Below are 44,139 nucleotides of genomic sequence, written 5' to 3'. Positions count from 1 at the left end.
CCCAATCACCCCATCTGTTTGAGAAAGACGGTTCCGGCCCGCTTCCCCGCCTAATCCCCTCAAAGAGCTTCTAGCGCTCTTTCGTCGCGCTGAACTTGACCTTGGGATGGCGCTCCTGCTGGTAGCCGATGTCCCAGGCGCTCTTGGCCATGAACACCAGATTGCCGTCGCGGTCCTTGGCCATGTTGGCGCCATTATAGGAAACCAGGTCCTTGACCGCGGCATCATCGCCGCTGATCCAGCGCGCGGTGTCGAACGGCGACTGCTCCAGCCCCGCCGCCACCTTATATTCCGCCTCCAGCCGGGAAATCAGCACCTCAAGCTGCAACTGCCCGACCACGCCGACGATCCAGTTGCTGCCGATTTCGGGATAGAAGACCTGGATCACGCCCTCTTCGGAAAGGTCGTCCAGCGCCTTGCGCAGCTGCTTGGTCTTGGTCGGGTCTTTGAGCGCCACGCGACGCAAGATCTCCGGCGCGAAATTTGGCAGGCCGGTGAAGCGCAGCCCCGGCTTCTCCGACAGCGTATCCCCCACGCGCAACGCGCCATGATTGGGAATGCCGATAATGTCGCCGGGAAACGCCTCGTCCGCCAGCTCGCGGTCCTGCGCGAAGAAGAGGATCGGGGAGTGGACGGCGAGCGGCTTGCCCGAACCACTGGGCGTCAGCTTCATGCCGCGGCGGAACTTGCCCGAAACGAGGCGCATGAAGGCGATGCGGTCCCGGTGCATCGGGTCCATATTGGCCTGCACCTTGAAGATGAAGCCGGTGACTTCGCTCTGCTCGGGTTCCACCGGCGCCGGCTCGGCCGGCTGCGATCGTGGCGGCGGGGCATGGGCCGACAGCGCGTCGATCAGCTCGGTCACGCCGAACAGTTTCAGCGCCGATCCGAAATAGACCGGGGTCAGGTCGCCATGGCGATAGCGGTCCAGGTCGAAATGCGCATAGCCGCCCTGCGCCAGCTCGGCCTCCTCGCGCAGCCTTTCGAGCGCACGGGGGGAAAGATAATCGGCCAGCTTCGGGTCGTCGAGGCCCGTAAACGGATGCCGCGTGCCGTCAAATTCCTTGGACGGCCCGACGGGCTGCATCAGCCGGTTGGTGGCGAAATCATAGATGCCCTCAAACTCGCCGCCCATGCCCACCGGCCAGCTCATCGGGCAAACGTCGAGCTGCAACTGGTCGGCGACCTCGTCGAGCAGGCCAAAGGTTTCGCGGCCCTCCCGATCGACCTTGTTGACGAAGGTGATGATCGGGACGTTGCGCAGGCGGCACACCTCGAACAGCTTGCGGGTCTGCGGCTCGATGCCCTTGGCCGCGTCGATCACCATGACCGCGCTGTCGACGGCGGTCAGCGTGCGATAGGTGTCCTCGCTGAAATCCTCATGGCCCGGCGTGTCGAGCAGGTTGAAGGTGATGGTCTCGCCATCGCGCGTCCGCTCGAACGTCATGACCGACGAGGTGACGGAAATGCCGCGCTGCTGCTCGATCTTCATCCAGTCCGACCGCGCGCGCCGGTTTTGCCCGCGCGCCTTGACCTCACCGGCCAGGTGGATCGCGCCGCCTTCCAGCAGCAGTTTTTCGGTCAAGGTGGTCTTGCCGGCGTCGGGGTGGGAGATGATCGCGAAGGTGCGGCGGGATGGGATAGTCATGGCGCGCCCATATAGGGATTTTTGCGCCCAAAGCGAGTCGCGCGTCAGTCGATCAGCGTCACGTCCATGCGAAAGGCGCGGTGGTCGCCCGGCAACAGCGCCATGATGCCCGGCTTGTCCCAGACATCGCCGGTAAAACCTACCGGGTCCGCCATCCCCGCCCAGGGTTCGACGCACAGATAATGCGCGCCCGGCTTCTGCCACAGGCCCAGCCAGGGCGTATCGGGAAAATCGATCCGGAGATGCGGCTGGCCCGGCACGCCCCAGCGCAGCGACCGGCTGGCAAGCTCGTCCCAGATCAGCGCGTCGCCTTCGAACATGGCATGGGTGGGGGCAAGGCTGTCGCCTATGGCCGGGGAGGGGACGCTGTCCAGCGCGATCAGGCCGGGTTCCTCACCAACCTTGCGGATGGGCGCGGGCTCGGGCTGGTCGAAGATGATGCGGTGATCCTTCTGCCCGCCGCCATAGGGCAGCGGCCAGGCGAAGGCGGGATGATAGCCAAAGGAGAAGGGCATGGTCGCCTCCCCCATATTGGTGACGGTCGCGGTCATCCGCAGCGTGGCGCCGTCGATCATGAAACCCATATCGAGGCGGAAATCAAACGGATAGGCTGCGCGGGTTTCCGCGTCCGCCTCCAGCCGCAGGACCAGGCCGCCCTCCGCCTGTTCGACGGGTGCGAAGGGCTTGCGCCGGGCAAAGCCATGCTGCGGCATGGGATAGTCATGGCCGTCCAGCCGATACCGGTCACCGCGCGATCGGCCGACAAAGGGAAAGAGCAGCGGCGCATGGCCGGTCCACCATCGCGGGTCGGCATCGGTCATCAATTCGCGCCCCGCTGCGTCCCTGAGCGACCAGAGTTCGGCGCCCAGCGGCTCGATCTCGGCCGACAGGACGGACGAGGCGATGGCGATGCGGGTATCGGACAAATGGGCCTCCTGACGATTGGCCTATCGCATAGCGCCGCGCACCGCCTATGTCTGCCCGCTTGTCGTTTCGGATGGGGAACCAGGTGATGGCTCGGCAGGTTTGGCAGGTGGGAGACTCACAATGAAAATCATCATGACCGCTATCTCGCTATCGTTGCTGCTGTCCGGCCCGGCGCTGGCGCAGGAAGACAAGAATAAGGACAATACGCTGGACAAGGCGGGGAAGATCGCGACCCAGCCCGCGCGTGACGTCGGCCTGGACAAGGACGAAATCCCGCTCGTGCTGCAACGGGCGGTGGAAAATCCCTATGCCACGCCGTCCAGCCGGACCTGCAAGGGGCTGAACATGGGGCTGGGCGAACTCGACGCCGTGCTGGGCGATGATTTCACCGTCGGCCGCGAAGCCAATGAGGATCGCACCGGCAAGATCGCCGAGGCGGTGGGCAAGACCATCGTCAATTCGCTGATCCCTTTCCGCGGTCTGGTGCGTGAGATCAGCGGCGCCGCGCCCGCCGAGCGCCGCTTGCAGGCGGCGGTCACGGCAGGCGTCGCGCGGCGCGGCTATCTGCGCGGGCTGGCGAGCGCGAAGGGCTGCAAGATCGCGCCGATCGCCCCGCCGCCTGCGCCCGAGGAGAGGAAGGACGCGCAGAAGAAATAGCGCTCGCGTTGCGCCCCGGAGCCGGCTGATCCCGACCAACGGGATCAGCCGGCTCTAGCCGCGCAGGCTGGCGCCCAGCTTCTGGGCGCCCTTGACCACGGCGGCGCTGATCGCCTCCAGCTCTTCCTGGGAGAAGCTCTTCTCGCCCGGCTGCAACGTCACTTCGATGGCGAGCGACTTGCAGCCATCCTCCACCCCCGGCCCGACGAAGACGTCGAACAGCCGCGCGTCTACGATGTTCTTCTTGTCGGCGCCCTTGACCGCCCGCACCAGCGCATCGGCCTCAACCGTTTCGGGCACCAGGAAGGCGAAATCGCGCTTCACCGCCTGGAGCGGCGGCGGCGCATAGGGCGCGCGCATGAAGCCGCTCCTGCGCTTGGCCGGAATGGCGTCGAGGAAAATCTCCCCCGCAACCACCGCGCCGGAAAGGCCGAACTGTTTGGCCAGGCTTGGGTGCAGCACGCCATATTCGGCCAGGATCGCCTTGGGGCCAAGGCGCAGCGTACCCGACTGGCCCGGATGATAGGCTGCTGCGGCCTCGCCGAAGTTCTGGAGATTGCCGACCGGCGCGCCGGCCGCGGCCAGCAGCGCGATCACTTCGGCCTTGGCGTCGAACGCATCAAAAGGCTGGGCCTTGCCCGTCCGCCAGCCCCGCGCGACCTTCTCGCCCGCCAGCACGAAGCCGACGGTCGCGCGTTCGCCCTGCTTGAAGTAACGCCGGCCCAGTTCGAACAGGCGCACGCTCGTCGCGCCGCGATCGACATTGCGCTTCGTCGCCGACAACAGCCCCGGCAGCAGCGAGGGCCGCATGACCTTCAGCTCTTCCGAAATCGGGTTGGCCAGCGTCCAGTCGCCGCCGCCCACGGCGGCGGCTTCCTTTTCGGAAATGAAGGACCAGTTGATCGCTTCGGCCAGGCCCCGCGCGGCGGCGGTGCGGCGCACGCGGCGCTCGACCAGCTGTTCGGGCGTGGCGGTCGGGCGAGCGACGCCCGGCACGCGCGGCAGCGGCGTGGACGGCACCTGGTCCAGGCCGACGATGCGCACGACTTCCTCGACGATGTCGGCCCAGCCATCCACGTCCCGGCGCCAGGTCGGCACCATGATGGTCCAATGGCCCGGTACGCTCACCGGCATTCCGTCCTGATATTCGACCGAATGCGCCTCACCCCCGACGCCGAAGCCCAGGCTTTCGAGGATGCGCTTCTGCTGGTCGGCGGGCACGTCCACCCCGGCCAGCGCCAGGCACTGGTCGGGGGCATAGTCTATGCTTTTGGGCGTTGCCGGCGGAGTGCCGGCCCGGGTCGCCTCGCTGGGGCTGCCGCCGCACAGCTTCATCACCAGGTCGGTCGCGATCGACAGGCCATCGTCCAGGAAGGCGGGATCGACCCCGCGCTCGAACCGGCCGCGCGCATCGGATGTCAGGGTCAATTTCTGCCCGGTCATCGCGATCCGTTCGGGCGTGAAATAGGCGCATTCGATCAGCACATCGGTGGTGCCGTCCTGCGCGCCCGAATGTTCGCCGCCCATGATGCCGCCAATGTCATGCACGGCTTCGTCATCGGCGATGACGGTCATGCTGTCGTCGATGCTATAGGTCTTGCCGTTGAGCGCCAGCACCTGCTCGCCCGGCTTGCCCTTGCGCGCCACCAGCCCGCCCTTGAGCGTCGCCATGTCATAGACATGGAGCGGTCGGCCAAGGTCGATCATGATGTAATTGGTGATGTCGACCAGCGCGCTGATCGGCTTCTGGCCGATGGCTTTCAGCCGCCGCGCCATCCATGCGGGCGACGCGCCATTGGTGACGCCGCGCACGGTGCGGGCGAAGAAGGCGGGACAACCATCCGCATCGTCCGTCCGCACGTCCGGCCCCGGCCCCATGCCCTCGATCGTCGGCACGATGATGGCGTTCAATGTGCCCAGGCCTGCTGCCGCCAGATCGCGGGCGATGCCGCGCACGCCCATGCAATCCTGCCGGTTGGGGGTGATGGAAACGTCGATGACCGGATCGTCCAGGCCGGCCCATTGGGCGTAAACCTGTCCCACGGGAGCATCGGCGGGCAGGTCGATGATGCCTTCATGATCCTCGCCCAGCTCCAGCTCGCGGACGCTGCACATCATGCCGTTGGATTCGACGCCGCGGATCGCGGTCTTTTTGAGCACCATGCCGTTGACCGGCACCACCGCGCCTTCGACCCCGAACACGCCGACCAGCCCCGCGCGCGCATTGGGCGCGCCGCACACGACCTGAAGCGGGTTTCCGTCGCCATGATCGACGGTCAGCACCTGCAACTTGTCGGCCTGCGGATGTTTGTCCGCGCTCAACACTTTCGCGATCTTGAACGCGCCCAGCTTCTCGGCGGGATTTTCAACACCCTCGATCTCCAGCCCGATGGCGTTCAGCGTCTTGAGGATGGTGGCCAGATCCGCATCGGTATGCAGATGCGTCTTGAGCCAGCTCAGCGTGAACTTCATGCGCCCACTCCTCCCGACAATGTGGGAACGTCGAGCGCCGAGAAGCCATAATGTTTCAGCCAGCGCAGGTCGCCGTCGAAGAAAGCGCGCAAGTCGTTCATCCCATATTTGAGCATGGCGAGGCGATCGACCCCGGTGCCGAAGGCAAAGCCCTGCCATTCGTCGGGGTCCAGCCCGCAGGCTTCGATCACCCGCCGGTTGACCATGCCGCTGCCCAGCACCTCCAGCCAACCGCCCCCGGCCGCATCGCCGTCGCCGCCGATGACCCGCTGGCCGTTGGTCAGCGTATAGCCGACATCGACCTCGACCGACGGTTCGGTGAAGGGGAAATAGCTGGGGCGCAGGCGCAGGACGATATCCTCCCGCTCGAAGAACGCCTTGAGGAAGGTTTCCAGCGTCCATTTGAGGTGGCCAAGCGTGATGCCCTTGTCGATCACCAGCCCCTCGATCTGGTGGAACATCGGCGTATGGGTCGCGTCGCTGTCGCTGCGATAGACACGGCCGGGCGCGATGATGCGGATCGGCGGCGGCGTCTGCATCATCGTGCGGATCTGCACCGGGGAAGTATGGGTGCGCAGCAGCATCTTCTGCCCGTCCTCGTCCGGGAAATAAAAGGTGTCGTGCATCGCGCGCGCCGGATGCGTTTCGGGAATGTTGAGCGCGGTGAAATTATGCCAGTCGTCCTCGATCTCCGGCCCGCTGGCGACCGAAAACCCCAAGTCCGCGAAGATTTCGGCCAGTTCGTCCATCACTTGGCTCACCGGATGGACGCTGCCCTGCGGGCCAGCCTCGGCGGGCAGGGTCATGTCGATCTTTTCCGACGCCAGCCGGGCGTCCAGCACGGCCTGTTCCAGCGCGGCCTTCCGGTCGGCCAGCGCGGCGGTCACGGATTCGCGCAGATCCTGGATTGGCGGCCCTTTCTCCAGTCGCTCCTGCGGCGACATGGGGCCAAGCGTCTTGAGCAGGCCCGTCACCACCCCGCTCTTGCCCAGTGCCCCCACGCGCAGCGCATCGAGCGCTTCGAGCGTGTCGGCGGCCTCGATGTCGGCGATCAGCCCGGCTTTCAATGCGCTAATTTCGGTCATAAATCTTCAAGAGCCTGTGGTGGCGGAAAACATGCTCGCGCCTTAGCCTCGCAGGCCGTTCAAGGAAAGGGCTAGGCGCGCGCGCCCAGCAGCGCGCCGCCAAAGCCGATGAACAGCAGGCCGGTGCCGCGATTGAACAGCCGCTGCCGGTTGGCCGGCGCCAGCCAGCGCTTCAGCCGTCCGCCGCCCAGCGCGTAAACGCCATACCAGAAGCTTTCAATCACCACGAAGCTGGCGATCAATATGCCAAGCTGGGTCCAGAACGGCCGCTCCAGCACGATGAACTGCGGGAACAGCGCGGCGGCGAAGATGATGAGCTTGGGGTTGGACAGGCCCGTCAGCAGACCCGTGGCGAACAGCGCATGGTCCGACTTCACCGGCCGCGCCGCGGCATCCACCGCGACCGGTGCGCGCCACGCCTTGATGCCGAGCCAGACCAGATAGGCGACGCCGGCATAGCGCAGCACGTCGAACAGGCGCGGCGAGGCTTTGAGCAACGCGCCAAGGCCCAGCGCCGATGCGACCAGGCACAACAGCACCGCGCTCATCAGGCCCGCCATGGTGGCGAGCGCCTTGCGCGGGCCATGGACGATGCTCTGCGTCATCACATGCAGCATGTTCGGCCCCGGCGTGGCCGAGATCAGGAATACCGCAGTAACATAGATCCACCAAAGGTGCAGCGACATGGCATGGCTCCTGTTTTCTGGCGCATCCGTTCGAACGGCAAGGCGCCAATAAACAAAAAGGGCGCCGAGAGCATCTGCCCCGGCGCCCCTTTGACGATCCTGCGATCAATCCGCTCAGGCTGCGGGCAGCGCAGCCTTTGCCTGGGCGATGATGGCGCTGAACGCCTCGCCTTCATGCATCGCGATGTCGGCCAGGACCTTCCGGTCCAGTTCGACGCCGGCCAGCTTCAGGCCGTGCATGAACTGCGAATAGGTCAGGCCCTCGGCGCGGACGCCGGCGTTGATGCGCTGGATCCACAGGCCGCGGAAGGTGCGCTTCTTGACCTTGCGGTCGCGATAGGCGTACTGGCCGGCCTTTTCGACGGCCTGGCGCGCGATGCGGATCGTGTTCTTGCGACGGCCATAATAGCCCTTCGCCTGATCCAAAATCCGCTTATGCTTCGCCTTGGTGGTCGTACCACGCTTGACTCGTGCCATGCTTGGTCTCCCTTACTTCAGGCCGTAGGGCGCCCAGAGGCGCACATGGGCAACATCCGAATCCGACAGCACGCTGGTGCCGCGGTTCTGGCGAATATATTTGGCATTGTGGCTGATCAGGCGGTGACGCTTGCCAGCGACGCCGTGCTTGACCTTGCCCGATGCGGTGAATTTGAAGCGCTTCTTCACACCGCTCTTGGTCTTCATCTTGGGCATTTTCGTCTCCTTTTGCAGCGCGACGATTACAGACAGCCACGGCAGCCCTAGTTAGCCGGGCGGTCTCACTGAATATCGCGAAGGGCGGCCCATAGTCGGGCAGGCTCGCAAAAGCAAGCGATTCGGAACCGAAATCCCGCCCCGGCCGCGGTCTCCACCCGCGCCGACCGCGATCCGTCCTTCTGATTGCCCCGGCCGGGGTTTATCCTGCGCTCCAGACGACTCGAAAATAAGGATAGGGCCATGAGCGAGACTCCGTTCGTCATGCCGGGCGTTACCGCGCATCTCACCATTGGCGACGGCAAGGCGGCCGACGCGATCGATTTCTACAAGGCTGCGTTCGGCGCGACCGAGCAAACGCGCCACCTGGCCGATGACGGCGCGCGCATCATGCACGCGCACCTCGTCATCAACGACGGGCCGCTGATGCTCAACGATCATTTCCACGAAATGGCGGGAGGCGAACCCGCGCCGCCGCCGGCCAGCGTCACCCTCCATCTGGAGGTGGAGGATGCCGACCGCTGGTGGGATCGGGCGCTGGCGGCCGGCGCCGCCATCCGTTTCCCGATCGACAACCAGTTCTGGGGCGCGCGATACGGGCAGGTCACGGACCCGTTCGGCCATGTCTGGTCGATCGGCGGACCCGTAAAGACGTGACGCGCTAACCGGCGGCGAGCGGTATCCGGGCTTTCCTCAGGATCAGGCGGCGCGCATCGCATCTGGCGCCGTCGCCGGAGCGCTGGGTCGGCGAGGATCAGTGATCGTGGTGATGGCCCGGACCATGGCCGGCATCGTGCAGCGCCGCCAGCACGTCCTCCAGCCGGGCCGGATCGCCCAGCGCCAGCACATGGCCTTCGCTGTCAGCCGTCAGCGGCTCGCCATTCCAGTCGCACATCAGGCCGCCCGCGCCTTCGACCACGGGCACCAATGCCGCGAAATCATAGCTTTGCAGGCCCGATTCGATCACGATGTCGAGGAAGCCTGAGGCCAGCAGGCCGTAATTATAGCAATCCCCGCCATAGACCGGCCCCTGGCGCGGCGATCCGCCCGAAACCGCCGCCACCAGCGCCAGATAATGGGGCACGTCGCCATCGGCGAAGAGATGCGGGCTGGTGGTGGCGATGCCTGCGCCCTCCAGCGCTCCGCACGCGCGGGTGCGCACCGGCCGTCCGTTGAACGTCGTCGGCTGTCCACTCATGCCGGCCCAACGTTCCTGCGCGATCGGCTGGTCGATGATGCCGATCGTCGGCCATCCCGCTTGCGTCAGCGCGATCAGTGTGCCGAAGATCGGCCGTCCGGCGATGAAGCTGCGCGTGCCGTCGATCGGGTCCAATATCCACACCCGTTCCGCATCGGTGCGCTCCGACCCATATTCCTCGCCGATGATGCCGTCGTTCGGCCGCTCCTTGGCCAGGATCGCGCGGATCGCGGCTTCGGCGGCGCGGTCGGCCTCCGTCACGGGGGATTTGTCCGCCTTGATCTCCAGATCGTAGCGCGCGCGGAAAAAGGGGCGGATGGCCGCGCCGGCGGCGTCGGCAAGGCGGTTGGCGAGGGCCAGGTCGTCGCGGGTTGTCATGCCCTTCGCCTAGCCCCTTGGCGCGCGCTAGGCTAGACTGGCTGGACCCGATTCCAACCAGGGAGAGGAAAGATGCCCGGTTCGCCCATGATTCCGTGCCTGCGCTATGTTGACGCCCCCGCCGCCATCCGCTTCCTGTGCGACGCGTTCGGGTTCGACCGGCACGCCGTCTATCCCGATGATGACGACCCGACCATCATCCATCATGCGCAGTTCGTGCTGGGCGATGGCATGGTGATGCTGGGCAGCGTGCGCGATGTGGAGAATGAGTCGCTCTATACTTGGTCCACCGCACGCGACCTGGGCGGGGTGACGGGCTGCATCTATGTCGTCGTGCCTGATCCCGACGCCCATTGCCTCCACGCCCGCAACGAAGGGGCAGTGGTGGTGCAGGAGCCCAGGGATAATGACGGCTATCCGGGGCGCGGCTACAGCGCGCTCGATCCGGAAGGCAATGTCTGGAGCTTTGGCAGCTATGACCCCTGGGTGCCGATCCCGGATTAAAACTTTCGCAAGACCCCGCTGTTAGCCTGCATGGCATGACGATGATCGGCTGGATATTGAGCTTTATCTGCCTGTTCGCGGGGCTGGCCCTGCGTCAGGACATGCCGATCGGCGGATCGGTGACTGTCTCCAACCTGCTGATCGTCTTCGCGCTTCTGTCCTGCCCCATGGTCTGGCGCGACCTGCCGATCGGCGTGTCGCGGGGGCAGCGGATCGTCGCCGGCCTCGCGCTGGTCTTTGCGCTGCCGATCATACTCTTCCCCGCGCACTGATTGCGTCCGGCAACCCGGACGCAATCATCTTCTCCCATCCGATCCTAGTCGAACAGGCTGGAAACCGAACTCTCGTCGGCGATGCGCTTGATCGCCTCGCCCAGCAACGGGGCGATGGGCAGGTGGCGGATATTCTTGGCGTCGTTCACCGCATCGGTCCCCTGGATCGAATCGGTGATGACCAGTTCCAGCAGGTCCGACGCATCGACGCGCGCGACCGCGCCGCCCGACAATACGCCATGGCTGACATAGGCGATGACGTCTTCGGCGCCCTGCGCTTTGAGAGCGGCAGCGGCGTTGCACAGCGTTCCGGCCGAATCGACGATGTCGTCGATCAGGATACAGAAGCGCCCCTTCACATCGCCGATGATGTTCATCACTTCCGATTCGCCGGCCCGCTCGCGCCTTTTGTCGACGATGGCGAGCGGCGCGTTGTCGAGCCGCTTGGCAAGCGCGCGGGCGCGCACCACGCCGCCGACGTCGGGCGATACGACCATGATATTCTTGTCGCCGAAGCGGGCCTGGATATCGGCCGACATGACCGGCGCACCGAACAGGTTATCGGTCGGAATGTCGAAGAAGCCCTGGATCTGCCCGGCGTGCAGGTCGACGGACAGAACGCGGTTGGCACCGGCGGTGGTGATGAGGTTCGCCACCAGTTTGGCGCTGATCGGGGTGCGCGGGCCGGGCTTCCGATCCTGCCGGGCATAGCCGAAATAGGGGACGACGGCGGTGATTCGCTTGGCCGACGCGCGCTTCAGCGCGTCGATCATGATCAGCAATTCCATCAGATTGTCGTTGGTGGGATAGGCCGTCGACTGGATCACGAACACGTCTTCGCCGCGGACATTTTCGTGGATTTCCACGAAAACCTCTTCGTCGGCGAAGCGGCGGACACTGGCTTCGGTCAGGGGAATTTCGATATAATCAGCGATGGCGGCCGCGAGCGGCTTATTGGAATTGCCGGTCATGAGTTTCATGGCCAAAACCCCCGTGACGAATTGATGACGATGCGCGAGACGCGGCCCCTTTAGCGGCGCAGGCCCCTTGTGGAAAGGCGCTTTTGCGCGTTGCGACAAAATGGACTAGGGCGCGGGCATGACCGACAAACTCGTGATCGCGCTGGCCCAGATGACGCAAAGCGTGGGCGACCTCAAGGCGAATGCCGACGCCATGCTGATGTGGCGCGAGCGGGCGAAGGGCGCTGACCTCATCGTTTATCCCGAACTTCAGCTGATCGGCTATCCGCCCGAGGATCTGGTGCTGAAGCCCGCCCTGGTCGAACGCGCCAATCATGAGCTGGACCGGCTGGCGCAGGCAACCGCGGACGGCGGTCCGGCGATGCTGGTCGGCACCGTCGTCGCGTCCCAGGGCGTGCTCTTCAACGTCCTCGCGCTGCTGGACAATGGCGCTGTCACTGCGATCCGGCAGAAGCGCGAGCTGCCCAATTACGGCACTTTCGATGAAAAGCGCCTCTTCGCGCCAGGCCCTCTGCCCGCGCCGATCGATTTTCGGGGGGTGAAGATCGGCGTCCCGATCTGCGAGGATATCTGGTTCCCCTTCGTCACCGCGCATCTGCGCAGCGAAGGCGCGGAAATCCTGATCAGCCCCAATGGCAGCCCCTATGAGGTCGATAAGGACGACCGCCGGCTGAACGCGGTGGCGGGCACGCGCATACGCGAAACCGGCCTGCCGCTCATCTATCTGAATCGCGTCGGCGGTCAGGACGAACTGGTGTTCGACGGCGCATCCTTCGTCATGAACGGCGATCTGTCGATCGCGCACCAGATGCCCGACTGGGAAGAGGCGCTGACGCTGACGCGGTGGGAGAAGTGGGACGGGCAGTGGGTCTGCCTGCCCGGCGAAAATCATGCACTCGATCCGCGCCCGGCCGACATTTACAACGCGATGGTGCTGGGCTTGCGCGATTATGTGAACCAGAACCGCTTCCCCGGCGTCGTGCTGGGTCTGTCGGGCGGCATCGATTCCGCCCTGTCCGCCGCCGTCGCGGTGGATGCATTGGGGCCGGACCGGGTCTGGTGCGTGATGATGCCGTCGCGTTTCACCAGCCAGGACAGTCTGGACGATGCGGTCGAATGCGCCCGCCTGCTCGGCGTACGCTATGACAGCATCCCGATCGAACCGGCGGTCGGCGCATTCGACACGATGCTCGCCCCTGCTTTCGAAGGCCGTCAGCGCGATCTGGCCGAAGAAAATATCCAGTCGCGCATTCGCGGGCTGACCTTGATGGCGCTCAGCAACAAGTTCGGCCACATGCTGCTCACCACCGGCAACAAGAGCGAGATGTCGGTGGGCTACGCCACCATCTATGGCGACATGGCGGGCGGCTATTCGGTTCTGAAGGACGCCTATAAAACCACCGTGTTCGACCTGTGCCGCTGGCGCAACGCCAATGTCCCGTCGCTCGGCGCGGGGATCGGCCCGGCGGGCCCCGTCATGCCTGAACGGGTCATCACCAAGCCGCCCAGCGCCGAGCTGCGCGACGATCAGAAGGATGAGGACAGCCTGCCGCCCTATGAGGTGCTGGACCCGATCCTCTACGGCCTGGTCGAGGAGGAATTGTCGGTCGAGCAACTGGTCGCGCGCGGTTTTGAACGCGACACCGTCGCCCGGATCGAGCGATTGCTCTATATCGCCGAATATAAGCGCCGCCAGGCGCCGCCCGGCGTAAAGCTGGGCATCCGCAATTTCGGGCGCGATCGCCGCTACCCGATCACCAACGCTTTCCGAACTCTATAACCACCGTTCGGTTCGAGCGAAGTCGAGAAATATCATGACTGTCATCACGCGTTTCGCCCCGTCACCGACCGGGCATCTCCATGTCGGCAATATCCGCGCCGCGCTCCACAACTGGCTGTGGGCGCGCAAGGCGGGCGGGCAGTTCCTGCTGCGGCTCGACGACACCGATCTCGAACGCTCGCGCCCGGAATATGCGGACTCGATCAGGCAGGATCTCGCCTGGCTCGGCCTCCGCTGGGATGGGGAAGAGAAGCAGTCGGACCGCTTCGCCCTTTATGAGGAGAGGTTCGCGGCATTGCAGGCGTCGGGCCACGTCTATCCCGCCTATGAAACCAGCCAGGAACTGGATCTGCGCCGCAAGGTCTTGCTCGGGCGTGGTCTGCCGCCGGTCTATGATCGCGCCGCGCTGGCGCTGACGGCCGATCAGATCGCGGCCCATGAAGCGGAAGGCCGCACGCCCCATTGGCGCTTCAAGCTCGATCATGCGCAGCCGATCGTCTGGACCGACCTCATCCGCGGCGACCAGCGTTTCGATCCCAAATTGCTGTCGGACCCGGTGATCCGTCGCGCGGACGGCTCATGGCTCTACATGCTCCCGTCGGTCATCGACGACATAGCGATGGGCGTCACCCATGTGCTGCGCGGCGAGGATCATGTGTCCAATACCGCGACGCAGATTCAGATGTTCACGGCGCTCGGCGCGCCACTCCCCGCGTTCGCGCATGAAGCGCTGCTGACCGGCGCCGAGGGCAAGCTCTCCAAGCGGCTCGGCTCGCTTGGCGTCGCGCATTTTCGGGACATGGGCCTTGAACCGATGGCCATCGCCTCGCTGCTGGCCCGCCTCGGCTCGTCGCAGCCGGTCGAGCCCTTCATCGAAATGGCGCCGCTGATCGAGACGTTCGACTTCGCCCATTTCGGTCGCGCGCCAGCCCGCTTCGATGAGGGCGAACTGGCGACGCTCAATCAGAAGATCGTCCACCTCCTGCCCTATGAAGCGGTCGCCGATCGCTTGCCAGCAGGGGTGAATGAAGCCGCCTGGGCCGCCATCCGCCCCAATCTGGAGACGGTGGCGGGCGTCGCCGACTGGTGGAGGATCGTTACCGGCCCGGTCGACGCGCCCGTGGTGGCAGAGGAGGATCGCGACTTCCTTGCCGCCGCGCATCGCATCCTGTCGGACGCGCCGTTCGACGCGGACATATGGCGCACGCTCACGGGCGCGCTCAAGGAAACGACGGGTCGCAAGGGCAAGACATTGTTCCTGCCGCTCCGCCGCGCCCTTACGGGATTGGACCATGGCCCGGACATGGGGCAATTGCTGCCGCTGATCGGACGGGAAGAAGCGCTGATTAGGCTCGCGCCTAGGGCATATTAGGAGATAGGCATGGTCGGGCAGACCAGTTTCCAGCCAACTGCGGCAGATTTCGTCACCGCCTCCCGCGCCAACTTTCTCCGCCAACTGCGATCGCGTCGTTTCGTCGTCCGATTGATGGCGGCATCTGGCATAGCGTGGCTACTGATGACAGCCCTGATGCTTTTCCTGGGAGAAGAACTTGGCGATGCTTTGGTCGGAGGCCTCTATTCGAGCCTGATGGCGCTTGCGGGCATTCTTCTTTTTCTTGGCGTCACCCTGTTGCTAATCCCGCGTCGCGTTGCGCGCCTTTTTAGACAAAGCAAGGCACAACAGGTGGAAATGACCGTTCAATGGTCAGATGATGCCTGCTTCTGGCAGTCATCGAACGGACAGCAACGGCACGAATGGAGTAGTTATCATCGCTGGTCCGTCTCGCCGAAATGCTATTGTCTCTACCTGAATGAAAAGCTTTACCAGTTCGTGCCGCGTCGGGCGCTGACCGCCAATCAGGATCAAGACCTGTATGACACTTTGAACCGGAGCGATTTGACAGTCTGGTAGCGGATCAGATGCGCGCCAGACTGTCCAATGCCTTGCCAACCGCCAAAATGCCCTCCGGCGCGGCGGCGAAGCCCATATGGGTGCAATCCACCTCGATCGCCTTGTCCCGTTCGCCCACACGGCCACGGGCACATTCAGGCAGGATCACCCCGTCCCGCTGCGACCAGAGGGCGACGGTAGGCACTGGCGGCTTTTCCTCGCGGGTGCAGGGGAAGGGCGGCCGATCGACGGGAAAGCCCGATACGAGTTGATAGAGCCGCCAGGCATGATTGGCGCGCGGATCGCCGGAAAAAGGCGTGCCCATGGTTACCACGCCGCCCACCTTCTCGGCCGCGAATTTCGCATATTCCCGCGCATAGAGGCCGCCCAGGCTCCAGCCCACCAGCGTCACCGGCGCACCGCTTTCCTTGCGGATCGCATCGACGCGGCGATCGATCTTGTCCAGGCTGTCGGGCCGGGGACCAAAATTGCGCCCCATGCCCCAGTCATGCGCATTGTAACCGGCAGCGGTCAGGATATGACGCAACCATCCCATTCGCCGTTCCGATGCCATCAGGCCGGGAATCAGCAAGACCTGCCGTCCGTCGCCCCTGATCTGGCCCGCGAGCGTCGGCGCGAGCTTGCGAGTGCGCGCCACGTCAAAGGACATCGACAGGTTGCCCAGCAAATGCAGCAGCGGCGGAAGCTGGGCTGCGCGTGGACCCGCTGCAAGGCGATCCTTCCAGAAGTTGCTGACGGCATTGGCGTAAAGCGGCACGACGACGAATATCCCTGAACCCGATTGGGCGAAAGATGACACTGTCGTGACAAACGATGGGCGCGTCTATAGGTTTCATCCCGTGCGATAAACGGTTCATCGCTTAAGTCAGGGGGCGAAGGGCGATGTCTGCTCAATCGCTGCGCCATTGGTGTTGCGCAGCGTTCGGGGTTCCAGAATGGCCGCCGTCTCGATCAGGTCGAGCGCGCGGCGCGCTTCCATATAGCGTCGCGCCATTTGCACCCACCGTTCCGCAACGGACCTGCCCGGCATATGTTCCACTTCGGCAAGGGCAGCGCTCACGCGGCCGCCGTCCAGATAGCGCATGGCCCGGTCATAGGCGGCCTCGGGCCTGGGCGATGGCGTGGCGGCATTGCGGATGGTGATTAGCTCGCGCGCTTCATGGCGCATCGCCTCCCACCAACTGGCGTTCGACGGCGGGGTCGTGATCGCGTCGCTGATATCGGCCAGGCCGGCGCGCAGGTCGGCCAGCGTCACCGGCTCGCGCGCGGCGTTGATGATGGTGGCGACGGCGCGGGGCTGGGCCTGGCCGAAGCGCAGCCGCAATTGCCCTTCGACATAGCCGAGCGGCCCGCCATTATCGAGCGCGCGCCGCGCAGCGAAGGCCACGAGCAGCCCTTCGGCGCGCGCCGCATTGGCGGAGGCGGCCTGCGCTTCCACGGTGATGCGCGTCAGCCGCTCCTCCAACTGCACGACGCGACCGTCCAGCATCTGCGCGCTATCGGCAGCAAGCGGGCGCGGCGGGGCGGCGGCGGGCAGGCCCGCGCGTGTCGCGGGCGCGGGCAGCGCAGTGGTGCTGCGGCTTTGCGGTTCGCTCCAGCGGCGCTGAATCTGCGGCCAGGCCCAGACGGTCAGCGCTACCCCCAGGGCAAAGGCCAGCATTGGCAAGATCAGCAGCGGCAGGATGTTGCGGCTGCGCGCAGGAGCAGTGGTCGCGGTGCTATTGTCCACCCCGTCGCCATCGCTGATGCTGACCCGTTCGTCTGTCATTGCGCCTGTCCTTCGCACAAAGATTCAGCGAGGGCCAGCATCTCGTCGTCATCAGGTCGTGCTGGAACCTGCGTGCTCGCCCAGCCGGCGCCGCAGGCGGCCTGTGCAGCCGGGCTGATCGCGATCAGGTGCAGCGACCTGCGGCGGGATTGCGGCACTTGCGCCGCCAGCCGCTCCCCGGCGCGGGCGGAATGGATCAGCAGGATGGAACCGGGAAGGGTGTCGGTCAGAAGGGTGGGGTCGGGAGGCAGGCCGATCATGCGATAGACGGCGATCCGCGTCAGCGCGACGGCGCTGCTGTCGATCGGCGCTACGGTCGTGCCGGCCAGGTGCAGCGCCCGGCGATAGCCGTCGCTCGCGATCCGGCTGACGATGGCATTGCCGTCGCCCAATCCCGCGACCACATCGGCAAAACCCGCCTCCCGCAGGGCCTTCGCCGTGGCTTGTCCGACGGCATAAGTGGGGAGGCCGCTATAGCGGTCAAGCGCGGGGCCGGCACAGCGCACGCCATTGGCGCTGGTCAGCAGCAGGGCGTCGAAATCTTCGGCCGGGGGGGGCGTCCAACCGATAGCCTCAGGCGCGAAGAGCGGGTGCACCCGCGCCTCCATCCCCAGCGCCGCCGCTTTCGCCGCGGTCCGGGTGGCGGCCGGCTCCGGGCGCAGAATGAAAACCCGCCTCACCGCAGAACCTTACCCGTCGAACAGCGCGCGCAGCGCGGGACTGGCGCGGTCGAGCAGCGCCCGGCCGATCGCTTCGGCTGCCGCTTGGTCGCCGCGCGCCAGCCGGGCTTCCTCGCGCACCGTCTCCTGGCCGTCCGGGCTGATGATCTCGGCGCGCAGGACGATCTGTCCGCCTTCCACCAGCGCCAGCGCCGCGATCGGCGAATGGCAGGTGCCGCCCAGCCCCTTCAGCACGCCGCGCTCCATCATCACCGCGTCAAACGTGTCCGCGTGGTTGATCGGCGCCAGCGCTGCCTGCACGCGCTCATTGTCGGTCAGCGTCTCTATCCCCACCGCGCCCTGCGACGGTGCGGGCAGCATCGTTCCGACGGAAATCGCCGTGCCGATTCCCCCCTGATCCAGTCGGTCCAGACCCGCCGCGGCGAGCAGGGTGGCATGAACCTCGCCCGCGGCGAGCTTCGCGAGCCGCGTCGCGACATTGCCGCGGAACAGGGTGATGGTCGCGTCGGTCCGCAGCCTTTTTACCTGCGCCGCGCGGCGGGGGGAACTCGTTCCGACCAGCGGATTGGCAGGCAGCGCGGCGAAATCGTCCGCCCCCACCAGTTTGTCGCGCACATCGGCGCGCGGTAGCATCGCGGCCACATGGAAGATGCCGGGCCGCACCGTTTCCACATCCTTCATGCTGTGCACGGAAAGATCGGTTTCCCCTGCCGCCAGCGCCCGGTCCAGTTCCTTGGTCCACAGCGCCTTGCCGCCGATATCGGCCAGCGCACGGTCCTGAATGCGGTCGCCGCTGGTCTGCACGGTGACGATCTCGATCGCGTCCTCGGCCCAGCCATGGGCAGCGATCAACGCCTGTGCGGTCATGCGCGCCTGCGCCAATGCGAGGGGCGATCCCCTGGTGCCCAGGCGCAACGGTCGGTGGGTGAAAAGCATATCCAGCTTGCTCTAATGACCACGGGCATTAGATGGAAGCGGCAATGACCATCATTCTCGGCCTGGAATCGAGCTGCGACGAAACCGCGGCCGCGCTGGTGAGCGCCGATGGGCGTATCCTCGCGCATCGCCTCGCCACGCAGGAGGAGGCGCATCGCCCCTATGGCGGCGTGGTGCCCGAAATCGCCGCCCGCGCGCATGTGGAAGCGCTCAGCCCCCTGATCGAGGCGGCGCTCGCAGATGCAAAGATGACGCTGGCCGACGTTGATGTGATCGCCGCCACCGCCGGGCCGGGCCTGATCGGTGGCGTCATGGTTGGTCTCGTCACCGGCAAGGCGCTTGCCCATGCGGCGGGCAAGCCGCTTATCGCGGTCAACCACCTGGAGGGGCATGCGCTTTCCCCGCGGCTGGCCGACCGCACTTTGCAATTTCCCTACCTGCTGCTGCTCGTGTCGGGCGGGCACTGCCAGCTTCTTCATGTTCGGGGGCCAGGCGATTATGCGCGGCTCGCCACCACCATCGACGATGCCGCGGGCGAGGCGTTCGACAAGACTGCCAAGCTGCTGGGCCTGGGCTATCCCGGCGGCCCGCAGGTGGAAAAGGCGGCGGCGAAAGGGAATCCCAAGGCCGTTCCTCTGCCCCGCCCGCTGGTCGGCACGGCAGAACCCCATTTCTCCTTCGCCGGCCTCAAAAGCGCTGTGATGCGGGCCGTCCAGTCCGGCCAATATGCCACGGAAGACATTGCCGCCAGCTTCCAGCAGGCGGTGATCGACTGTCTGGTCGATCGCACGCGCCGTGCGCTGAGGGAGAGTGAGGGTGTCACCGCGCTGGTCGTCGCGGGAGGGGTTGCCGCCAACACGTCCGTCCGCATGGCGTTGGAGAAGCTCGCCGCAGGCCACGACCTGCCCTTCGTCGCGCCGCCGCTCTGGCTGTGCACCGACAATGCGGCGATGATCGCCTGGGCCGGGGCGGAACGCTATGCGGTGGGGCTGGTCGATGATCTCACTGTTCCCGCCCGGCCGCGCTGGCCGCTCGACCCGGCGGCGGAAAAGGCGCGTGGCGCCGGCATCAAGGCATGAAGGGCGTGAAGGCATGAAGGCTGGAGTCATCGGGGCTGGCGCATGGGGCACGGCGCTGGCGCAATTGCTGGCCAGCGACGGGCAGCAGGTCGCGCTCTGGGCGTTGGAGCCGGACGTGGTGGACGCAATCAACCGCGCCCACGAAAACCCGCTTTATCTGCCCAATATCCCGCTTTCGCCGTCGGTGCAGGCGACCGGCGACATGGCGGAACTGGCGGCTTGCGACCTGTTGCTGGTGGTCAGCCCGGCGCAGCATTTGCGCAGCGTCGTGGCTCAGGCGCCCGCCGGCGTGCCGCTCGTCCTCTGTTCCAAGGGGATTGAGGCGGGCACGAGCCTGCTCATGTCGGAAGTGGCGCAGCAGGCGCAGCCAGATTCCCCCATCGCCGTCCTGTCCGGCCCGACCTTCGCGCATGAAGTGGCCAAGGGGCTGCCGACCGCCATCACTCTGGCGTGCGAAGACAAGGAACTGGGCCAGCGTCTTGCCGCCCGCATCGCGCGGTCGTCGTTCCGCCCCTATCTGTCCGACGATGTCATCGGCGCGGAAATTGGCGGCGCGGTCAAGAATGTCCTCGCCATCGCCTGTGGCGTGGCCGAAGGCGCAGGCCTCGGCCTCAACGCACGGGCTGCGCTGATCAGCCGGGGCTTTGCCGAAATGACGCGCTTCGGCCTGGCGCGCGGCGCACGGGCGGAAACGCTGGGTGGCCTTTCGGGGCTGGGCGACCTCGTCCTTACCTGCTCCTCCACCAATTCGCGCAACTTCTCGCTCGGCAAAGGGCTGGGCGAGGGCGCGAGCGCCGCCGATCTCCTGGCCAACCGCCGCACCGTGGCCGAAGGCGCGCATACCGCGCCGGTGCTGCGCGACGCCGCGCGCGCGGCTGGCGTGGAAATGCCGGTGGTGGAAGCGGTCTGTGCGCTGCTGGCCGATGCCGCGCCGTTGAACCAGGTTATCGACGCGTTGCTCGCGCGTCCGTTGCGACCCGAATGAACCGCGTGCGTTATGATCACAGGATGATGAGAATCGACATGAACGCATGACGCAGGGGGGAAAGCCGAATTCGGCGGGCGAGGCATCGCTGCCGCGAGAAGGGGCGCAGGAGCAGCCCGAGGATCGAGACATCGCAGCGCTTGCCAGGGGTGGACGGACCAATATTTTCGGTTTCCTCCTGCGCCTCGCCGCGCGCCTGCCATTTCTGTTCATCGCCGGCCGCGTCTATGGCGCGGAGGCGCTGGGCCGTTTCGCCTATGCCGTGCTGGTGGTGGAGTTCGTGGCCCAGATCGCGACGCTCGGTCTGAAACGCGGTCTCGCCGGGGCGCTCGCCCAGACCGGCCGCCCCCATGCCCATGTCGTGACTGAAGCGATGATCGTGACGCTGACGGCTTCGCTCGTGGGCGTCGGCATATTGGTCGCCTTTCCCCAGGCCATGTTTCCGAACAGCGGCATCAACGGCCTTGACCGGTTGCTGGCGCTGGTCGTCATTGCGGTGGCCTGTTCGGACGTCGCGCTTGCCGCTTGCGCCTATCGCTTCGATGTCGGCGCGACGGTGCGCGCCCGCTCGATCATCGAGCCATGGGCGATCAGCATCGGCGCCTTCATCTTCGCCTTTTATTCCAAGCGCGACGGCCTGATCCTGTCCTATGCCGTGTCGATGATCGCGGCGCTGGTGGCATCGCTCATCCCGCTGGTGCGCCATTATGGCCTGCCGCGCGGCTGGACCCCGGATTTCGGCCGGTTGTGGCGACTTGCCCGGCGCAACCTGCCGCTTGCCGCCGCCGATGGCGTCGAATGGGGGTCGCGCCGGATCGATATGGCCATTTTGGGCCTGTTCGTCAGCCCGGCGGTGATCGGTATCTATTATGTCGCGCAGCAGGTCGCGTCGCTGCCGCAGAAGCTCAAGACCAGTTTCGATCCGATCCTGGGGCCGGTCATCACCCGCAATCTGGCGGAAAACAACCTGGGTGCGATCGCCCGGCAGGTGAGCCAGGTCGGCTTCTGGATCATCGCCGCCCAGGCGGGCATCGCCCTTGCCCTGGGCATTCCCGGCGAGGCGGTGATGGGCCTGGTCGGCCCCAATTTCGTCGGCGGAACGGGCGCGCTCGCCTTCCTGCTGCTGGCCGAAGTCATTGCGGCCACCGCCGTCGTCAGCGAATCGGCGCTGGTCTATATTGCGCGGCACCGGAATCTGATGATCTCGCTCGTCATGATCGGGTTGCAGGCGGCGGCCAGTTTCGTCCTGATCCTGTTGGCGCGGCGGATGGAACTGCCGGTGATGTGGGTCGCCGCCGCGCCCGCGCTGGCGTTGTGCCTGGCGCTGGCGGTGGGGGCGTTCGTGAAGGCGCGCCTGCTCGCGCGGCTGCTGGACGCGCCCGTCAATGCCTGGCGCTGGCCCCTGCTCAGTGCGGCGGGTGTCGCCTGCATCGTCGGCGCCGCCTTCGTGGCCCTGCCGCCGCATTTCGAATGGGTGGAACTGGTCGTGGGGGTCTGGGCGATCCTGGGCGCCTATGGCTTCGTCATCTGGCGCTGGGGCTTCGGCCCGGAAGACCGCACCCTGTTCCGCAAGCAGAAGGCGGCCTGAGCAGGTTCATCCGGGCGGAAACGGGCGTTACGCGAACAGCCGGTCCCGGATCACGGCCAGATCCTCTTCCGGCCGCGCGCCCCAATGGGAAATCACCTCTGCCGCCGCGACCGCGCCCAGCGTCAGGCAATCGGCGACGTCGCGTCCGTCGATATGCGCGGCCAGGAAACCCGAAGCGAACAGGTCGCCCGCGCCGGTGGTGTCGATGATCTGGCTGACCGGGGCGGCCGGCGCCTCGTATCGCACGCCATCGACGATCGCCACCGCGCCCTTTTCGCTGCGGGTCGATACCAGCACCGGCACCTTGCCCGCGAACCGGCCGAGCGCCTTGTCGAAATCATCGACCTGCGCCAGCGACTGGATTTCGCCTTCGTTGGAAAAGAGTATGTCGATCAGCCCCTGGTCGATCAGGTTCAGGAAGTCGGCGCGATGCCGGTCGATGACGAAATTGTCGGACAGGGTGAAGGCGACCTTGCGGCCCGCGTCGCGCGCCGCGTCGATCGCCGCCCGCATCGCCGCGCGGGGCTGTTCCGGGTCCCACAAATAGCCTTCCAGATAGAGAATGCCGGCCGACCGGATGAGGTCCAGGTCCAGCGCTTCCTCCGGCAGATATTGCGAGGCGCCCAGGAAGGTGTTCATCGTGCGCTGTGCGTCCGGCGTCACCAGGATCAGGCAGCGCGCGGTCGGCACGTCGCCCTGCATCACCGGCGTGTCGAAGCGGATGCCGAGCGCGCGCACGTCATGGGCGAACACCGCGCCCAGCTGGTCGTCATTGACCTGGCCGATGAAGCCGCATTTCTTGCCCAGCGCAGCGAGGCCCGCGAGCGTGTTGGCGGCCGATCCGCCGCTGATTTCCTTGGCCTGGGGCATGTCGGCATAGAGGGTTTCGGCCATGTCGGCGTCGATCAGCTGCATCCCCCCCTTGGTCAGCGCATGTTCGGCCAGAAAGCCGTCGTCGCTGCGGGCGAGAACATCGACGATGGCGTTGCCGATGGCGACGACGTCCAGAGCGGGTGCGGAAGCGGTCACGCAATATCCTTGTCTTGCTGGGAATAAAATTTCCCCGTCTCTATCGGGCCGGTGGCGGCCGTGCAACGGCGCTGATTGACCTGGGCGTCGGGCGGGAGGATAGCGGAGCCATGGTCCTGACCGCTGCCCTGCGCGCTTTTCCGTCCATCTTCCACGGCGCCGCGCTGCGCCTGATGGGCAAGACGCTGATCCTGACGCTGCTGCTCTTCGCCCTGCTTGCGGCGGCCCTGTGGGGCGGCTTCCACGCGCTGCGGCTCTGGCTGGGCTGGGGCGGCGGCGGCTTTGCGGAGGCGACCGCGACGGCGCTGATCGTGGTCGCGGCGGGCTGGCTGCTGTTCCGCGCCACGGCGATGGCGGTGATGGGCCTGTTCGCCGACGACATGATCGAGGCGGTGGAGCGGGCCGACTATCCCCATGCCGCCGCCCGACCGGTCGGCTGGGCGCGCAGCCTGCGCTTCGCGCTCGCGTCGCTGGCGAGGACGATCGGCTGGAACCTCGTCGCGCTGCCCGCTTATGTCGCCCTGCTGGTGACGGGGGTGGGGACGATCGGCCTGTTCCTGGCGCTCAACGCCTATCTGCTGGGGCGCGACATGGCCGACATGGTGGAGCCGCGTCATCCCGCCCTGCCACCCATCCCGCGCGGCAGCCGGTGGCTCATCGGGCTCGTTTCGGCGCTCGCCTTCCTGATACCCGTCGCCAACCTGCTTGCGCCGATCTTCAGCGCGGCTATGGCGGTGCATATGCTGCTCGGGCGAAAGACCAGATCATGACTTTTCCGCGTTTCCTGCCCGCGCTGTTGCTGGCGCCGCTGGCCGCCTGCGGCGCGTCCGTCGTGCCGCGCACCGGCTATACCCCGCCGCCGGCCGGACCGCCGGCCAGCGCCTTCACCAGACAGGGGCCGCTGCTGGGATCGGATGCGCGGCGCCTGACCCAATTGTTCGGCCAGCCCCGGCTGGACATTCGCGAAACCACGGTGCGCAAGCTGCAATTCGCCAATGGCCGCTGCGTGCTCGACGCCTATCTCTACGCGCCTGCGCGGGGGAAGGAGCCGGTGGTGACGCATGTCGATGCGCGCGCGCCGACCGGCGCCGACGTCGATCCGGGGGCGTGCATCACCGCCTTGCAGGCGAAATAGCCCGGCCGGAAAGGTCACAGGGCCGAAGTTCACACCGTTGTCGGGCTTTTGGGGCCAATAGCCACGGGAAAGCGCCTGCCAAGCCGCACCCACGCGCCACCGAGGCCATAGTTGGGTCACACCGACGCGCCACCGAGGCCACAGATGGGTCACACCGACGCGCCACGGGCGCGCCAGTGAGGCGCCAGCGACGCGCCGGTCGCGCGACGGGGCCGCATCAAGCGGCGGGAGAGGGAAAGGCCGGTCCACCGCAGAGGATAGACCAGAGGAAATCCTACATTGGAAGGGGCATATGCGGCATGGCGGCGGCGCGCTTCGCGCTTCTCGACTGCGTTCGAAGCGAACGGCGAGGCGAAGGAAAGGGTGGGTAGCGGGCATCGGTTTTTACCGTGCTTGATATCCGCATTGCGCCATGATCGGTAGTTCAGTTGAATTTTGTGTGCGCTTGGAAGCGAACATTCGGCCTCCTGCTCCCAACGAGCAAGTTATGGTGTCGACTTATGATTCACCGAACGATGGGGTCCAGTACCAAGCCACTCTCAGTGCCCATCAGGCGTCCATGAAGTTGGTACGCTTCATTTTCAGTCAGAGAGGCGACGCAGTCTGCTGCCAGCCGCGCGGGTTTGTCATCAGAGTTGTCCTCCCAGATGTATTGGAGGCGGGTGGGGAACAGGCCAAAATTTTTGACCTTGCCTTCTTTGAGGAAGATCGAAAATAGGTCGCGCACGATGCGCTTCTGTCCATACTGCTGCGCATGCAAGGCTGGTAGTCCAATGACGTAGTGGCGCGCAAAATACTTCAGCAGCCGGACTTCATCCGAAGCGTCAGGATCGATGATGACCGCGTCGCCCTCAAGATTCTCAGCTAAAGTCGCGGCGCGAACGTACCCCCCGATTAGCGTCGAGGTGAAGTTTCGGAGCTGACGACGTTGCTCGCGCGCTCCATTATAGACTTCATCCGTGACCCGCGGAAACATCTTAGTCCTGAGTTTGATGCGGTCCATTGCGTGCTTCAGACGGACATGGGCATCGGCAGGATTGCTCGGGTCCAGAGCCCAGACTTTGAGCGCTCCGTCGATGATCCGATCACGGGCTTTATCGGACAAAATCTCACTCCAGGGGATTATCCCGACGCGGTGAAAATCCTCGAGATCGTGTACGGAATAAGCGATGTCATCCGCCCAATCCATCAACTCTGCTTCAGCCGTTTTGTAGTCGCTGCGGCAATGCGCACGCGCCCATTCAAATGCCGACTTTTCAGACGTGTAAGCGGACCACTTCTTTTTCTTTTTGTCGTGCGAAAGGTCCCGTAACCACGGGTACTTCAGCGTCGCCGCTAGCGTCGCTCTGGTAAGGTCGAGCCCAGGGCTATCTTTACCATACCGAACCGCGAGCTTTGTCAGGATGCGGAACGTCTGAGCATTCCCTTCATATCCATCTGGAGCAGCATCCACCAAAAGACCACCGCAAAGAGTTGGATCGCACACGAGCCTGTCGAGTTCATGCTCTGCGGCATGCCCGAAAGGCGGGTGCCCAAGATCATGCGCGAGACAGGCTGCCTCGACTACCTCAGCATCGAGCCCGTGAAGCTTCGCTGCCTTCGGCTGCTTATCTAGGCGATACTGAGCCAAGCGGCGTCCGATCTGGGCAACCTTGTAGGTGTGCTGCTGACGAGTATGAAAAATGTCTAGCTCGCCGGCACGTACAATCTGTGTGATGCCGGCCAAGCGATGGAATGCCGAGGAGTAAAGTATCCGGTCCCGGTCGCGCTCAAATGCGCGCCTTTGATCCATTGAGGGGGTGAGATCGTCTATATGACAACGGCCAACACGCGCCTTATCAAGAGGCGACTCTTCCTCAACTAACACTCACTACCCCCCGGTATTTTTCTTAGGCTGCTTCAGCAAGCTGCCGCACAGCTACGACCATGCCTGCACGATCGAGCGTAATTTTCTCACGTTCAATGGCGCGCTGCAGCCCTTCGATAACATTATCCATCGGATATTTTGCGCTGAGCGCAGCGATGAGGTCGTCAGGACTAATGCCCGTGCCAACTACATCGAGAATTTCAGTGTCTTGCGGGTCTTTATCGGCCATGGTTGCTCTCCACCTGGTTAGACCTCTCCGGTCTCGCGCAAATTCGTCATTATATAGTGAACGACTAGGCGCGCGATCGGTGCCAGCGGCCGCTGGCTGAGGCCCAATTTCTCATTTCCATAGATTTTGTCAAATCCGTCCGCCGCGATGCGTTGACGCCCTGGTCAATAATTTCGCCTGCAAAGGGCGTGGGAAAGGTTGCCGCCATTCTGATGGGCGGACTACAAAAATTTATTTTCGGCACTGCAGAAGGCATCGGGATCGCCACAAGGGCATATTTTGCGCGTAACGCGAACACCTCTTGCAATCTGCTACCAAGTGGTTGGCTTAGGGGCTACTATAACGAACGGCCGGTTACAGCAGAAGCTGTCCTTCACAACGCAGTCCGTGAATGGCGACAACGGGTCGAGAGGCGACACCATTCCAACGGCAGCTATCCCGTCATTTGCGCCCTAAACCTGTCGGTCGCCTATTGGCCAATCTCAGCTGCAAACGAAGCTGAAATTCCATGCCCGGTCGTGGTCGCTGCCGGCCAATCCGATGGCTCGATAATGGCGCGACCGATTTTTCAGGCTGTCAGCTTCCCGATCGCCCAGGCCGCCGCTTCCGCCACCACCGGATCGTCATCCTGCGCCAACGGCGTCAGCCGATCCAGTAACCGCGCGTCGCCGCTATTGCCCGCCGCGATGGCGGCGTTGCGGACCATGCGGTTGCGGCCGATGCGCTTGATCGGGGAGCCGGAGAAAATCTCTCGGAAGGTCGCGTCGTCAAGGTCGAGCAGGTCGGCGATGGCGGGCGCGGCCAGTTCCGCGCGGCCGACAAACGCCCGGTTCGCCGCCGCCGCGTCGGCGAACTTGTTCCACGGGCAGACCGCCAGACAATCGTCGCAGCCATAGACGCGGTTGCCGATGCCTTCGCGCAGATCCTCCGGGATCGGCCCCTTATGCTCGATGGTGAGGTAGGAGATGCAGCGCCGCGCATCGACCACATAGGGGGCGGGAAAGGCGTCGGTCGGGCAAGCGCTCATGCAGGCGGAGCAACTGCCGCAATGGTCGCGCTCCGGCGCGTCGGGGGCCAGCGCCATTTCGGTATAGATGGCGCCCAGGAACAGCCAGCTGCCTTGGGTACGGCTGACGAGATTGCTGTGCTTGCCCTGCCAGCCCAGGCCCGCGCCCTGCGCCAGCGGCTTTTCCATCACCGGCGCTGTATCGACGAACACCTTGAGGCCGCCGGCCTCCCCATCGCGCGCCTGTTGTTCGACCAGCCAGCGGGCCAGGCTTTTGAGCGCCTTCTTGACGACGTCATGATAATCCTTGCCCTGTGCATAGACCGAAAAGCGCGCGCGGTCGGTCACATCGGCCAGCGCCAGCGGGTCGCGGGCGGGCGCATAGCTCATGCCCAGCATGATGACGCTGCGCACGGCGGGCCACAGCCCGCGGGGCGATCCGCGCTGCTCGGCCCGCTCCTCCATCCACAGCATGTCGCCATGATGGCCCGCGTCCAGCCATTGGCGCAGCCGCGCGCCCGCCTGGGGCGCGGCGTCGGCGTCGGCGATCCGGCAGGCGGCAAAGCCCAGCCGCATCGCCTGCGCTTTCAGCCGGTCTTCCAAGGTTTCGGTTTCCACGGGCACGGGTCCAGACTATCAGGGCGGGATGATCGGCGACACTCCGGCATCGTCCACCGCCCCAGCGGCCGCCCGGCCATCGGCCTATGCCGTCGAAGGCCATGGGCTTGTCAAGACATTCGGCAGTTTCCGCGCGGTCGACGGGGTCGACATCGCGGTGCCCGCGGGCGCCATCTACGGCGTCCTTGGTCCCAATGGCGCGGGCAAGACGACGCTGTTGCGCACCTTGCTGGGCATCATCGACCCGGATGAGGGGCATCGCAGCCTGCTCGGCGCGCGCCAGCCGCTGCGCATGGCGCGGCAGGTCGGCTATCTGCCCGAAGAGCGCGGTCTCTATCCCTCGATGAAGGCCTATGAGGCGATCGCCTTCATGGGCGCGTTGCGGGGGCTGCCGCTCAGGCAGGGGCGCGAGCGGGCGAAGGCGATGCTGGAGGGCCATGGCATGGGCGCCGCGATCGACAAGCCGATCCGCCAGCTTTCCAAGGGCATGGCCCAGACGGTCCAGCTGTTCGGCACCATCGTCCATCAGCCGCGCCTGATCGTGCTGGACGAACCCTTTTCCGGGCTCGACGCGATCAATCAGGAAAAGCTGGAAGCGCTGATCCGCGAACAGGCGCGACAGGGCGTCACCATATTATTTTCGACGCATGTCATCGCCCATGCCGAGCGGCTGTGCGAGCGGATCGCCATCGTCGCGGGCGGGCGCATCCGTTTCGAAGGCACGGTGAGCGACGCGCGCGACCGGCTGCGCCCGCAGGTGCGGTTGCGCACCCGCGCGATCGACGGCGCCTGGCGCCGCGCGCTGCCGTCCGACACGGTGGCGCAGGAGGGGGCCTGGCATTTCGCATTGCCCGAAGGCGGGATCGAGCCGTTGCTGCGCGCGCTGATCGACGACCGGGCGGGGATCGAAAGCCTGTCGATCGAACGGCCCGGCCTGCACGACGCTTTCGTCGCGATTGCGGGCGCGGCGGCGGCGCGGCAGATGTCGGACGGCGAAGGGCAGGAGGAGCAGGAGGCATGATGCAGCTATGGCGCGCCGCCTTCGTCATCGCCCGGCGCGACTTTACCGCCGTGGTGCTGTCGCGCACCTTCATCCTTTTTCTGCTGGGGCCGCTGCTGCCGATCGTCATCGGCTTTGCCTTTGGCGGGCTGGGCGAGAAAATTTCCAGCACGGACCTGCGCCCCGTGGTCGGGGTCGCCATGTCCGCGCCCGACAGCGCGACCGTGCTGCGCGCCCATGACCGGCTGGTCGCGCGCATGGGCGATCAGGCGCTGCCGCGCCTGCGCCGCGTGTCGCCGACCGTCAGCCCGCGCGCGCAACTGGCGCGGCCCGATTCGGAGGTGGTGGCGATTCTCTCGGGCACGCTCGCGCATCCGGTGCTGACCGGGAAGGCGGGGGATCTCGACATATTGCAGGGCGACATCAGCCTGTTGTCGACCGCCGCGCTGGCCGAACGCACGCTGCAATTCGTCACCGTGACACGCAATGAGGTCGCCACCAGCCAGGGCGCACAGGCGCAGGCGCGGCTCATCATCGGCCGCATCGCCCAAGTGGTGATGTTCTTCCTCACCATATTGCTGGCGGGCATGATCCTGTCCAACCTGGTCGAGGAGAAGACCAACAAGATCATCGAGATATTGGCCGCGGCCGTGCCGATCGACGCGATTTTCCTGGGCAAGCTGATGGCGATGCTGGCGATGAGCTTCGTGGGCATCGCCTTTTGGGGCGGCACGGCCTTTGCGATATTCCTGCTGGCGGGCGGCCAGCCCACCGCGCTGCCCGCGCCGGCGATCGGCTGGCCCATCTTCCTCGCGCTCGCGGCGCTCTATTTCGCCATGGCCTATACGCTGCTCGGCTCGCTGTTCCTGGGCATCGGCGCGCAGGCAGCGACCGTGCGGGAGGTGCAGACGCTCAACATGCCGATCACCATGGGGCAGATGCTGATCTTCTTCTTCGCCAGCTATGCCGTCGACCATATGGGGTCGCCCGCCGAGATCGCGGCCTGCATCTTCCCCTTCAGTTCGCCCTTCGCGATGATCGCGCGCGCGGCGCAGGACGCGACGCTCTGGCCGCATCTGCTGGCGCTGCTGTGGCAAGCGGCGTTCGTTGCGATCATCATCCGGGTCGGCGTGCTGCTGTTCCGCCGCCATGTCATGCAATCGGGCGGGCGCTGGTGGAAGACATTGTTCAGGCCGGCGACAGGCTGACTGCGCTAGACAGGCGTCATGAACCGACGGCATTTCCTGGGTGGCGCGGCAAGCGGCGCGGCGGCATTGGCGCTATGGCAGTTGCTGCCGGGCGAGGCGGAGGCCGCCTATCCCTTCACCCTGACCGATGCGCAATGGCGCGAAAAGCTCAGCCCCTGGGCCTATAAGGTGCTGCGGCAACAGGCGACCGAACATCCCTATAGCAGCGCGCTCAACAAGGAGCATCGCGCCGGCATCTTCGCCTGTGCCGGGTGCGGGCAAAAGCTGTTCAGTTCCAAGACCAAATTCGACAGCGGCACCGGCTGGCCCAGCTTCTGGGCGCCGCTGCCCAAGGCGGTGGGCACCAGCCGCGATCTTGACCTGGGCTATCCCCGCACCGAGGTTCATTGCGCGCGCTGCGGCGGGCATCTGGGCCATGTCTTCGACGACGGGCCGCGCCCGACCGGCAAGCGCTATTGCATGAACGGCGTGGCGCTCAATTTCCTGCCGGCCTGATCCGGTAGAGGCGAAGCGAGCCGTTGGCCGGCAGCGGTTCCAGCCAAAGCGGAGGGTTCCCCTGCGCCAGCATGGCGGCCAGACTGCGGGGGTTTTCCTTTTCATACAGAGCCATCTCGTTCAGTCCGTCGCAACTGACCAGATAGCGCGCGCCGCTGCGTTCGATAACATGCCGCGCCTGGTCCGGGGCAGCGACGAAACCGCGGATCACCGTGGATATGCCGACCGCATTGCGATGATGCGCGGTGGCGATCACAGATTGGCGGGTCCGCATCAATATGTCGGGACCAAGGTCGATCGGCGCGAACAGGGTGGCGGGCGGCAGCGCGTCGAGCGCCGCCAATGCGGCGGCGCTGCGGCAATCGGCGTCGGCCTTCTTGGCGGCTTCGGGCTGCGCGGCGACCGCGATCCAGGCAGCGCACAGCCCCGCCGGGGTCAGCAGCACCAGAGCAACCGATCCGATCACACGCACCAGCGCCAGCCCCGACCGCTGCACCCGACGCAGCAGCAGGAGCAACAGCCAGGCGATGCCGGGCAGGGCGAAGAGATGCGCGACGCTGAGCGCCCGCATCACCAGCATGGACACCAGCGTCGCCCCGATCAGGAGCAGGGCGAGCGTCAGCCAGCGCATCCGCGCACCCTCTCGATTACGTCCGTCCCGATTACGCGCCGCCGCGAGCAGCGTTGCGCCCAGTCCCAATAATGGCGGCAGCAGGATCACGCCCTGCATGGTCAGGGTCTGTGCCTCGATGGGGCGGCCCTCCATGACTTGCAGATACCAGAGCTTGTAGGCGAGTGGGCCGAGCGCCGCGAAGGGATCGCCCGACAGGCATGGCCCGCCGGTCAGCAGGAAGACGGCGATCGCCGCGCCGCCGCCGATCGCCGCGATCGCCAGCCGCCGTGTGGGCGAACCCGTGCCGATCGCGCGGACGGCGGTGGCGCTCGCGTCCGCCAGCGCCACCAGCGGCCAGACATAGGCGAAGGACAGCGCATCGCACTGGCTGACGAACGGCGCCTGGCCGCCGCGCAGCAACGCCAGCAGCACCAGCGCCGCGCCGCCCAGGGTCAGGGCAAAGGCGACGAAGCGTGGCGTTTCCGCCCGGTCGATCCAGTGACGCAGCGCGAAGACGCCGGCGAACAGCGCGGCATAGGGGAGCGCCTCGCTCGAAATCTGGAGCCATAGCGCGAGCGCCAGGCCAGCGATCAGGCCGCCACGCGCCGCGCGCTCATCCATCGCGCCCATCAGAGCGATGCCGGCCAGCATGATCTGCCACCCATGATGGTCGATCCGCAGCGGGGTGAATTGAACGAGGATGCTGGGCGTCGTCAGCAGCAGCGCGACGCCGACCAGCGCGGCGGCATCACCGGCGATGCGGCGTGCGGCGGTGAACAGCGCGGCGGTCAGTCCGCCAAGCAGCAGCAATGGCACGATGACGCAGGCGAGACGTTCCGCGCCCGCCGCGCCGACAATCGGCCGCAGCAGCAGGATCAGGCCCGCAATCGGCATGTCGACAATCCGCGACCAGTGCATCGGTCCGCCCAGCGGCGGGTTCACCCGATGCTGGCTGACGTCCCAGAAAGCCTGCCCGCCGATCCAGTCGCGCACCTGCACCAGCCGCATCGCATCGTCGGGATCGCGAAAGGCCATGGTGGCGAAGGCGCCATGAAACCACCACAGCATCGCGGCGCTGCATATCAACCAGGCCAGCCCTGCCCAGAGCGCAGCGCGGCGCAGATCAGGCGCGCGCGAAGACGCCATATTTGCGAATCGCATAAACGGTGAGGAAGCTGGCCGGCACCGACAGCAGCTTGGCGAGGGCGGGGGCGATGCCGATCAGGCTGAGGCTGCCGACCATCGCCATCGTCATGCCCATGCCCAGCAATGCGCTGGCGATGAAGGCGAGGCGCTGGCCGTGGGAGGGGCCGGCGCCGGTGTCGAACACATAGCGGACGCTGATCACCCAATGGATCAGCAGGCCCGCGCCATAGCCGGCACAGGCGGCCGCGACCGGCGGCAAACCCGCCCGGCCCAGCATCAGGAAAATCGCAAAGTCGCCCGACAGCGCGCCGATGCTGGCCAGCAGATAGCGGGCGAACATCAGGCGCGCGATCGGCGCTGCGCGCGCGCGCAGGCGCCCCGCCATGCCAGCCCGTTGGCCGCCCATGGGGTCAGGCGGCCTTCAGGCGCGACGGCACGGCACGGACGCTGGCGAGCGCGGCCTGCGCATCGGCGTCCTGCCCTTCCGCGCCGGCTTCATGATATTCGGCATCCTCATTGACCTGCCACACGTCGTGGACGCGCTTGCCCGCGACGATGTTGCGCACGGTCAGCATCGCCGTCATCATCGCATGATCCTGATTATTATAGCGGTGCATCCCGTTGCGGCCGACCATGTGGAGCGTGGGATAGCGCGCTTCCAGTTCGGTCCGCATCGCCAGCACATTGGCGGCATAGGCATCGTCATAGACCGGATAGGCCTTTTCCTGCCGCACCACCGCCCCGCCGACCACGTCGTCCGGGTTGCACAGGCCCAGCGTCGCCATTTCCTGCTTGGCCAATTCGATGAGATCGGCGTCGGGCGAGGACCAGAGGCCGTCGCCTTCGAAGCAGAAATATTCAAGGCCGACGCAGGCGAGCGTCGGATCGGGCACCATTTCGGGCGACCAGCTGCGGAAATTCTGAATGCGGCCGACCTGGACCTTGGGATCGTGAATGTAGATCCAGTTGTCGGGGAAAATATCCTCTCCCTTCACCATCAGCGCAACGGTCAGGAAGTCGCGATATTTCAGGTCCATGGCCTGCGGCAGCGTCGCGGGCAGCGGATGGATGCGCCCCGCCAGTTCGCGCATCGGCGCCGACGAAATGACATGCGCGGCGCTGATGGCGACATCGCCATCCGGACCTTCGGCGATCAGACGCCAGGCGCCCCCGTCTGAACCGGGCCGTGCCTGATCTTCCTCCAGCCGCTTGAAGCTGTGCGCCATCAATATCCGGTTGCCGCCGGCCCGCACATGGTCGCGCGCGGCTTCCCACATCATGCCGGGGCCAAGGCGCGGATAGCGGAAGCTTTCGAGCAAGGTCTTGGTTTCCATGCCGTCATTGGGCTTCTTGTTCAGGCCCAGGCTGCGCTTCAGCCCATCCTTGACCGCGCCCCACAGCGACAGCCCCTTGATCCGCTGCGCCGCCCAGTCGGCCGACATTTCGTCGCAGGGCATCCCCCAGACCTTTTCGGTGTAGGTCTTGAAGAAGATGGAGAAAAGCTTGTGGCCGAAAGCGTTGACGGTCCAGTCCTGGAAAGACTGGATGTTGCGATTGGGGAAGAGCCGCGCCTTGGCGAAGCTCGCCATGCAGAGCGTCGAGCGCCATATGCCCAGATTCCACAGCGCCTCGAACGCGCGCAGCGGATAGCTGTAGAATTTGCCTTCATAATAGATGCGGCTCATCCGCGGGCGCTGGATGAAATCGTCGGGCAAAATCTCGTTCCACAGGTCGACCACCTGCTTCGACTTGGAAAAGAAACGGTGTCCGCCAATGTCGAATCGGAAACCGTCCAGCTCGACCGTGCGGCTGATCCCGCCGACATAGATGGGGTCTTTTTCGATCACGGTAACGCTGAAACCCTGCTTGGTCAGCAGATAGGCGGCGGTCAGGCCAGCGGGGCCGGCCCCGATGATGGCGACGTCCACGCTTTGGTCGGTACGCGGCATGGCAAGCTATTCCCCCGGATGATCCTTCGTGGCGTCCGGGTTGAAGGAAATCTTCTAAGGAGTGGTTAATGGCTGGTAAGGACAATGGGGCCGGCATTGCAAAGGGCCGTTCCACTTGCGTGAAACGGCCCCCGCAGTCCCCTTCGTGTGGGGGAAGGCTGCCGCGAGAAATCGCGGAGGAAAGCGTGGCGGCGTCAGCCCTGGCGCTGGGCGAGGGCGTCGAGGTCGCTGCGGGCGCCGTCGATCGCGGCGCCATAGCAGTTGCGATAATCTTCGGTCACCGGCAGGACCGATCCGTTGACGAAGCCGCACACCTGCTTGGAGGCGCGGATCAGCCGATAGTCGGCGCGGCGGATTCCGCTGGCGCTTGCCAGATTGAGGTCGGCCAGCGATACGGCGACCGAACGGGTTTCGGCGCCCGTATTGCCGTCGACGATCACATCCATGTCGTTGCTCCCGGCGCTCGCCACACCGGGCAGAGCAAGGGCCATCGTGGCGGCGAGCGCCACCAGCGTCTTGTTGGTCATCCTTGTAACTCCTGTCGAACAGTTTTTTCTGGTCTTGCGCCCCACGTCTGACGTGGAAGTAGGGTCGCGCCCTAAATAGGCGCGCCCGGCGCCATTGAAAAGGGGCCACTTGACAAAAAGTGGCGGATTTCCGCGATTTTGCGGGTGCGAAAGGCGGCCTTTCGCACCCGCGTCAAAACTTAATGGCGGAAGTGGCGCATCCCGGTGAAGACCATCGCCAGGCCCGCCTCGTCGGCCGCGGCGATCACTTCATCGTCGCGGATCGAACCGCCCGGCTGAATCACCGCGGTCGCGCCCGCCTCGACCGCCGCCAGCAGCCCGTCGGCGAAGGGGAAGAAGGCGTCGGAGGCGACCGCCGACCCGATGGTGCGCGGCTGGCTCCAGCCGGCCTTCTCGGCCGCGTCCTTCGCCTTCCACGCGGCGATGCGCGCGGATTCGAGGCGGTTCATCTGGCCCGCGCCGACACCGGCCGTGCTGCCATCCCTGGCATAGACGATGGCGTTCGATTTCACATGCTTGGCGACGGTCCAGGCGAACAGGCAGTCTTTCAGTTCCTGTTCGCTGGGCTCGCGCTTCGTCACGACCTTGAGCGCGGCGCGGTCCACCTGGCCATTGTCGCGGCCCTGCACCAGCAGGCCGCCGGCGATGGTCTTGATCTGGAGGCCTGCGCGCGCCGGATCGGGCAGGTCGCCGGTGAGCAGCAGGCGCAGATTCTTCTTCTTCGCAAAGATCGCGCGGGCCGCATCATCGGCGTCCGGGGCGGCGACGACTTCGGTGAAAATGCCGCTGATCGCTTCGGCGGTGGGACCGTCAAGCGGGCGGTTGACCGCGATGATGCCGCCAAAGGCCGACACGCTGTCGCAGGCGAGCGCCGCTTCATAGGCTTCGATCAGCGTTTCGCCGGTCGCGACGCCGCAGGGATTGGCGTGCTTGACGATCACCACCGTCGGCGGCCCGTCGCGAAATTCGCTGACCAGTTCCAGCGCGGCGTCGGCGTCGTTATAATTATTGTAGCTCAGTTCCTTGCCCTGGACCTGCTGCGCCTGCGCAATGCCGTTGGCGGTCGGCCCGACCGGCAGGTAGAGCGCGGCGGACTGATGCGGATTTTCGCCATAGCGCAGGGTGGAACCGAGCTTGCTCGCCACGGCCAGCGTTTCGGGGAAGGCGACGCCCTGGTCGGCGAAGGCGAACCAGCTGGCGATCATCGAATCATAGGCCGCCGTCGCCGCATAGGCCTTGGCCGCCAGCATCCGGCGGAAATCATAGCTGGTCGCACCCGCCTTCTCGTCCATCTCGGCGATCAGCCGGGCATAGTCGGCGGGATCGGTAACGATCGCCACGCTTTCATGATTTTTCGCGGCGGACCGGACCATGGACGGGCCGCCAATGTCGATATTCTCGATAATCTCGTCGCGCTCCGCGCCCTTGGCGACCGTGGCGGCGAAGGGGTAGAGGTTGACGACCACCAGGTCGATCGCGCCGATGTCATGCGCGTCCATCGCCGCGACATGCTCCGGGTTGCGCCGCACCGCGAGCAGGCCGCCATGGACCTTGGGGTGCAGCGTCTTGACGCGGCCGTCCATCATTTCGGGAAAGCCGGTGAGGTCGGAAATATCCTTCACGTCCAGGCCCGCCTCGCGCAGCGCCTTGGCCGTGCCGCCGGTCGACACCAGCTCCACCCCATGTCGGCCCAGCGCCTGGCCCAGTTCGACGAGGCCGGCCTTGTCGGACACGGACAGGAGGGCGCGCTTGATGGGGAGGTCGGTGGGCGTGACGGTCATGAGAAGGAGCTTCCTACAGGCAAAAAGGCGAAACGGCTTTGCGCCGTTCCCTTAATGGGGGGCGGGACAAAAATACAGCCCCGGACGCGCCGGCGACGCGCCGGGGGCGAAGTTCACACCGTCGTCGGACCATGCGAGGGCATTTCGGGCCAATCGCGCCTGTAAAGCGTCGGCAACGCGCCAGTGACGTATCAGTGACGCGCCAGCCGGGTAACGGCGACGCGCCACCGACGCGACAGCAAAGTCACAGCGACGCGCCACCGACGCATCAGGTGCAGCGGCGGAGGGTCGGGGGTCGGGGGGCGGGTGGCGGCACGGGTCCATCGGGCAGGATAGACCAGAGAAAATCCTACATTGGAAGACTTTCCGGCTGTCCGACGGCGGCTTTCGCTGACAGGGGTGAGGGCCGGTCGGGAGGCGACCGGAAGTGGATCGTCGAGCGGGGGGCAAGGTCGCTTGAACGCGGCCATCCCCATGATCGTCACACCAGCGGAGGATGGGGTCTCAGGCGCAGCGGGAGGACGCTGGAAAACTGCCACCCCGGCTGCTGCGCGTCTCCGCCTGAGATGCCAGCCTGCGCTGGCATGACGTTGAGAATATTGGCCGATAGGCGACTGTCCGGTTCGGACCGACGTCGCGGCGTTAGCTGACGCTCACACAGCATCGGCTGGCGACCACTTCAAGTCGCGCGGCAGCCCTCGCATTAACGCCTGCTCCTCGCCGGTATCTACCACTCGGATTGACTGTCCACATCAATCATGGTCAGCCTCGCTTCCTAAAGGTCGTATTGGCGATCTCTGAGCAAGCGATTGCAGGCGGGGGCTGAATCATGCTGGTTTCGATAAAGAAGATAAAGGGGCTTGGCATCTTCTCGGACTTTTCGGCCCCTGCCGAGCTCCAAAAGCTGAAACGCTACAACGTCTTCTATGGCGACAACGGCACCGGCAAGACAACCCTGTCGAATCTGTTCGCCGCGTTGCCCGAGGGCACTCATGCCGACCACCCTGACCTCGACTATTCCCTCGAGACCAGCGTGGGCCAACTCGTGCCCGGCCAGAAATGCCCGACCGGCATCCGCGTTTTCAACGCTGACTATGTGCAGGCGAACATTGGCCGCTTCGACGGACCGATTCGGCCGATCCTCATTGTCGGGCAGGATAACAAGCAGCTCGCAGACGAGGTTCGCACGGACGAAACTGCCCTTGCTGGCCGGGAGGCGTTGATCGAGGCCGAAAAGAAAGCGGTCGCCAAGGTAGGAAAAGAAAAGGACACGGCGTTTTCGGCGATCGCGAAAACGATTGGTGAAGCAACCAGCGGCACGACACTGAGAAATTTCAGGAAGCCGGACGCCGAAAAGGCATTCGCAAAGCTCGTCACTCCACAAATTCATGACGAGCGTACACTGGAGAAGCACAGGGCAACCCTCCATCAGCAACAGGAAGACCAGATTGCTGGGATCGCCGTTCCGCCGATCGCGGCCGGTCCCGTAGAAGCTCCTATCGCTCTGAAAGACATCATCGCACGCTATCTCGGCACAGCTCACGCCCTCGCCAGGCGAACGGCACAGTCGGCCGCCATCGCACGCCTGACCGCCAACCCGGACATCGCAGGATGGGTGGAGGCCGGACTGCAGCTCCATCGCAACCACGAGTCCGAGACCTGTGAATTTTGCGCGCAGGGCCTTCCGGCGGATCGCATCTCCGCTTTGGCCGAACATTTCAGTATCGAAGATCAGAGGTTGAAATCGGACATCGAAAACGCGCAAGCGTTCGGGACGCGCATTTCGCATGCCATCCGGTCTATCGAATTGCCGGCGAAGAGCGCGTTCTATGGCGAGCTTCGCCCGGAATGGATCGCCAAGGAGGCCGAGTTTCAGGTCGCACAGACTGCCTTGAGCGAGCAGATGGGTGCAGTCCAATCGCTTTTGTCCCGCAAGCTCACGGAGCGCACCGTCTCGCTCGATCCGACGGAGGTTATAGAGCCGTCAGGTTTCCTCGCCGCCATCGACGCCATGTCGGAGATCGTGAGGCGCCACAATGCGAAGTCGGCCGATTTTGAGCGCGAGAAGGCTGAGGCGAGAACAGCGATTGAAACCCACTACCTCTCCGGCATCCACGGCCAGATCGCGGCACTCGAAGCGGAAATTGAAAACAAGACACGTAGAATTGAGACGCTGACAAACGGCTCTGCCGACTCTGGCGACGCCCGAAGTCTCGACTCGATCCGCGCGCTCATTGCTGAGCGGAAGGCGACGATTTCCAGCGCACACGCCGGTAGCGCTGAATTGAGCAAGAGGATCGCGACGTTCCTAGGTCGCACCGACCTGACATTCGAGTCCATCGATGAAGGCTACAGGGTTCTCAGGCGCGGGAAAGCCGCGAAGCGATTGAGCGAGGGCGAGAAGACTGCGATCGCATTCGTATATTTTATTGTCCACTTAAACGACAACGACTTCAACATTCAGGACGGGATCGTTGTGATCGACGATCCGATTTCGAGCCTCGACTCATCCTCGATCTATCAGGCCTTTTCCTTCCTGAAGAATGCAGTGAAGAATGCCAAACAGGTCATCATCCTAACGCACAATTTCGATTTTCTAAAATTGTTGCTTAACTGGCTCTCACGCATCAATAATAAGAGCCATTACATGCTCATCTGTTCAGAGGCGAATGGCGCGAGGCAATCAAAAATTGCGCCGCTGGATACCCTTTTGGAAAAGCACCCGACAGAATATCACTATCTGTTCAAAACGCTTTACCAATATAGGTCGGATGGCACGATCCAAAGCTGCTATCATATCCCCAATGTCGCTAGAAAGGTTTTGGAGACCTTTTTAGAGTTTCATGTGCCGGCCAACGGCAATACATACGACCAGCTATCGAAGACCAATTTCGACGAGGATAAAAAGACCGCTATATACAAGTTCACGAATGACAACTCACACATCACGGGCAAAGGGTTTGATCCTGCCATCGTGGCGGAGACCCAGAAGAACGTCGCGTATCTTCTTGAAATGATCGAGGCAGTAGCGCCACTGCATTTCAACGGGCTTAAATCTATATCTGAGTAGAAACCCCAACAATACTTGGAAGAAATGCCGGTTTTTAGCACCGGCGGACGTTCAAGTTGCCCACAGAAATGTCGGCAGTGTCCCGGCCCTGTTCATAAGCAGAAGGCCTGCTTCCAAGCTCAGCAAGATCGCTGTGGAACGGCTGCCAATGGCGCAATGCGGATATCAAGCACGGGGGAAACGGATGCCCACTCCCACCCCTTCTCGTCATTCCTGCCAACGCGGAAACCCCGTCTCTTGACCTTGCTCCCAGGCGCAGGGCCGGGGAGATGGGGTCGCGCGTCCGTGGGGGGGGTGACGAGGGGACTGGCGCCTGCCTGCTCCCCATCCGAAGCTGCCGGGCCGGCGGTCAGCCCATCCGCTTGAAGAGCCAGCCGATGCTCGATCCGCCGGGCAGCGCCTCGCCCGTCACCACCAGTTGCTTGCCCGGATGGGGGCGGCCGTCGCCGTCGACCCACAGGCTGTCCTCGACGCTCAGCACGCCCGCGCCGGTGCGGAACTGCCACAGCGCGCCCAGGTCGATGCGCAGCAGCGCGCCCTGGCTGTCGGCGGTCAGCGTCGGTTCGACGCCGGGGGCGAGATGGAAGCGGAGCTGCACCGGCTGCTTGCCCGGCTTCTTGCGGCGTTCCGCCGGGGTCAGCATGTCTTCGCCACGCACTTCCCGGCCGTCGCCGCTGACCAGCAGCAGGCGGCGATGGACATAGCCCAGCCGCCGGACATAGCCGTCATGGGACAGGTCCAGCCGGCTGCCATTGTCCAGTTCCTGCCGGTTCAGCTCCACCTCGGTCACGCCCTTGCCCAGCGTGCCGTCGGGCAGCAGGGCGGTGGAATTGCTGTCGTTGAGGACCAGCGTGCTGTGCGCCGCGGTGGTGCGCAGGCCCTGCGCCAGATCGCGGGAAATCCACGCGCCCTCCAGCCCCGCGCCGCCGCAATTGACGATCAGGCGCAGCGGCCCGTCGCTGATTTCGATCGCGCCGGTCGAGGCGCAACCCGCTTCGGCGAGGCGCGCGACCGGCGGCGGGGCGGCGTCGACCTGCACCACGGTCGCGCCGGCGGCGATCCGTTGATAGCCCCAGTCGCGCGCCTGGCGCAGCGGCCGGGTGCGCACCCGGCTGGCGGCGATCACCGCCTCGACGCTTTGCGGGTCGATCGCGCCCGCGCCCTGCCAGTTGCCAAGGCCCCCGTCGCCATGGGTCAGGCCCAGCAGCGCCGGCACCGCGCGCGACAGCGCATCGGTCAGGCATAATGGCGCTTTTTCGCGCCGCACGTCATAGATGGCCCGCAGCATGGCCAGCAGCATCACCGCCTCCAACTGCGCCAGTGGCGATCGCGACAGGATCCCGCCATCGGGATGAAGGCCGGTGTCGATCGCGCGTTTCAGCCCGGCTTCGCCAAAGACGCGCCGCGCCTCGCCACCGGGGATCAGCAGCGCCGCGGCCAGGATCGCGCCCCAGGCGACCAGACGGGGCAGGCCCATCGGCGCCTTGTCGGCGCTGCGGTCGAGATGGCGGGCGGTGCGGGCGATGCAGTTGAGCACCAGCGAGCGATAGACAAGATCGCTCGACGACAGGATCAGCGGCGCATGGGCGGTCCAGAAAAGCAGGCGCCAGCCGGCATTGTCAGCGCGCCAGGCGGGTTCGCTGGGGGTTTCGGCATGGGCCGCCAGCCATTTGCGCATCACCGTTTCGGCGATCGGCGCGCCCTGTTCGCGCGTCGCGCTGCTGGCCAGGTCGCGCAGCCAGCGGAAGCTGTGCAGATAGTCGGCGAAGGCGGGGCCGATGCCGGGGCGGGCGAAATCCAGCGTGTCGATCGGCTGCTTCTGGCCGCGAAACAGGAAATAGCCCGCGCGGATCGCCGCCCCGGCGCGGCTGTCGCCGGGCACTTCGTCATCCGGCACGGCGAGCAGCTTGAGCGGATATTTGCCCTTGAGCTTGCGCCCGTGGATCGGCGTCTTCCAGCTCAGCAGATAGAAATGATTGGCGATCCGCTGGGTCAGCGACAGCCCCTTGTCATCCGCGACGCGGATGAGCCGCTTGCCCTGCTCGATGCCGTCATCGCCCGCTTCGGGCGGAAGATCCTGGCCTTTGCGGACGGGCATACGACGCGGCTCGCTCACCCGCCGCGCAATCGCCGGATATTGTCGGCATAGGCGCCCGGACCGCCGCGGAAGGTCGCGGTGCCGGCCACCAGCACATCCGCGCCGGCGTCGATCGCGCGCGGCGCGGTGGTGAAATCGATGCCGCCATCGACCTGAAGCCGGATGTCGCGGCCCGACTTGTCGATCATCTTGCGGATCGCCTCGATCTTGCGCAGCTGATTCTCGATGAAGCTCTGCCCGCCAAACCCCGGATTGACGCTCATCACCAGGATCAGGTCAACCTCGTCGATCAGATAATCGAGCATCTTGGCCGGGGTGCCGGGGTTCAGGACCACGCCCGCCTTCACGCCCAGCGACTTGATATGCTGGACGCTGCGGTGGATGTGCGGCCCGGCTTCGGGATGGACGGTGATGATGTCGGCCCCCGCCTGCGCAAAGGCGTCCAGATACAGGTCCACCGGCGAGATCATCAGATGAACGTCGAACGGCTTTTGCGTGTGCGGGCGCAGCGCCTTCACCACGGCCGGGCCGATGGTGATGTTGGGCACGAAATGGCCGTCCATGACGTCGATATGCACCCAGTCGCAACCGGCATCGTCAATGGCGCGGACCTCTTCGCCCAGGCGGGCGAAGTCGGCGGAGAGGATGGAGGGCGAGATGAGGATCGGACGGGTCATTAACCGTTCGCCTTAATCGTCGTGGGGGCAGGTGGCAACGGAGATTTTCCTGCGAGTCGGCCGGCACCCGCCAGCGCCCGCCAATGCCCGTCAAAGCATGACGAAAATAGTGGGATCGAGCCGGTGGGAGGGGGGTGCGCCCTGGGCCAGCATCTGCTTGACGCCGTGCAGCCCGACGACCTCCCCCGCCGCGTCCAGCACCGGCGCTGCGATCAGCCGCATCGCGCAGCGTCCCATGCCGTCCGCCTGTTCGATGTCGACGTCCAGGGTGAAGCCGCGCTTGTGGCGGATGGCATAGGCGCGCAGCCGCTCCATCGGTTCGCGCGAATCCGGGGCGTAGAGCGACACCGCGAGCGGGCGGGCCACGTCGAGATCCCGGTCCAGCCCAAAAATATCATAGACGCCCGCCGTCCAGCGCAACTGATTGTCGGCCAGGTCGCAATGCCACAGACCCAGCCCGCGTTCGGCGAGCGCGGCGTCGCTGCGGGCGATGTCCGGGTCCAGCAGCACCGGGGCGAGGTGGGTGCGCAGGTCGTAGAGCGGCCAGCTATGGTTCAACGGCAAGGGTTCGATCGGACGCAAATGCGGCGCACCTTCTGACGGAGCAACCGGCTGACGAGCCAGCCGGATGACGGACCATCTGGTCTAACCCGTTCATGGTTAATGCTTAGTTTGCATTTTTGGCAAGGCGCGCGATGAAAAATCCGTCGGTGCCGCCATGATCCGCGAGCGTTTGGGGCAAGGTGCGCAGCCAGCCGCGCGCGTCCGGCGCCATGCCCTGGGGCAGCGCGGCGGGATCGGCCGGCGACACTGTAAAGTCGGGATGATCGGCCAGGAAGCGGTCGATCTGCGCTTCGCCCTCGGCCTGCTCCAGCGAACAGGTGGCATAGATGATCTGCCCGCCCGGTTTCAGCCAGCCGGCCGCGCGGGCCAGCAATTGCGTCTGCAATTCAGCCAGTTCGGCGATCTGGCGCGGGCCGATGCGGTGCAGCACATCGGGATGGCGGCGATAGATGCCGGTCGCCGAACAGGGCGCGTCGAGCAGGATCGCATCGACCGGCGCGGGCGGCTGCCACTGGCGCAGATCCGCCTCTACCACCGCCGCGCTCAGCCCGGTGCGGGCCAGATTTTCGGACAGCCGCTCCAGCCTTTTGCGCGACTGGTCGATCGCCGTCACGGCCCAGCCGGCCGCCGCGAGCTGCATCGTCTTGCCGCCCGGCGCGGCGCACAGGTCGAGCACGCTTCGCCCCGCGCCCGGTCCCAGCAATCGAGCGGCGCAGGATGCGGCAATATCCTGCACCCACCACGCCCCCTCGGCAAAGCCCGCGAGCGTGGGAATGGCGGCGCCTTCGGGCAGGCGGACATGGCCGGGCGCGAAGGAGACGCCGCCCAGCGTGGTCGCCCAGGTCGTCGTCGCGGCGGGATCGCGCAGGCTGATGTCGATCGGCGGGCGAGCGGCATAG

42 protein-coding genes are annotated in these 44,139 nt (G+C 65.4%); 16 read left to right on the top strand and 26 right to left on the bottom strand.

Annotation, left to right across the window (positions count from 1 at the left end; translation table 11 throughout):
* Nucleotides 1-70: 70 nt before the first annotated feature.
* Together C100_RS37915 and C100_RS37910 are read right to left on the bottom strand one after the other, a co-directional pair.
* Nucleotides 71-1,648, bottom strand: a complete 1,578-nt coding sequence (locus C100_RS37915) for a peptide chain release factor 3 (RefSeq protein WP_024020314.1) — start codon at nucleotides 1,646-1,648, stop codon at nucleotides 71-73.
* A gap of 44 nt (nucleotides 1,649-1,692) precedes the next feature.
* On the bottom strand, nucleotides 1,693-2,574 hold the full coding sequence (locus C100_RS37910) for an aldose 1-epimerase family protein (RefSeq protein ID WP_024020313.1): 882 nt from the start codon (nucleotides 2,572-2,574) through the stop codon (nucleotides 1,693-1,695).
* Nucleotides 2,575-2,695: 121 nt separating this feature from the next.
* On the opposite strand from C100_RS37910, the gene C100_RS37905 reads away from it, so the two are divergent.
* Nucleotides 2,696-3,232, top strand: coding sequence for a hypothetical protein (locus C100_RS37905; protein ID WP_024020312.1), 537 nt, complete (start codon nucleotides 2,696-2,698; stop codon nucleotides 3,230-3,232).
* A 54-nt stretch (nucleotides 3,233-3,286) separates the two neighbouring features.
* On the opposite strand, the gene pheT is transcribed toward C100_RS37905, so the two are convergent.
* From pheT to rpmI, 5 genes are all read right to left on the bottom strand, one after another.
* A complete protein-coding gene (pheT, locus tag C100_RS37900; protein ID WP_024020311.1) occupies nucleotides 3,287-5,704 on the bottom strand; it encodes a phenylalanine--tRNA ligase subunit beta in 2,418 nt (805 codons plus the stop codon).
* Nucleotides 5,701-6,789 (bottom strand): phenylalanine--tRNA ligase subunit alpha, encoded by a 1,089-nt coding sequence (pheS, locus tag C100_RS37895; protein ID WP_024020310.1) that lies wholly within the window; start codon nucleotides 6,787-6,789, stop codon nucleotides 5,701-5,703. The genes pheT and pheS overlap by 4 nt, the downstream gene beginning before the upstream one ends.
* A gap of 71 nt (nucleotides 6,790-6,860) precedes the next feature.
* The gene (locus tag C100_RS37890; RefSeq protein WP_024020309.1) at nucleotides 6,861-7,475 is read right to left on the bottom strand and encodes a LysE family translocator; all 615 of its coding nucleotides are present in this window, start codon (nucleotides 7,473-7,475) and stop codon (nucleotides 6,861-6,863) included.
* Between the two features lie 114 nt (nucleotides 7,476-7,589).
* Nucleotides 7,590-7,952 (bottom strand): 50S ribosomal protein L20, encoded by a 363-nt coding sequence (gene rplT, locus C100_RS37885; RefSeq protein WP_007689504.1) that lies wholly within the window; start codon nucleotides 7,950-7,952, stop codon nucleotides 7,590-7,592.
* 12 nt (nucleotides 7,953-7,964) lie between these two features.
* Nucleotides 7,965-8,168: a 50S ribosomal protein L35 gene (gene rpmI / locus C100_RS37880; RefSeq protein WP_024020308.1), complete on the bottom strand. Its 204-nt coding sequence runs from the start codon at nucleotides 8,166-8,168 to the stop codon at nucleotides 7,965-7,967.
* 243 nt (nucleotides 8,169-8,411) lie between these two features.
* Between rpmI and C100_RS37875 the strand changes: the two genes are divergently transcribed.
* Complete coding sequence (locus C100_RS37875; RefSeq protein ID WP_031309643.1) at nucleotides 8,412-8,825, top strand: VOC family protein; 414 nt, start codon at nucleotides 8,412-8,414, stop codon at nucleotides 8,823-8,825.
* A gap of 97 nt (nucleotides 8,826-8,922) precedes the next feature.
* Here the strand turns inward: C100_RS37875 and hisN are convergent, their stop codons facing one another.
* Entirely contained in the window at nucleotides 8,923-9,744 is an 822-nt protein-coding gene (hisN, locus tag C100_RS37870) for a histidinol-phosphatase (protein WP_024020306.1), read from the bottom strand.
* Between the two features lie 72 nt (nucleotides 9,745-9,816).
* Here hisN and C100_RS37865 point away from each other — a divergent pair, with 72 nt between their 5' ends.
* The gene (locus tag C100_RS37865; protein ID WP_024020305.1) at nucleotides 9,817-10,248 is read left to right on the top strand and encodes a VOC family protein; all 432 of its coding nucleotides are present in this window, start codon (nucleotides 9,817-9,819) and stop codon (nucleotides 10,246-10,248) included.
* Nucleotides 10,249-10,283: 35 nt separating this feature from the next.
* Nucleotides 10,284-10,520 (top strand): hypothetical protein, encoded by a 237-nt coding sequence (locus tag C100_RS37860; RefSeq protein WP_024020304.1) that lies wholly within the window; start codon nucleotides 10,284-10,286, stop codon nucleotides 10,518-10,520.
* Nucleotides 10,521-10,564: 44 nt separating this feature from the next.
* Here C100_RS37860 and C100_RS37855 read toward each other — a convergent pair whose 3' ends face one another.
* Nucleotides 10,565-11,500: a ribose-phosphate pyrophosphokinase gene (locus tag C100_RS37855; RefSeq protein WP_024020303.1), complete on the bottom strand. Its 936-nt coding sequence runs from the start codon at nucleotides 11,498-11,500 to the stop codon at nucleotides 10,565-10,567.
* Nucleotides 11,501-11,618: 118 nt separating this feature from the next.
* Between C100_RS37855 and C100_RS37850 the strand changes: the two genes are divergently transcribed.
* From C100_RS37850 to C100_RS37840, 3 genes are read left to right on the top strand one after another with little or no spacing between them, the layout of a single operon-like run.
* Nucleotides 11,619-13,280: an NAD+ synthase gene (locus tag C100_RS37850; RefSeq protein ID WP_024020302.1), complete on the top strand. Its 1,662-nt coding sequence runs from the start codon at nucleotides 11,619-11,621 to the stop codon at nucleotides 13,278-13,280.
* A 34-nt stretch (nucleotides 13,281-13,314) separates the two neighbouring features.
* Nucleotides 13,315-14,652, top strand: coding sequence for a glutamate--tRNA ligase (gene gltX, locus C100_RS37845; protein ID WP_024020301.1), 1,338 nt, complete (start codon nucleotides 13,315-13,317; stop codon nucleotides 14,650-14,652).
* Nucleotides 14,653-14,661: 9 nt separating this feature from the next.
* A complete protein-coding gene (locus C100_RS37840; protein WP_024020300.1) occupies nucleotides 14,662-15,192 on the top strand; it encodes a YcxB family protein in 531 nt (176 codons plus the stop codon).
* A 4-nt stretch (nucleotides 15,193-15,196) separates the two neighbouring features.
* Here C100_RS37840 and C100_RS0124835 read toward each other — a convergent pair whose 3' ends face one another.
* The 4 genes from C100_RS0124835 to hemC form a co-directional block, all read right to left on the bottom strand.
* Nucleotides 15,197-15,949: an esterase/lipase family protein gene (locus C100_RS0124835; protein ID WP_031309642.1), complete on the bottom strand. Its 753-nt coding sequence runs from the start codon at nucleotides 15,947-15,949 to the stop codon at nucleotides 15,197-15,199.
* Nucleotides 15,950-16,057: 108 nt separating this feature from the next.
* The gene (locus tag C100_RS37835) at nucleotides 16,058-16,960 is read right to left on the bottom strand and encodes a hypothetical protein (protein WP_024020299.1); all 903 of its coding nucleotides are present in this window, start codon (nucleotides 16,958-16,960) and stop codon (nucleotides 16,058-16,060) included.
* On the bottom strand, nucleotides 16,957-17,640 hold the full coding sequence (locus C100_RS37830; protein ID WP_024020298.1) for a uroporphyrinogen-III synthase: 684 nt from the start codon (nucleotides 17,638-17,640) through the stop codon (nucleotides 16,957-16,959). The genes C100_RS37835 and C100_RS37830 overlap by 4 nt, the downstream gene beginning before the upstream one ends.
* A 9-nt stretch (nucleotides 17,641-17,649) precedes the next feature.
* Nucleotides 17,650-18,576 (bottom strand): hydroxymethylbilane synthase, encoded by a 927-nt coding sequence (gene hemC / locus C100_RS37825; protein ID WP_024020297.1) that lies wholly within the window; start codon nucleotides 18,574-18,576, stop codon nucleotides 17,650-17,652.
* 44 nt (nucleotides 18,577-18,620) lie between these two features.
* Here hemC and tsaD point away from each other — a divergent pair, with 44 nt between their 5' ends.
* Genes tsaD through C100_RS37810 form a run of 3 tightly spaced genes read left to right on the top strand, consistent with a single transcriptional unit; the run spans nucleotide 18,621 to nucleotide 22,228 of the window.
* Nucleotides 18,621-19,655, top strand: a complete 1,035-nt coding sequence (gene tsaD / locus C100_RS37820; protein WP_031309640.1) for a tRNA (adenosine(37)-N6)-threonylcarbamoyltransferase complex transferase subunit TsaD — start codon at nucleotides 18,621-18,623, stop codon at nucleotides 19,653-19,655.
* Between the two features lie 13 nt (nucleotides 19,656-19,668).
* Nucleotides 19,669-20,640 carry an NAD(P)H-dependent glycerol-3-phosphate dehydrogenase gene (locus C100_RS37815; protein ID WP_024020295.1) on the top strand — a complete coding sequence of 324 codons (972 nt, stop codon included), beginning with the start codon at nucleotides 19,669-19,671 and terminating at the stop codon, nucleotides 20,638-20,640.
* Nucleotides 20,641-20,686: 46 nt separating this feature from the next.
* Nucleotides 20,687-22,228, top strand: coding sequence for a lipopolysaccharide biosynthesis protein (locus C100_RS37810; RefSeq protein WP_024020294.1), 1,542 nt, complete (start codon nucleotides 20,687-20,689; stop codon nucleotides 22,226-22,228).
* Between the two features lie 27 nt (nucleotides 22,229-22,255).
* On the opposite strand, the gene C100_RS37805 is transcribed toward C100_RS37810, so the two are convergent.
* Nucleotides 22,256-23,257: an adenosine kinase gene (locus C100_RS37805; protein ID WP_024020293.1), complete on the bottom strand. Its 1,002-nt coding sequence runs from the start codon at nucleotides 23,255-23,257 to the stop codon at nucleotides 22,256-22,258.
* A 110-nt stretch (nucleotides 23,258-23,367) separates the two neighbouring features.
* Here C100_RS37805 and C100_RS37800 point away from each other — a divergent pair, with 110 nt between their 5' ends.
* Both C100_RS37800 and C100_RS37795 read left to right on the top strand, forming a co-directional pair.
* Nucleotides 23,368-24,027, top strand: coding sequence for an EI24 domain-containing protein (locus C100_RS37800; RefSeq protein ID WP_024020292.1), 660 nt, complete (start codon nucleotides 23,368-23,370; stop codon nucleotides 24,025-24,027).
* Nucleotides 24,024-24,392, top strand: coding sequence for a hypothetical protein (locus C100_RS37795; RefSeq protein ID WP_024020291.1), 369 nt, complete (start codon nucleotides 24,024-24,026; stop codon nucleotides 24,390-24,392). Before C100_RS37800 ends, C100_RS37795 begins: the two co-directional genes overlap by 4 nt.
* 505 nt (nucleotides 24,393-24,897) lie before the next feature.
* Here C100_RS37795 and C100_RS37790 read toward each other — a convergent pair.
* From C100_RS37790 to queG, 3 genes are all read right to left on the bottom strand, one after another.
* Nucleotides 24,898-26,184 carry a deoxyguanosinetriphosphate triphosphohydrolase family protein gene (locus tag C100_RS37790; RefSeq protein ID WP_024020290.1) on the bottom strand — a complete coding sequence of 429 codons (1,287 nt, stop codon included), beginning with the start codon at nucleotides 26,182-26,184 and terminating at the stop codon, nucleotides 24,898-24,900.
* A 97-nt stretch (nucleotides 26,185-26,281) separates the two neighbouring features.
* Entirely contained in the window at nucleotides 26,282-26,488 is a 207-nt protein-coding gene (locus tag C100_RS0124830; RefSeq protein WP_031309636.1) for a hypothetical protein, read from the bottom strand.
* Between the two features lie 568 nt (nucleotides 26,489-27,056).
* A complete protein-coding gene (gene queG / locus C100_RS37785; RefSeq protein ID WP_031309635.1) occupies nucleotides 27,057-28,097 on the bottom strand; it encodes a tRNA epoxyqueuosine(34) reductase QueG in 1,041 nt (346 codons plus the stop codon).
* A gap of 43 nt (nucleotides 28,098-28,140) precedes the next feature.
* Here queG and C100_RS37780 point away from each other — a divergent pair, with 43 nt between their 5' ends.
* From C100_RS37780 to msrB, 3 genes are read left to right on the top strand one after another with little or no spacing between them, the layout of a single operon-like run.
* Nucleotides 28,141-29,133 carry an ABC transporter ATP-binding protein gene (locus tag C100_RS37780; RefSeq protein WP_024020288.1) on the top strand — a complete coding sequence of 331 codons (993 nt, stop codon included), beginning with the start codon at nucleotides 28,141-28,143 and terminating at the stop codon, nucleotides 29,131-29,133.
* The gene (locus tag C100_RS37775) at nucleotides 29,130-30,320 is read left to right on the top strand and encodes an ABC transporter permease (RefSeq protein WP_024020287.1); all 1,191 of its coding nucleotides are present in this window, start codon (nucleotides 29,130-29,132) and stop codon (nucleotides 30,318-30,320) included. The genes C100_RS37780 and C100_RS37775 overlap by 4 nt, the downstream gene beginning before the upstream one ends.
* Nucleotides 30,321-30,338: 18 nt before the next feature.
* On the top strand, nucleotides 30,339-30,815 hold the full coding sequence (gene msrB, locus C100_RS37770) for a peptide-methionine (R)-S-oxide reductase MsrB (RefSeq protein WP_024020286.1): 477 nt from the start codon (nucleotides 30,339-30,341) through the stop codon (nucleotides 30,813-30,815).
* On the opposite strand, the gene C100_RS37765 is transcribed toward msrB, so the two are convergent.
* The 5 genes from C100_RS37765 to purH form a co-directional block, all read right to left on the bottom strand.
* Complete coding sequence (locus C100_RS37765) at nucleotides 30,796-32,574, bottom strand: hypothetical protein (RefSeq protein ID WP_024020285.1); 1,779 nt, start codon at nucleotides 32,572-32,574, stop codon at nucleotides 30,796-30,798. The two genes, msrB and C100_RS37765, sit on opposite strands and share 20 nt — an antisense overlap.
* Complete coding sequence (locus tag C100_RS37760; RefSeq protein ID WP_024020284.1) at nucleotides 32,552-32,959, bottom strand: GtrA family protein; 408 nt, start codon at nucleotides 32,957-32,959, stop codon at nucleotides 32,552-32,554. The genes C100_RS37765 and C100_RS37760 overlap by 23 nt, the downstream gene beginning before the upstream one ends.
* A 25-nt stretch (nucleotides 32,960-32,984) precedes the next feature.
* A complete protein-coding gene (locus C100_RS37755) occupies nucleotides 32,985-34,523 on the bottom strand; it encodes an NAD(P)/FAD-dependent oxidoreductase (protein ID WP_024020283.1) in 1,539 nt (512 codons plus the stop codon).
* A 194-nt stretch (nucleotides 34,524-34,717) separates the two neighbouring features.
* Nucleotides 34,718-35,050 (bottom strand): UrcA family protein, encoded by a 333-nt coding sequence (locus tag C100_RS37750; RefSeq protein WP_024020282.1) that lies wholly within the window; start codon nucleotides 35,048-35,050, stop codon nucleotides 34,718-34,720.
* Between the two features lie 179 nt (nucleotides 35,051-35,229).
* Nucleotides 35,230-36,831 (bottom strand): bifunctional phosphoribosylaminoimidazolecarboxamide formyltransferase/IMP cyclohydrolase, encoded by a 1,602-nt coding sequence (gene purH / locus C100_RS37745; protein ID WP_024020281.1) that lies wholly within the window; start codon nucleotides 36,829-36,831, stop codon nucleotides 35,230-35,232.
* An 829-nt stretch (nucleotides 36,832-37,660) separates the two neighbouring features.
* Here purH and C100_RS37740 point away from each other — a divergent pair.
* Complete coding sequence (locus C100_RS37740; RefSeq protein ID WP_024020280.1) at nucleotides 37,661-39,901, top strand: AAA family ATPase; 2,241 nt, start codon at nucleotides 37,661-37,663, stop codon at nucleotides 39,899-39,901.
* A 349-nt stretch (nucleotides 39,902-40,250) separates the two neighbouring features.
* Here C100_RS37740 and C100_RS37735 read toward each other — a convergent pair whose 3' ends face one another.
* The 4 genes from C100_RS37735 to C100_RS37720 all read right to left on the bottom strand — a co-directional run.
* On the bottom strand, nucleotides 40,251-41,999 hold the full coding sequence (locus tag C100_RS37735) for a heparinase II/III family protein (protein WP_024020279.1): 1,749 nt from the start codon (nucleotides 41,997-41,999) through the stop codon (nucleotides 40,251-40,253).
* A 14-nt stretch (nucleotides 42,000-42,013) separates the two neighbouring features.
* Nucleotides 42,014-42,676: a ribulose-phosphate 3-epimerase gene (gene rpe / locus C100_RS37730; RefSeq protein ID WP_024020278.1), complete on the bottom strand. Its 663-nt coding sequence runs from the start codon at nucleotides 42,674-42,676 to the stop codon at nucleotides 42,014-42,016.
* 90 nt (nucleotides 42,677-42,766) lie between these two features.
* Nucleotides 42,767-43,258 (bottom strand): hypothetical protein, encoded by a 492-nt coding sequence (locus C100_RS37725; protein WP_024020277.1) that lies wholly within the window; start codon nucleotides 43,256-43,258, stop codon nucleotides 42,767-42,769.
* A gap of 85 nt (nucleotides 43,259-43,343) precedes the next feature.
* On the bottom strand, nucleotides 43,344-44,139 hold a 796-nt coding region (locus C100_RS37720), incomplete at its 5' end, for an RsmB/NOP family class I SAM-dependent RNA methyltransferase (RefSeq protein ID WP_024020276.1).

This window comes from Sphingobium sp. C100 (assembly GCF_000508185.1).
In the GTDB taxonomy this organism is placed as follows: domain Bacteria; phylum Pseudomonadota; class Alphaproteobacteria; order Sphingomonadales; family Sphingomonadaceae; genus Sphingobium.
The sequence above is the reverse complement of the archived record's forward strand: the minus strand, read 5'-3'. Positions and strand labels throughout refer to the sequence as shown.

Excerpts from the sequence above, each read along its gene's own strand:
- C100_RS37915 (WP_024020314.1), bottom strand. The coding sequence starts at position 1,648 with ATGACTATCCCATCCCGCCGCACCTTCGCGATCATCTCCCACCCCGAC.
- C100_RS37905 (WP_024020312.1), top strand. The coding sequence starts at position 2,696 with ATGAAAATCATCATGACCGCTATCTCGCTATCGTTGCTGCTGTCCGGC.
- pheT (WP_024020311.1), bottom strand. The coding sequence starts at position 5,704 with ATGAAGTTCACGCTGAGCTGGCTCAAGACGCATCTGCATACCGATGCG.
- pheS (WP_024020310.1), bottom strand. The coding sequence starts at position 6,789 with ATGACCGAAATTAGCGCATTGAAAGCCGGGCTGATCGCCGACATCGAG.
- C100_RS37890 (WP_024020309.1), bottom strand. The coding sequence starts at position 7,475 with ATGTCGCTGCACCTTTGGTGGATCTATGTTACTGCGGTATTCCTGATC.
- rplT (WP_007689504.1), bottom strand. The coding sequence starts at position 7,952 with ATGGCACGAGTCAAGCGTGGTACGACCACCAAGGCGAAGCATAAGCGG.
- rpmI (WP_024020308.1), bottom strand. The coding sequence starts at position 8,168 with ATGCCCAAGATGAAGACCAAGAGCGGTGTGAAGAAGCGCTTCAAATTC.
- C100_RS37875 (WP_031309643.1), top strand. The coding sequence starts at position 8,412 with ATGAGCGAGACTCCGTTCGTCATGCCGGGCGTTACCGCGCATCTCACC.
- hisN (WP_024020306.1), bottom strand. The coding sequence starts at position 9,744 with ATGACAACCCGCGACGACCTGGCCCTCGCCAACCGCCTTGCCGACGCC.
- C100_RS37865 (WP_024020305.1), top strand. The coding sequence starts at position 9,817 with ATGCCCGGTTCGCCCATGATTCCGTGCCTGCGCTATGTTGACGCCCCC.
- C100_RS37860 (WP_024020304.1), top strand. The coding sequence starts at position 10,284 with ATGACGATGATCGGCTGGATATTGAGCTTTATCTGCCTGTTCGCGGGG.
- C100_RS37855 (WP_024020303.1), bottom strand. The coding sequence starts at position 11,500 with ATGAAACTCATGACCGGCAATTCCAATAAGCCGCTCGCGGCCGCCATC.
- C100_RS37850 (WP_024020302.1), top strand. The coding sequence starts at position 11,619 with ATGACCGACAAACTCGTGATCGCGCTGGCCCAGATGACGCAAAGCGTG.
- gltX (WP_024020301.1), top strand. The coding sequence starts at position 13,315 with ATGACTGTCATCACGCGTTTCGCCCCGTCACCGACCGGGCATCTCCAT.
- C100_RS37840 (WP_024020300.1), top strand. The coding sequence starts at position 14,662 with ATGGTCGGGCAGACCAGTTTCCAGCCAACTGCGGCAGATTTCGTCACC.
- C100_RS37835 (WP_024020299.1), bottom strand. The coding sequence starts at position 16,960 with ATGACAGACGAACGGGTCAGCATCAGCGATGGCGACGGGGTGGACAAT.
- hemC (WP_024020297.1), bottom strand. The coding sequence starts at position 18,576 with ATGCTTTTCACCCACCGACCGTTGCGCCTGGGCACCAGGGGATCGCCC.
- tsaD (WP_031309640.1), top strand. The coding sequence starts at position 18,621 with ATGACCATCATTCTCGGCCTGGAATCGAGCTGCGACGAAACCGCGGCC.
- C100_RS37815 (WP_024020295.1), top strand. The coding sequence starts at position 19,669 with ATGAAGGCTGGAGTCATCGGGGCTGGCGCATGGGGCACGGCGCTGGCG.
- C100_RS37810 (WP_024020294.1), top strand. The coding sequence starts at position 20,687 with ATGACGCAGGGGGGAAAGCCGAATTCGGCGGGCGAGGCATCGCTGCCG.
- C100_RS37800 (WP_024020292.1), top strand. The coding sequence starts at position 23,368 with ATGGTCCTGACCGCTGCCCTGCGCGCTTTTCCGTCCATCTTCCACGGC.
- C100_RS37795 (WP_024020291.1), top strand. The coding sequence starts at position 24,024 with ATGACTTTTCCGCGTTTCCTGCCCGCGCTGTTGCTGGCGCCGCTGGCC.
- C100_RS37790 (WP_024020290.1), bottom strand. The coding sequence starts at position 26,184 with ATGGATCAAAGGCGCGCATTTGAGCGCGACCGGGACCGGATACTTTAC.
- C100_RS0124830 (WP_031309636.1), bottom strand. The coding sequence starts at position 26,488 with ATGGCCGATAAAGACCCGCAAGACACTGAAATTCTCGATGTAGTTGGC.
- C100_RS37780 (WP_024020288.1), top strand. The coding sequence starts at position 28,141 with ATGATCGGCGACACTCCGGCATCGTCCACCGCCCCAGCGGCCGCCCGG.
- C100_RS37775 (WP_024020287.1), top strand. The coding sequence starts at position 29,130 with ATGATGCAGCTATGGCGCGCCGCCTTCGTCATCGCCCGGCGCGACTTT.
- msrB (WP_024020286.1), top strand. The coding sequence starts at position 30,339 with ATGAACCGACGGCATTTCCTGGGTGGCGCGGCAAGCGGCGCGGCGGCA.
- C100_RS37765 (WP_024020285.1), bottom strand. The coding sequence starts at position 32,574 with ATGGCGTCTTCGCGCGCGCCTGATCTGCGCCGCGCTGCGCTCTGGGCA.
- C100_RS37760 (WP_024020284.1), bottom strand. The coding sequence starts at position 32,959 with ATGGCGGGGCGCCTGCGCGCGCGCGCAGCGCCGATCGCGCGCCTGATG.
- C100_RS37755 (WP_024020283.1), bottom strand. The coding sequence starts at position 34,523 with ATGCCGCGTACCGACCAAAGCGTGGACGTCGCCATCATCGGGGCCGGC.
- C100_RS37750 (WP_024020282.1), bottom strand. The coding sequence starts at position 35,050 with ATGACCAACAAGACGCTGGTGGCGCTCGCCGCCACGATGGCCCTTGCT.
- purH (WP_024020281.1), bottom strand. The coding sequence starts at position 36,831 with ATGACCGTCACGCCCACCGACCTCCCCATCAAGCGCGCCCTCCTGTCC.
- C100_RS37740 (WP_024020280.1), top strand. The coding sequence starts at position 37,661 with ATGCTGGTTTCGATAAAGAAGATAAAGGGGCTTGGCATCTTCTCGGAC.
- C100_RS37735 (WP_024020279.1), bottom strand. The coding sequence starts at position 41,999 with ATGCCCGTCCGCAAAGGCCAGGATCTTCCGCCCGAAGCGGGCGATGAC.
- rpe (WP_024020278.1), bottom strand. The coding sequence starts at position 42,676 with ATGACCCGTCCGATCCTCATCTCGCCCTCCATCCTCTCCGCCGACTTC.